Origin of the sequence: Burkholderia sp. AU39826 (genome assembly GCF_020419965.1) — a bacterium.
Taxonomy (GTDB): domain Bacteria; phylum Pseudomonadota; class Gammaproteobacteria; order Burkholderiales; family Burkholderiaceae; genus Burkholderia; species Burkholderia semiarida.
The window spans coordinates 1-55367 of the sequence record NZ_JAIZQG010000025.1 but is presented as its reverse complement, the minus strand read 5'-3'; the positions used below and the strand labels follow the sequence as shown (position 1 = coordinate 55367).

General features: G+C 67.3%; 54 protein-coding genes (1 of these 54 running past the window's edge). 23 read left to right on the top strand and 31 right to left on the bottom strand.

Annotated elements, in window-relative coordinates; genetic code table 11:
• Positions 1–851, bottom strand: the 5' portion of a protein-coding gene (locus tag LGM42_RS28940) for a quinone oxidoreductase family protein (protein WP_060315436.1). Its footprint begins 127 nt before the window's first position; 851 of the gene's 978 nt are visible here — the first part of the coding sequence; its start codon is at positions 849–851; the stop codon falls past the left edge of the window.
• Between the two features lie 156 nt (positions 852–1007).
• On the opposite strand from LGM42_RS28940, the gene LGM42_RS28935 reads away from it, so the two are divergent.
• Positions 1008–1928 carry a LysR family transcriptional regulator gene (locus LGM42_RS28935; RefSeq protein ID WP_226234063.1) on the top strand — a complete coding sequence of 307 codons (921 nt, stop codon included), beginning with the start codon at positions 1008–1010 and terminating at the stop codon, positions 1926–1928.
• Between the two features lie 123 nt (positions 1929–2051).
• Here LGM42_RS28935 and LGM42_RS28930 read toward each other — a convergent pair whose 3' ends face one another.
• Complete coding sequence (locus tag LGM42_RS28930) at positions 2052–4220, bottom strand: M1 family metallopeptidase (protein ID WP_060315430.1); 2169 nt, start codon at positions 4218–4220, stop codon at positions 2052–2054.
• A gap of 642 nt (positions 4221–4862) precedes the next feature.
• On the opposite strand from LGM42_RS28930, the gene LGM42_RS28925 reads away from it, so the two are divergent.
• From LGM42_RS28925 to LGM42_RS28910, 4 genes are all read left to right on the top strand, one after another.
• The gene (locus LGM42_RS28925; protein WP_059577128.1) at positions 4863–5357 is read left to right on the top strand and encodes an LEA type 2 family protein; all 495 of its coding nucleotides are present in this window, start codon (positions 4863–4865) and stop codon (positions 5355–5357) included.
• Positions 5358–5508: 151 nt separating this feature from the next.
• The gene (locus LGM42_RS28920; protein ID WP_059577125.1) at positions 5509–5841 is read left to right on the top strand and encodes a YegP family protein; all 333 of its coding nucleotides are present in this window, start codon (positions 5509–5511) and stop codon (positions 5839–5841) included.
• Between the two features lie 136 nt (positions 5842–5977).
• Positions 5978–7111, top strand: coding sequence for a methyltransferase (locus LGM42_RS28915; RefSeq protein WP_059640105.1), 1134 nt, complete (start codon positions 5978–5980; stop codon positions 7109–7111).
• Between the two features lie 89 nt (positions 7112–7200).
• A complete protein-coding gene (locus LGM42_RS28910; protein WP_060315569.1) occupies positions 7201–8091 on the top strand; it encodes a class I SAM-dependent methyltransferase in 891 nt (296 codons plus the stop codon).
• 72 nt (positions 8092–8163) lie between these two features.
• Here LGM42_RS28910 and LGM42_RS28905 read toward each other — a convergent pair whose 3' ends face one another.
• Both LGM42_RS28905 and LGM42_RS28900 read right to left on the bottom strand, forming a co-directional pair.
• A complete protein-coding gene (locus LGM42_RS28905; protein WP_226234062.1) occupies positions 8164–8736 on the bottom strand; it encodes a DUF1415 domain-containing protein in 573 nt (190 codons plus the stop codon).
• Positions 8737–8812: 76 nt separating this feature from the next.
• The gene (locus tag LGM42_RS28900; RefSeq protein ID WP_059640109.1) at positions 8813–9433 is read right to left on the bottom strand and encodes a TetR/AcrR family transcriptional regulator; all 621 of its coding nucleotides are present in this window, start codon (positions 9431–9433) and stop codon (positions 8813–8815) included.
• Between the two features lie 219 nt (positions 9434–9652).
• Between LGM42_RS28900 and LGM42_RS28895 the strand changes: the two genes are divergently transcribed.
• From LGM42_RS28895 to LGM42_RS28885, 3 genes are all read left to right on the top strand, one after another.
• A complete protein-coding gene (locus tag LGM42_RS28895) occupies positions 9653–10936 on the top strand; it encodes an MFS transporter (protein ID WP_059577114.1) in 1284 nt (427 codons plus the stop codon).
• A 157-nt stretch (positions 10937–11093) separates the two neighbouring features.
• Entirely contained in the window at positions 11094–11699 is a 606-nt protein-coding gene (locus LGM42_RS28890) for a nitroreductase family protein (protein ID WP_226234061.1), read from the top strand.
• A 191-nt stretch (positions 11700–11890) separates the two neighbouring features.
• Positions 11891–13141 (top strand): Hsp70 family protein, encoded by a 1251-nt coding sequence (locus LGM42_RS28885; RefSeq protein WP_226234060.1) that lies wholly within the window; start codon positions 11891–11893, stop codon positions 13139–13141.
• A 104-nt stretch (positions 13142–13245) separates the two neighbouring features.
• Here LGM42_RS28885 and LGM42_RS28880 read toward each other — a convergent pair whose 3' ends face one another.
• Positions 13246–13449, bottom strand: coding sequence for a cold-shock protein (locus LGM42_RS28880; protein ID WP_006477070.1), 204 nt, complete (start codon positions 13447–13449; stop codon positions 13246–13248).
• Between the two features lie 419 nt (positions 13450–13868).
• Between LGM42_RS28880 and LGM42_RS28875 the strand changes: the two genes are divergently transcribed.
• Positions 13869–15467: an APC family permease gene (locus LGM42_RS28875; protein WP_059577105.1), complete on the top strand. Its 1599-nt coding sequence runs from the start codon at positions 13869–13871 to the stop codon at positions 15465–15467.
• Positions 15468–15577: 110 nt separating this feature from the next.
• On the opposite strand, the gene LGM42_RS28870 is transcribed toward LGM42_RS28875, so the two are convergent.
• The 7 genes from LGM42_RS28870 to LGM42_RS28840 all read right to left on the bottom strand — a co-directional run bounded on the left by LGM42_RS28870 (position 15578) and on the right by LGM42_RS28840 (position 21686).
• On the bottom strand, positions 15578–16369 hold the full coding sequence (locus LGM42_RS28870) for a DODA-type extradiol aromatic ring-opening family dioxygenase (RefSeq protein WP_060315415.1): 792 nt from the start codon (positions 16367–16369) through the stop codon (positions 15578–15580).
• 202 nt (positions 16370–16571) lie between these two features.
• Positions 16572–17168 carry a UbiX family flavin prenyltransferase gene (locus LGM42_RS28865; RefSeq protein ID WP_060315412.1) on the bottom strand — a complete coding sequence of 199 codons (597 nt, stop codon included), beginning with the start codon at positions 17166–17168 and terminating at the stop codon, positions 16572–16574.
• Between the two features lie 24 nt (positions 17169–17192).
• Positions 17193–17504 (bottom strand): Grx4 family monothiol glutaredoxin, encoded by a 312-nt coding sequence (gene grxD / locus LGM42_RS28860; protein WP_006477066.1) that lies wholly within the window; start codon positions 17502–17504, stop codon positions 17193–17195.
• 67 nt (positions 17505–17571) lie between these two features.
• Complete coding sequence (gene prmC, locus LGM42_RS28855) at positions 17572–18414, bottom strand: peptide chain release factor N(5)-glutamine methyltransferase (RefSeq protein WP_226234059.1); 843 nt, start codon at positions 18412–18414, stop codon at positions 17572–17574.
• Between the two features lie 7 nt (positions 18415–18421).
• On the bottom strand, positions 18422–19504 hold the full coding sequence (gene prfA, locus LGM42_RS28850; protein ID WP_059577095.1) for a peptide chain release factor 1: 1083 nt from the start codon (positions 19502–19504) through the stop codon (positions 18422–18424).
• Positions 19505–19596: 92 nt separating this feature from the next.
• Positions 19597–20895, bottom strand: coding sequence for a glutamyl-tRNA reductase (hemA, locus tag LGM42_RS28845; protein ID WP_059577092.1), 1299 nt, complete (start codon positions 20893–20895; stop codon positions 19597–19599).
• Between the two features lie 26 nt (positions 20896–20921).
• On the bottom strand, positions 20922–21686 hold the full coding sequence (locus LGM42_RS28840) for a response regulator transcription factor (RefSeq protein ID WP_059640124.1): 765 nt from the start codon (positions 21684–21686) through the stop codon (positions 20922–20924).
• A gap of 171 nt (positions 21687–21857) precedes the next feature.
• On the opposite strand from LGM42_RS28840, the gene LGM42_RS28835 reads away from it, so the two are divergent.
• The 4 genes from LGM42_RS28835 to LGM42_RS28820 all read left to right on the top strand — a co-directional run bounded on the left by LGM42_RS28835 (position 21858) and on the right by LGM42_RS28820 (position 25194).
• Complete coding sequence (locus LGM42_RS28835) at positions 21858–22112, top strand: hypothetical protein (RefSeq protein WP_059577086.1); 255 nt, start codon at positions 21858–21860, stop codon at positions 22110–22112.
• Between the two features lie 18 nt (positions 22113–22130).
• Positions 22131–23945 carry an aminopeptidase P family protein gene (locus tag LGM42_RS28830; protein WP_226234058.1) on the top strand — a complete coding sequence of 605 codons (1815 nt, stop codon included), beginning with the start codon at positions 22131–22133 and terminating at the stop codon, positions 23943–23945.
• 77 nt (positions 23946–24022) lie between these two features.
• Positions 24023–24574: a cysteine hydrolase family protein gene (locus tag LGM42_RS28825; protein ID WP_226234057.1), complete on the top strand. Its 552-nt coding sequence runs from the start codon at positions 24023–24025 to the stop codon at positions 24572–24574.
• A complete protein-coding gene (locus tag LGM42_RS28820; protein WP_059577077.1) occupies positions 24571–25194 on the top strand; it encodes an HAD family hydrolase in 624 nt (207 codons plus the stop codon). Before LGM42_RS28825 ends, LGM42_RS28820 begins: the two co-directional genes overlap by 4 nt.
• 132 nt (positions 25195–25326) lie before the next feature.
• Here the strand turns inward: LGM42_RS28820 and ettA are convergent, their stop codons facing one another.
• The 3 genes from ettA to gcvA all read right to left on the bottom strand — a co-directional run bounded on the left by ettA (position 25327) and on the right by gcvA (position 28491).
• Entirely contained in the window at positions 25327–26994 is a 1668-nt protein-coding gene (gene ettA / locus LGM42_RS28815) for an energy-dependent translational throttle protein EttA (protein WP_006494122.1), read from the bottom strand.
• 171 nt (positions 26995–27165) lie between these two features.
• On the bottom strand, positions 27166–27474 hold the full coding sequence (locus LGM42_RS28810) for a DUF3761 domain-containing protein (RefSeq protein WP_060965518.1): 309 nt from the start codon (positions 27472–27474) through the stop codon (positions 27166–27168).
• A gap of 99 nt (positions 27475–27573) precedes the next feature.
• The gene (gene gcvA, locus LGM42_RS28805; protein WP_226234056.1) at positions 27574–28491 is read right to left on the bottom strand and encodes a transcriptional regulator GcvA; all 918 of its coding nucleotides are present in this window, start codon (positions 28489–28491) and stop codon (positions 27574–27576) included.
• 193 nt (positions 28492–28684) lie between these two features.
• Between gcvA and LGM42_RS28800 the strand changes: the two genes are divergently transcribed.
• The 3 genes from LGM42_RS28800 to gabP all read left to right on the top strand — a co-directional run bounded on the left by LGM42_RS28800 (position 28685) and on the right by gabP (position 32144).
• On the top strand, positions 28685–29950 hold the full coding sequence (locus LGM42_RS28800) for an MFS transporter (RefSeq protein ID WP_059577069.1): 1266 nt from the start codon (positions 28685–28687) through the stop codon (positions 29948–29950).
• A gap of 81 nt (positions 29951–30031) precedes the next feature.
• A complete protein-coding gene (locus tag LGM42_RS28795; RefSeq protein WP_059577066.1) occupies positions 30032–30376 on the top strand; it encodes an MmcQ/YjbR family DNA-binding protein in 345 nt (114 codons plus the stop codon).
• Between the two features lie 376 nt (positions 30377–30752).
• Positions 30753–32144: a GABA permease gene (gene gabP / locus LGM42_RS28790; protein WP_124863519.1), complete on the top strand. Its 1392-nt coding sequence runs from the start codon at positions 30753–30755 to the stop codon at positions 32142–32144.
• A 278-nt stretch (positions 32145–32422) separates the two neighbouring features.
• Here gabP and LGM42_RS28785 read toward each other — a convergent pair whose 3' ends face one another.
• Together LGM42_RS28785 and ychF are read right to left on the bottom strand one after the other, a co-directional pair.
• Entirely contained in the window at positions 32423–32848 is a 426-nt protein-coding gene (locus LGM42_RS28785) for a lysozyme inhibitor LprI family protein (RefSeq protein ID WP_226234055.1), read from the bottom strand.
• A gap of 107 nt (positions 32849–32955) precedes the next feature.
• Positions 32956–34050, bottom strand: coding sequence for a redox-regulated ATPase YchF (ychF, locus tag LGM42_RS28780; RefSeq protein ID WP_006482062.1), 1095 nt, complete (start codon positions 34048–34050; stop codon positions 32956–32958).
• Positions 34051–34297: 247 nt separating this feature from the next.
• Between ychF and LGM42_RS28775 the strand changes: the two genes are divergently transcribed.
• The 4 genes from LGM42_RS28775 (at position 34298) to LGM42_RS28760 (ending at position 38944) form a co-directional block, all read left to right on the top strand.
• Positions 34298–35476: a UbiH/UbiF family hydroxylase gene (locus LGM42_RS28775; RefSeq protein ID WP_060315382.1), complete on the top strand. Its 1179-nt coding sequence runs from the start codon at positions 34298–34300 to the stop codon at positions 35474–35476.
• A 90-nt stretch (positions 35477–35566) separates the two neighbouring features.
• Positions 35567–36295 carry a DsbC family protein gene (locus tag LGM42_RS28770; RefSeq protein ID WP_060315379.1) on the top strand — a complete coding sequence of 243 codons (729 nt, stop codon included), beginning with the start codon at positions 35567–35569 and terminating at the stop codon, positions 36293–36295.
• 105 nt (positions 36296–36400) lie between these two features.
• On the top strand, positions 36401–38200 hold the full coding sequence (locus LGM42_RS28765; RefSeq protein ID WP_226234054.1) for a M61 family metallopeptidase: 1800 nt from the start codon (positions 36401–36403) through the stop codon (positions 38198–38200).
• 147 nt (positions 38201–38347) lie between these two features.
• The gene (locus LGM42_RS28760) at positions 38348–38944 is read left to right on the top strand and encodes an FMN-dependent NADH-azoreductase (protein WP_059577049.1); all 597 of its coding nucleotides are present in this window, start codon (positions 38348–38350) and stop codon (positions 38942–38944) included.
• A gap of 116 nt (positions 38945–39060) precedes the next feature.
• On the opposite strand, the gene LGM42_RS28755 is transcribed toward LGM42_RS28760, so the two are convergent.
• The 8 genes from LGM42_RS28755 to rpe all read right to left on the bottom strand — a co-directional run bounded on the left by LGM42_RS28755 (position 39061) and on the right by rpe (position 46414).
• The gene (locus LGM42_RS28755; RefSeq protein ID WP_226234053.1) at positions 39061–39996 is read right to left on the bottom strand and encodes a uracil-DNA glycosylase; all 936 of its coding nucleotides are present in this window, start codon (positions 39994–39996) and stop codon (positions 39061–39063) included.
• 13 nt (positions 39997–40009) lie between these two features.
• Positions 40010–40636 carry a CYTH domain-containing protein gene (locus tag LGM42_RS28750; protein ID WP_226234052.1) on the bottom strand — a complete coding sequence of 209 codons (627 nt, stop codon included), beginning with the start codon at positions 40634–40636 and terminating at the stop codon, positions 40010–40012.
• Complete coding sequence (trpC, locus tag LGM42_RS28745; protein ID WP_059640150.1) at positions 40636–41421, bottom strand: indole-3-glycerol phosphate synthase TrpC; 786 nt, start codon at positions 41419–41421, stop codon at positions 40636–40638. Before trpC ends, LGM42_RS28750 begins: the two co-directional genes overlap by 1 nt.
• A gap of 28 nt (positions 41422–41449) precedes the next feature.
• A complete protein-coding gene (gene trpD, locus LGM42_RS28740; RefSeq protein WP_059577389.1) occupies positions 41450–42481 on the bottom strand; it encodes an anthranilate phosphoribosyltransferase in 1032 nt (343 codons plus the stop codon).
• 13 nt (positions 42482–42494) lie between these two features.
• A complete protein-coding gene (locus LGM42_RS28735) occupies positions 42495–43094 on the bottom strand; it encodes an aminodeoxychorismate/anthranilate synthase component II (RefSeq protein ID WP_059577040.1) in 600 nt (199 codons plus the stop codon).
• A 13-nt stretch (positions 43095–43107) separates the two neighbouring features.
• A complete protein-coding gene (gene trpE, locus LGM42_RS28730; protein WP_059576950.1) occupies positions 43108–44601 on the bottom strand; it encodes an anthranilate synthase component I in 1494 nt (497 codons plus the stop codon).
• Positions 44602–44958: 357 nt separating this feature from the next.
• On the bottom strand, positions 44959–45723 hold the full coding sequence (locus tag LGM42_RS28725) for a phosphoglycolate phosphatase (RefSeq protein ID WP_099316035.1): 765 nt from the start codon (positions 45721–45723) through the stop codon (positions 44959–44961).
• A 4-nt stretch (positions 45724–45727) separates the two neighbouring features.
• The gene (gene rpe / locus LGM42_RS28720) at positions 45728–46414 is read right to left on the bottom strand and encodes a ribulose-phosphate 3-epimerase (RefSeq protein WP_059576943.1); all 687 of its coding nucleotides are present in this window, start codon (positions 46412–46414) and stop codon (positions 45728–45730) included.
• A 176-nt stretch (positions 46415–46590) separates the two neighbouring features.
• Between rpe and apaG the strand changes: the two genes are divergently transcribed.
• Positions 46591–46965, top strand: coding sequence for a Co2+/Mg2+ efflux protein ApaG (gene apaG, locus LGM42_RS28715; RefSeq protein WP_034187476.1), 375 nt, complete (start codon positions 46591–46593; stop codon positions 46963–46965).
• A gap of 14 nt (positions 46966–46979) precedes the next feature.
• Here the strand turns inward: apaG and LGM42_RS28710 are convergent, their stop codons facing one another.
• On the bottom strand, positions 46980–47123 hold the full coding sequence (locus LGM42_RS28710; protein WP_226094281.1) for a hypothetical protein: 144 nt from the start codon (positions 47121–47123) through the stop codon (positions 46980–46982).
• Positions 47124–47151: 28 nt separating this feature from the next.
• Here LGM42_RS28710 and LGM42_RS28705 point away from each other — a divergent pair, with 28 nt between their 5' ends.
• Complete coding sequence (locus LGM42_RS28705; protein ID WP_226094280.1) at positions 47152–48276, top strand: murein transglycosylase A; 1125 nt, start codon at positions 47152–47154, stop codon at positions 48274–48276.
• A 249-nt stretch (positions 48277–48525) separates the two neighbouring features.
• Here the strand turns inward: LGM42_RS28705 and paaK are convergent, their stop codons facing one another.
• The 5 genes from paaK to paaN form a co-directional block, all read right to left on the bottom strand.
• A complete protein-coding gene (gene paaK / locus LGM42_RS28700) occupies positions 48526–49824 on the bottom strand; it encodes a phenylacetate--CoA ligase PaaK (RefSeq protein WP_099316036.1) in 1299 nt (432 codons plus the stop codon).
• 38 nt (positions 49825–49862) lie between these two features.
• Entirely contained in the window at positions 49863–50315 is a 453-nt protein-coding gene (gene paaI / locus LGM42_RS28695; protein ID WP_059576938.1) for a hydroxyphenylacetyl-CoA thioesterase PaaI, read from the bottom strand.
• 1 nt (position 50316) lies between these two features.
• Entirely contained in the window at positions 50317–51108 is a 792-nt protein-coding gene (paaG, locus tag LGM42_RS28690; protein ID WP_226234051.1) for a 2-(1,2-epoxy-1,2-dihydrophenyl)acetyl-CoA isomerase PaaG, read from the bottom strand.
• A 45-nt stretch (positions 51109–51153) separates the two neighbouring features.
• A complete protein-coding gene (gene pcaF, locus LGM42_RS28685) occupies positions 51154–52356 on the bottom strand; it encodes a 3-oxoadipyl-CoA thiolase (RefSeq protein WP_226234050.1) in 1203 nt (400 codons plus the stop codon).
• An 87-nt stretch (positions 52357–52443) separates the two neighbouring features.
• The gene (gene paaN, locus LGM42_RS28680; protein ID WP_226234049.1) at positions 52444–54150 is read right to left on the bottom strand and encodes a phenylacetic acid degradation protein PaaN; all 1707 of its coding nucleotides are present in this window, start codon (positions 54148–54150) and stop codon (positions 52444–52446) included.
• Positions 54151–54279: 129 nt separating this feature from the next.
• Between paaN and LGM42_RS28675 the strand changes: the two genes are divergently transcribed.
• Positions 54280–55056: an enoyl-CoA hydratase gene (locus LGM42_RS28675; protein ID WP_059576928.1), complete on the top strand. Its 777-nt coding sequence runs from the start codon at positions 54280–54282 to the stop codon at positions 55054–55056.
• Positions 55057–55367: the final 311 nt, after the last annotated feature.

Below are 55367 nucleotides of genomic sequence, written 5' to 3'. Positions count from 1 at the left end.
CCGGGCGCGAGCGTGTCGAGGATCCGCGCGACCGCGGCCGCGCCGAGCTGCAGCGAATCGATGCCCACGAACGTGTGCTGGCCGCGATAGAACGCGAAGATGTCGAACGGCACGCTGCGCTCGATCGTCGAGATGAAGATCTGCCGTGCGCCGATCGCCATCGATGCGTTCGCGGCTTCGAAATACGGGCTGCCGACCGTGTTGTAGACGATGTCCGCGCCGTGGCCGCCGGTCATCTCGCGCACCGCGTCGGCCACCGTCCGGCTCGATGCGTCGATCATGCGGACCTCGCCCGATGCGTGGCCGCGATAGCCGCCCGGGCCGCGCTCGACGCCGATCACGGTCGCGCCGCGCGCGGTGGCGAGCTGGATCGCGGCCTGGCCGACCTTGCCGTTCGCGCCGAACACGAGCACGACGTCGTCGGCCGTCGGCATGCCGGCGCGGCGCAAGCCTTCGTACGCGGTGACGAACGGCACGCCCACGCCGGCCGCTTCGTCGAGCGTCAGCACGGCCGGCTTGCGGCGCACGTGCGCGGCATCCAGCACGAGCCATTGCGCATGCGAGCCGTCGCGGCCGACGCCGAGATCGCCGCCCGATCCCCACACCGGCGCACCGATCCAGTCGTCCGGGCCGCCGCGTACGATGCCGGCCCAGTCGCGCCCCGGCGTGCGCGGCCACACCGCATGCGGCATGCGGCCGAGCGCGGCCTTCACGTCGCTCGGGTTCACGCCGGCCGCGCGCACCTCGATCAGCATCTGGCCGTCGGCCGGCACGGGCGGCGGAATGTCCCGGACCCGCGCGTCGAGCGACTCGATGTCGGCGGCGGGGGTGTCGAAGCGGATGCTGCGCATGAGATTCTCCATGAACGAGGGCCGCCGCGGCCCGGCGGGCCGGCGCGTGCGGCGGAAGCGATGAAGGCAGTCTAGTGGGTCCGATTTGACGCGGAAACGTGCAAAGGCGGATGATTGCTTTGCGTTTTCCGCACAGCTAGACCTTCAGGCCCCTGAATGAACGACTTCCTTTCCCCGCACCTCGCGCTGTTCGTCGACGTGGTCGATCAGCAGAGCTTCTCGGCGGCCGCGCGCCGGCTCGGCGTCGCCGCGTCGTCGGTCACGCGGCGCATCGACCGGCTCGAGACGCAGCTCGGTATCCGCCTCCTGCATCGCACCACGCACGCGCTGCGGCCGACCGAGGCCGGGCAGTTGCTGTACGGTCGCGCGACACGGATGCTGGCCGAGCTGCGCGGACTGCAGGAAGACCTGCACAGCCAGCACGACGAACCGGGCGGGCTGCTGCGCATCGACTGTCCGGCGCCGTTCGGCCGGCGGCATCTGATGGGCGCGCTGGCCGCGTTCATGCAGCATCATCCGGCGTTGCAGGTCGATCTCGTGCTGACCGACAGCATGGTCGATCTGCAGGGTGCGCGACTCGGTTCCGACGTCGATCTCGCGGTGCGTATCGGGCCGCTGGAGGACACGCGTTTCGTCGCGACCGTGCTGGCGCCGCAACGGCGCGTGCTGTGCGCGAGCGCGGCCTACCTCGCACGGCGCGGCGAGCCCGAATCGCCCGACGCGCTGGCCGGCCACGACTGTCTCGCGTGGCATGGCGCGCCGCCGCCGGGCGCATGGCGTTTCGGCGAGCGCCGTCACGCGCCCGCGCAGCCGCGGTTTCGCAGCAATCATTCGGAAGCGTTGCGCGAGGCGGCCATCGACGGGCTCGGTCTCGCGCACCTGCCGACCTGGCTCGTGGCGGACGCGCTGCGCGACGGACGGTTGCGCGCGGTGCTGCCGCAGTACGCGGCGGCGCCCGAGCGGGCGACGATCCACGTGTTGCGCCAGCAGGCGCGCGGCAGTGCGCGCACGTCGCGGCTCGTGACGTTCCTCGCCTCGTGGTTCGCGCAGCCGGCGTGGGATGCCGCGTGGGCGTGACCGCGAACGGGCGCCGCGCGGCATGAAAAAAAGGGCCTCGCATGCGAGGCCCGTCAACAGGTCGGAGAAACCGGTACGCCGGCCGGCGCCGCGGGTCGCGCGGCACCGGCCGGGTGCGCACCGTTACTGCGTCACTACCTTGCGCGGCTTGAAGATGCCCTGGTAATGCAGCGCCGGGCGTTCCTTCGTCACCGCTTCGATGCCGCCGAAGCTCGGCGTCTGGCGCAGCTTCATCGCGGCCGGCGAAGCGACCGAGCCGATCGACGTCGAGCGCGAGGCCGGCGCGAGGTTGTTCGCGACGAGCAGCGCCGCTTCGCTCTTCAGGTTCGCCAGCAGCACCGGATCGGTCGAGCCGTTGACCTGCGTGAGCACGCCGCTCCAGGCGGCGTCGCTGTAGTTCACGACGTAGTAGTCGAGACCGCTCGGGTCGGCCACCACGCCCGTGCAGCCGTCGATCCGCGTCTGCGCCTGCGTATCCTTCAGCGCGAGCGTCGTGCGTTTCGCGAGACCCTGGCCGTACGCGAGCGTGATCGGCACCGTCCACTGCAGGCCCGGATACGCGTTCTTGTTCGGGAACGGCTGCTGTTTCAGCGTGACGACGGTCTGGTTCTTCGTCAGGTCGCACTGCGTGTCGAGCGAGATCAGCGGCACGCCGGTCTGACGCACGTAGCTGTCGCCGATCGGGCCGACCGCCTGGCCGCTTTCCTTCGACAGCGCATCCCACAGACGCTTCGGCGTCCCGTTGCCGAACGAGTAGTCGACCAGGTACTGCTGCAGCCCCTTGCGAAGCGTCTGCTCGCCGAGATAGTTCTCGAGCGTCTTCAGCACGTGGCCGCCCTTGTCGTACGTGAACGCGCTGGCGCTCAGCACGAAGTCGTTCGACGCCCAGTCGTTGAAGTTCGGCGCGACCGGGAACGCGTTCGGGCCGATGTCACGATTGATCACGCGGTACTTGTTCTTCACCTGGTCGAGCCAGCTGAACTCGTCGGGGAAGAACTGGATCGTCGTCTTGTTCTCGAAGAACGTCGCGAACGACTCGTTGAGCCACACGTTGTCCCACCAGTCGGTCGTCACGAGATCGCCGAACCACTGGTGCGCCACTTCGTGCGTCAGCACTTCGTTGCCGTAGTGCGACATCGGCTGGCCCGGCTGCGGCAGGATGTCGTCGGCGAACTCGAGGATCGAGCCCCAGTTCTCCATCCCGCCGAAGTTCAGGTCCTTCTGCTCCTTGAATGCGTCGTTCGCGGCGACCGTGTCGAACTTCGTCAGCGGCAGCGGGATACCCGTGTAGCGGTAGTAGTAGTCGAGCGCCTGCTTGGTGCGGTCCATCGCCGGCTTCGCCCACTCGCTCATGCCCGGCGGCGTGAACACGCGCAGGTGCAGGCTGCCCTTGGCGCCCGGCAGCGGGCTCGTGAAGTCGTCCTCGTAGGTGTCGAACATGCCGCCGCCGAAGAACAGCAGGTACGACGGCATCGGCGGGGTCTTCTCGAACTGCACGAGCTTGTAGCCGCCGCCGACGTTGGTCGACGGCTTCTCGGCCGCGTTCGACACGACGCGCCAGCTTTGCGGCACTTCGGCCGTCACTTCATAGGTCGGGCGGAACGCCGGCTCGTCCCAGCCGGGGAACCACTGGCGCGACAGGTTGGTTTCGCCCTGCGTCAGGATCGCGCCGCTCGTCTTGCCGTCGGTGCCCTTCAGGTCGACGCGGAACACGCCTTCCGCGGCCGAGCAGCCCGGATACGGATCGTCGCCGCAACTGCCGCCGGTCTGGTTGACCGGATCGTCATACGACTTGAAGTTGATGATGCCCGACCACTCCATGTGCAGCGAATAGTTGCCCGGTGCGATCGTGCCGGCGACGGGGCGCAACTGGTAGAAGTCGCCCTTGTCCTGCGGCGTCGCGATCAGCTGGATGTTGCCCGGCTGCAGCGTGATGCGGCCGTTCGTGAACTTGATCCGGTGGCCGGCGACCACGATGTTGTTGACCGGCTTGAGCACCTTGATCTCGACGTCGGCGCGGCCGTCGAACGCGTTCAGCGCGTCGTTCGGGCGGAACCACAGCCGGTAGTTCACGGGCACCACGGTGTCCGGCAATTCGACAGGCGAGACGCTCTTGTCGACGTTGGATGCGCTCGGCGGCGCGGTGACGGCGGGCGACGAGCCCGTGTGCGGCGCGCCGGCGGAGCTCAGCGCGGAAGCGGAGCCCGCACCGCCGTCGTCGCCGCCGCAACCGGCGAGCGCGAGTGCGGCGACGAGCGGCAGATAACGCATCTTGCGAATATGAATCGACATGACTGAAACCTCGATCGTTGAAAGAATCGTTCAGTGCTGCGAAAACGCCGGCAAAAGCAATCCCCTCGCCGTTTAATCAACGGCGAAAAAATGGCAATGACGGATTATTCGAAAAGACGGCGGCCGACTACGTGAAGGTAATCATGGTTTACTGCCCCCTCTGAATTTCCGGATGTCGGTTAACTGGCCGGTTCAAAATGGCCGTGCGCGTGTTGTACTGAATTGATTTCGCGCGCACGACACGGGGCCGCACGCCCGGCGCGGGCGCGCAATCCCTTTGAACCGACGACCTACGGGGCTGGCCGGGCCAGGCCGCAGGACGGAAGGACAGCGTGTCGCCGTCCCGGAAATACGCCGTCATGCGGCTTCAAGGTGTGTCGGCTTGCTCCAAGGATGCGTAAATATACTTGATGGTTTTGGGTAAAGGAAACGAAAAATTTAGAAAGAACGTCTATTGAATTTCCGGCGCTTCATTGAACGCTGGAAGTCATTAATGCGCTTTCCGTTTGTCTGGCGATTTCGTAGTTTTAATCTATTAACGATCTCGCGGCGCTCCCGAAACTACGAAATCCGGTGAAGGATGGCGCGGTCGGTACAATGCATTGACGACCCGTTCACCGATCGCCGCGAGGAGGCCCTTCCATGTCACGCGCCCTGTTCCGTATCGCGCCGCTGCGCGCCGTGCTGCTGCTGTTCGCGGCCGTGTTCCTCCTGGGCGGTTGCGCGGGGTTCACGCGCGAGCCCGTGCGCGTGTCGGTCGCCGGGCTCGACCCGCTCGTGGGGCAGGGCCTCGAGATGCGCTTCAGCCTGAAGTTGCGCGTGCAGAATCCGAACGATGCGCCGATCGACTACGACGGCATCTCGGTCGCGCTCGACCTGAACGGTGCGCCGTTCGCGAGCGGCGTCAGCGATCGGGCGGGCACCGTGCCGCGATTCGGCGAGGCCGTGCTCGACGTGCCCGTATCGGTATCGGCCTTCGCCGCCGCGCGGCAGGCGTGGAACCTGCCGGGCGCGGCCGCGAACGGCGAGTTGCCGTATGCGCTGCGCGGCCGGCTCGCCGGCAGCGGGCTCGGCGCCGTGCACTTCAACGACGCGGGCACGCTCCGTCTGCCCGCCATGCCGGGGTGGGGCGGCTAATCGTCAGGGCGCCAAACGTCGGCTCAATGTGTCGAAAAATTCACCATTTGACAGTCTTTAATGCTTATCCGCGCGAGATCTCGATTTTTGTCGACGCGACCCCTTACACTTGCCGATGTCCGAGGGTCGGACATTCTTTTAGGGGAAATTCATGGCGGCAAAATTCGAGCTCAAGAAGGCCACGAACGGCCAGTACTACTTCCACCTGAAGTCGGCGAACGGCGAGATCATCCTCGCGAGCGAGCGGTACGAGGAGAAAGGCGGCGCGAAAAACGGGATCGCGTCCGTGCGGGAAAATGCGCCGCTGGACGAGCGCTACGAGCGCAAGCTCGCCCACAACGGCGAGCCGATGTTCAATCTGAAAGCAGCGAACCACCAGGTCATCGGTACGAGCGAAACGTACAGCAGCGTGCAGGCACGCGAGAACGGCATCGCGGCCGTCAAGCGCGATGCGCCCGGTGCGGAAACCCACGATCTCGCCTGATCGACGCTTGCGCCGCGACGAATGCCTTCGGGCGGCCGTCGCGGCGCCTGTTTTGCCGGGTCGGGCAAAGCGCGGTATGGTGTGGTCCGCGCGGTGAATTCTCGCCGCCGTTGAAGCCAACCGTAACCGAGTTCGCGTGACCGATTCCCCCGTTTTCCACTGGACCGACGCCGACGGCGTCGATCATGCCGTGCGCTGGCGCTCCGAGGCCGGCGTGCAACCGCCGAAGCGCGCGGTGCCCGCCGACGACCGCCTCACCGCCGACGCGGCCTACCGCCTCGCATGCGAGGGCACCGCGCTCGTCTGGCAGGGCGACTTCCAGAATGCGCGCCAGCTCGTGCAGGCGATGGCGCGCCGCGTCGAACGCAAGCCGAAGAAGGCGAAAGCCGCGGCCGGCGTCGAAGCCTTCAATCTGCATCGCCTCGCGCAATCGCAGCGGGCCCGCACGCTCGGCATGTTGCTGATCCCGCTCGACGCCGATTACACGATCCCGCTGCGCCGCGCGCCCGACGTGCGTGCCGCATGCGAGGAAGCGTACGGCCCCGGCGGCGCGCCGTCGGTCGTGTCGCTGCGCGAACTGCTCGGCCTCGTCGGCGCGCACGAGTGGCGCAAGAAAGGCGTGCCGATCCCGGCGCTCGGCGGCGCGCCGATCCATCCGCACTACGGCGTGTTCTCGCCGGTGCGCGGCGAATACGTCGAGCTCGTCGCGCGCGCGCCGCTGCCGGCGACGTCGCTCGCGTTCGATATCGGCACGGGCACCGGCGTGCTGGCGGCGGTGCTTGCGTCACGCGGCGTCGAGCGCGTCGTCGCGACCGACCAGGATCCGCGCGCGCTCGCCTGCGCGCGCGAGAACGTCGCGCGGCTGGGTCATGCGGGCCACGTCGAGATCGTCGAGGCCGACCTGTTTCCGGCCGGCCGGGCGCCGCTCGTGGTCTGCAATCCGCCGTGGGTGCCGGCCCGGCCAAGCGCGCCGATCGAATACGCGGTCTACGATCCTGACAGCCGCATGCTGCGCGGTTTTCTCGCGGGGCTGGCCGCGCATCTGGAGCCGGGCGGCGAGGGCTGGCTGATCCTGTCCGATTTCGCCGAGCATCTCGGCCTGCGGCCGCGCGAAACCTTGCTGCAATGGATCGACGAGGCCGGCCTCGTCGTGCTCGGCCGCGACGACATCCGCCCCGCGCACCCGAAGTCGACGGACGCCGACGATCCGCTGCACGCGGCGCGCCGCGCCGAGGTCACGTCGCTCTGGCGCCTCGGCGCGCGGGCCTGACCGCGTATTTTCGGTAAACTGTCGCCATTCCTCACGAATTTTCGCCGCCGGGCCGTGGTCGACCGACCGTGGCCCGGCGCCGCTTCACGATGTCGAACAAGACCCACGAAATCCGTCCGGAGCAGTCCGTCGAGCTGCTGAAGGAACTGCACATCCTCACCCGCGACGGGAAGCTGAACCAGGACAGCCGCCGCAAGCTGAAGCAGGTCTATCACCTGTTCCAGTTCATCGAGCCGCTGCTCGCCGGCGTGCAGGCCGACAAGGGCCACGTGACGCTCGTCGATCACGGCGCCGGCAAGTCGTATCTCGGCTTCATCCTGTACGACCTGTTCTTCAAGCAGCAGCCGGGGCACGGCACGCCGGCGTTCGCGTCGCACGTGTACGGCATCGAGACGCGCGAGGAACTCGTCACGCGTTCGACTGAGCTCGCCGCGCGGCTCGGGTTCGGCGGCATGTCGTTCCTGAACCTGTCGGTCGCCGATTCCATCACGTCGCCGCAACTGCCCGACACGGTCGACGTCGTCACCGCGCTGCACGCGTGCGACACCGCGACCGACGACGCGATCCGCTTCGCGCTCGCGAAGCGCGCGCAGCACATCGTGCTGGTGCCGTGCTGCCAGGCGGAAGTCGCGGGCGTGCTGCGCAAGAACAAGGGCAAGTCGCTCGCGAATGCGCTGACCGAGGTGTGGCGCCATCCGCTCCATACGCGCGAATTCGGCAGCCAGATCACCAACGTGCTGCGCTGCCTGCAGCTCGAAGCGCACGGCTACCAGGTCAGCGTGACCGAGCTGGTCGGCTGGGAGCATTCGATGAAGAACGAGCTGATCATCGCGCAGTACAAGAACCTGCCGCGCCGTAGGCCCGGTGAGCGGCTGAACGAGATCCTCGGGATGTTCGGGCTCGCCGAACTGAACGAGCGCTTCTTCGTCGCGCAGGCCGCGGCGGCGGGCGACGCCGCGGCCGAGCCGGCCGAAGGCTGACGGGCGAACGCGCGGCCGGGCGGGCATGGCGCCGGCGCCGCGCACGTTGCACGCCGCACGTTGCACGCCGCGTCACACGTCATCGCCCGGGCGGCGCATCCATTCGCGCCAGCCGTCGTGGCCGAGGCGGCGCAGCGTTTCCTGATTCTTTTCGTAGATCGCTGACGCGTCCGGGAACGCATCGACCGCGCGCGCGATGCTGTCCTCGCGCAGCAGGTGCAGGATCGGGTAGGGCGCGCGGTTCGTGTAGTTCTCGATGTCGTCGGGTTCGGTGCCGTCGAACCGGTATTGCGGATGGAAGCTCGCGATCTGCAGCACGCCGTCGAGTCGCAACTGCTGCACGAGCCGCTCGGCGAAGAACAACGCATCGTTGTAGTCGACGAAATCGGCGAACGCGTGCGGGTAGATCACGAGCGTCGTGTCGACCTGCTGCGGATCCGCCGCTTCCAGCGCGCGCAGCTCGGTTTCGAGTTCGGCGAGCGCGTCTTCCAGCGTCGTCGCTTCGCTGATCGCGTAGCGCACCTGTTCCTTCACATAGACGCTTTTCGCGAACGGGCACAGGTTGAGCCCGATCACCGCGCGCGCGAGCCAATGCCGCGTGGCGGCGAGGATGTCGTCGTGCGAGTCGGGGCGGGTGTCGGTCATCGTGATACCAGTCGGGCGCAAGGGCGAAGAGGGCCGCATTGTAGCGGGCGCGCCGGGGACGAATGCATGCGATCCGTCACGCGCAGGCCGCTTCGATCAACTGCGTGACGAGCGCGGGCGCGGTGCCGATCGGCGTTTCGCCGTGCCGGTAGGTCTGGCTCGCCGCGTAGATGCCTTCGACCACCAGCGCGAGCGCATCGGCCAGCGCCTTCGGTTGCCGCGCGCCGGCGCCTTCGCACAGCGCGACGAGCCGTTTCATCAGCTGTTCCTTGTTCTGCGCGACACGTTCGCGCGCCGGGTGCGATGCATCCGGGAATTCGGCGGCCACGTTGACGAACGGGCAGCCGCGATAGTCCTTTTGCGTCGCCCGCTCGGCGAGGTCGACGAAATACTGGATCAACTGCGCCTTCGGTTGCCCCGGATGCTTCGCGGCGCTCGTATCGAGCCGCTCGAAGAAGCACGCGTCCATCCGCTCCAGATAAGCGAGGATCAACTCGTCCTTCGACGCGAACTGGCGGTACAGGCTCATCTTGTTGACCCCGGCGCGCTCCACCACCGCCTCGACGCCGACCGTCCGCACGCCTTCCTTGTAAAACAATTCCTCGGCGGCACGCAGCAGGTGTTCCTGCGCGGTGGCGCCGTCGATCGGCCGGCGCGTGCGCCGCGCCGGCGGTTTGGCGACCTCGATGCCCGACATGATGACCCTCGACGACATAATGGATTGCTTGACATGTTACCGACTGGTAACTACGATCGCAACACAGTTGTGACCGGTCGGTAACAATCGCATCCGGATCAACAGACGAATGCCGAGCGTCGGCCTGGGTCAGCCGATGTTGAAATGCGTGGCGGAGGTGGCCTGGTCGGGCGGCGCGGGTGCGATGGCGCCGGCGCCCGCCAACTGGAGAACGCGAAAATGAATTGGGCAGTGACACGAATCGGCGGGCGCTTCCATTACGGATGGCTCGCGGCGGCGGTGGTATTCCTGATCCTGCTGGCGGCGGCCGGCACACGCGCGACGCCGAGCGTGCTGATGGTACCGCTCGAACGCGAGCTCGGCTGGAGCCGCGCGGCGATTTCGCTGGCGATCTCGGTGAACATCGCGCTATATGGCCTGACGGGCCCGTTCGCGGCCGCCGCGATGCAGCGCTTCGGGCTGCGCCCGACGATCCTCACCGCGCTCGTGACGATGGGCGCGGGCGTCGCGCTGTCGTCGATGATGACGCAGAGCTGGCAGATGGTCGTGATCTGGGGGCTGATGGTCGGCTGCTCGACGGGCGTCGTCGCGCTAACGCTGTCCGCGACCTTCGTCACGCGCTGGTTCCATGCGCGGCGTGGCCTCGTGATGGGGATCCTGACCGCGAGCACGGCCACCGGCCAGCTCGTGTTCCTGCCGATGCTCGCGGCGATCGCGCAGCGCCATGGCTGGCGGCCGGTCGTGCTGGTCGTCGCGGTGGCGGCGGCGATCGTGATTCCGCTCGTCGCGTTCCTGCTCCCGGAGCGGCCTGCCGACGTGCAACTGCGCCCGTACGGCGAGCCCGCCGATGCGCCGCCCGCGGCCGACACGACGAAGGAGAACCCGCTCGCGGTCGCGTTCCGCACGCTGCTGACGGCGAGCCGCTCGCGCGACTTCTGGCTGCTGTTCTTCAGTTTCTTCATCTGCGGCGCGAGCACCAACGGCTACGTCGGCACGCACCTGATCGCGATGTGCAGCGACTACGGGATGACCGAAGTGCAGGGCGCGTCGCTGCTCGCGGCGATGGGCATATTCGACCTGTTCGGCACGACGCTGTCGGGCTGGCTGTCCGACCGTTACGACAACCGCGTGCTGCTGTTCTGGTACTACGGGCTGCGCGGGCTGTCGCTGATCTATCTGCCGCACGCGTTCGGGATCGATTTCTTCGGGCTGCCGCTGTTCGCGATGTTTTACGGGCTCGACTGGATCGCGACCGTGCCGCCTACCGTGCGGCTCGCGACCGACGTGTTCGGCAAGGCGGCGGCACCGGTCGTGTTCGGCTGGATCGTCGCCGGCCACCAGCTCGGCGCGGCATTCGCGGCGCTCGGCGCCGGGCTGCTGCGCGCGAGCCTCGGCACCTACACGATCGCGTCGATGATCTCGGGCGGGCTGTGCATCGTCGGGGCGCTGATCGTGTTGCGGATCAACCGCGGCCCGTCGCGCGCGGCCGCGCAGGCAGCCTGATCGCGGTGGATCGACCGGCCGCCTGCACTGCGGCCGGCCATTGCACGCAAGGAGATTTGCATAGCGCGGCAGGATCGGGCGCGCAATCGTTCAAGCAGGTATGCTTGCTGTTCGCCGGGGCGTTCGCGCCCCTTCATCGATGTCAGCGAGGAACCGCATGTCCGTCAAACCTGCTCCCACCACTGTTTCGATTCACGATCTGATCGCGGGCCGCTGGAGCCCGCGCGCGTATTCGGATGAACCCGTCAGCGCCGGCGATCTCCACGCGGTGCTCGAAGCGGCACGCTGGGCCCCATCCGCGTACAACGCGCAACCGTGGCGTTTCATCGTATTCGATCGCACCCAGGACGAAGACGCGTTCAAGCGCGCGTTCGCGACGCTGGTGCCGTTCAACCAGGGCTGGAATGCGCCGGCGCCAGTGTTGATCGCCGTGACCGCGCACACGCTCACGCCGAAGGGCGAGCCGGCGCCGACCGCGCTGTACGACGCCGGTGCCGCCGCGATGTCGCTGGTGCTGCAGGCGCACGCGCTCGGCCTCGCCGCGCATCAGATGAGCGGTTTCGACGCGAAGGCATTCCGCGACGCGTTCGCGATTCCGGCGGACGTCGCGATCGTGTCGATCATCTCGCTCGGCCACTACGGCAACGTCGACAAGCTCGATCCCGTGCTGCGCGATCGCGAGAAGGCGCCGCGCACGCGCCATGCGATCGGCGAAGTCGTCTACGCGGGTGGTTGGAAGAAGAGCTTCGACGCGGCAGCCTGACGCGGGCGGGCAGGGTGCGTCGCCGCGCATCCTGCCCCGCGCAGGTTCCCCCGGCGCGCCACGCGGCGCGCCGTCGCCGCCGGCGACCGTTGCGCGGCGCCGGCGGCCGGCCCCGGTTGTGATCCCGCGGGCTTCATGTTAAAAAGCCGGTCCTTTCCGTTTTCGCGCCGGCCCTGCTGCGGCAATTTCCCATGACTTACTGCGCGATCGATTTCGGCACGTCCAATTCCGCCGTGGCGCTGCCCGACGGCGATGGCATGCGCCTCGCGCCCGTCGAGGGCGACCACCTGACGCTGCCCACCGCGATCTTCTTCAACAACGACGAAGAGACGGTCGAATACGGCCGGGCGGCGCTGGCTTCCTATATCGACGGTTTCGACGGCCGGCTGATGCGCTCGATGAAGAGCATCCTCGGCTCCCCGCTCGCGGAAACGACGACCGATCTCGGCGACGGCAGCGCGATCGCGTACACCGAAATCATCGCGCGCTTCCTGATGCACCTGAAGCGCAAGGCCGAAGCGTGCGCGGGCGCGCCGGTCGGCCGCGCGGTGCTCGGCCGGCCGGTGTTCTTCGTCGACGACGATCCGCGCGCCGACCGCCTCGCCCAGGATCAGCTCGAGGCGGCCGCGCGATCGGTCGGCTTCGCGCACGTTCACTTCCAGTACGAACCGATCGCCGCCGCGTTCGACTACGAGTCGCGCCAGTCGGCGGAGCGCCTCGTGCTCGTGGCCGACATCGGCGGCGGCACGTCCGACTTCTCGCTCGTGCGTGTCGGCCCGGAGCGGATGGCGCGGCTGGAGCGCAAGGACGACGTGCTGGCGCACCACGGCGTGCACGTCGCGGGCACCGACTACGACCGGCGCGTCGAGCTCGCGGCGATCCTGCCCGCATTCGGCTATCGTTCGCTCGACCCGGAAGGGCGCGAGCTGCCGAACAGGATCTACTTCGATCTCGCGACCTGGCACCTGATCAACACCGTCTACACGCCGAAGCGAATCGGCGAGCTGAAGCTGATGAAGCACCTGTATCAGGACGTGCGGCAGTACGACCGGCTCACGAGCGTGGTCGAGCAGCGGCTCGGGCACGCGCTGATGGCGCGGGCGGAAGAAGCAAAGATCGGCGTCGCGGCGGGCGGGGAGACGATGATCGACCTGAACGACGTGGAAGAGGATCTGCAGATCGCGTTCGACGCCGATCGCCTCGTCGAGGCGAGCCGCGACGACACCGCGCGCATCGTCGACGCCGCGCGCGAGACGGTGCGGCTCGCGGGCGTGGCGCCGCGCGATGTCGGTGCGCTGTATTTCACCGGCGGTTCGACGGGGCTCGCGTTCCTGTCGGGCGCGCTCGCCGGCGCGTTCCCGGATGCGCAGCCGGTGTTCGGCGATCGCCTCGCGAGTGTCGCGACGGGCCTCGGCATTCACGCGCAGCGATTGTTCGGCTGAAGGGCGGGCGGCCAAAAGGTCGCCACGCCGGCCGGACGATCGGCGCCCAAAAACAAAAAGCCCCGCCGAAGCGGGGCTTTTTTACACGAATGATCGCGCCAAGCTTAGACCGGACGGATGTTCGCAGCTTGCAGACCCTTCGGGCCCGTCTTCACTTCGAATTCAACCTTCTGGTTTTCTTGCAGCGTCTTGAAGCCTTCGACGCGGATTTCCGAGAAGTGCGCGAACAGATCGTCGCCGCCGCCTTCCGGGGTGATGAAGCCGAAGCCCTTTGCGTCATTGAACCACTTGACGGTACCGGTTGCCATGTTACTTGTTCCTAAAAAGATAAAACGGGGCCGAAGCCCATGGGGTGCGGAAAATCAAGGAAGGGGTAATAGGACCAACCGGAGTACCGTTGATGGGCGAACTACGAAAGAACCAATTCACTCGCCACTTGAAATCCTGCGAAGTCCTTTATACGGCTAATCCGTCTGACGGTCAACCGTATTCCCATGCTATCAGGGTTATTGCGGAGATCAGGTTTACAAAGCTTGCAAGCGATGCGAATTTTTTGTAGGGGCCGATCGATTTTGGCGCCACGTTTAAGGTGCAACCGTTAAACTACGCGCCGCGTGGACGGGTTGCCCCGATCGGGCAACCGTCCCCCCAAGAATGCGTGCGCGGTGCAGTCCGAGCCGATCCCGGACAGCAGGCCGACCATGCTTTTTGAGACACAGGAGAGGATGTGAAGAGTTCTATTCAACGGAACATCGGCCCGTTTGCATTGATGCTGACGGGGCTGGGTTCGATTATCGGCTCGGGCTGGCTGTTCGGTGCCTGGAAAGCCGCGAAGATCGCCGGTCCGGCGGCGATCTGCGCCTGGATCATCGGCGCTGTCGTCATTCTCGCGATTGCGCTGACGTATGCGGAACTGGGCGCGATGTTCCCCGAGTCGGGCGGCATGGTGCGTTACGCGCGCTACTCGCACGGTTCGCTGGTGGGTTTCATCAGTGCATGGGCCAACTGGATCGCGATCGTATCCGTGATCCCGATCGAGGCCGAAGCGTCGATCCAGTACATGAGCACATGGCCGTATCCATGGGCGCACGCGCTGTTCGTGAACGGCGAGTTGACGACCCCAGGCCTGCTGCTGTCGGCCGTGCTGGTCGTCATCTACTTCATGCTGAACTACTGGGGCGTCAAGGCGTTCGCGCGGGCGAACACCGCGATCACGATCTTCAAGTTCCTGATCCCGGGCCTCACGATCCTCGGCCTGATGCTGACGAGCTTCCATTCGGAGAACCTCGGTACCGCCTCCAACGCGAGCTTCGCGCCGTACGGCTGGTCGGCCGTGCTGACCGCGGTCGCGACGAGCGGCATCGTGTTCGCGTTCAACGGCTTCCAGAGCCCGGTGAACCTGGCCGGTGAAGCGCGCAATCCGTCGCGCAGCGTGCCGTTCGCGGTGATCACGTCGATCCTGCTCGCGCTCGTGATCTACGTGCTGCTGCAGATGGCCTACATCGGCTCGGTGAACCCGGCGGACGTCGCGAAGGGCTGGGCGCACTTCGACTTCTCGTCGCCGTTCGCGGAACTCGCGATCGCGCTGAACCTGAACTGGCTCGCGATCCTGCTGTACGTCGACGCGTTCATCAGCCCGAGCGGCACCGGTACGACCTACATGGCGACGACGACCCGCATGATCTACGCGATGGAGCGCAACAACACGATGCCGAAGATGTTCGGCAACGTGCACCCGATCTACGGCGTGCCGCGTCAGGCGATGTGGTTCAACCTGCTCGTGTCGTTCATCTTCCTGTTCTTCTTCCGCGGCTGGAGTTCGCTCGCGGCGGTGATCTCGGTCGCGACGGTGATCTCGTACCTGACCGGCCCGATCAGCCTGATGGCGCTGCGCCGCGCGGCGACCGACATCGAGCGTCCGCTGTCGATTCCGCTGATGAAGCTGATCGCCCCGTTCGCGTTCGTGTGCGCGTCGCTGATCCTGTACTGGGCGAAGTGGCCGCTGACGGGCGAAATCATCCTGTTGATGATCGTCGCGCTGCCGGTGTACTTCTACTTCCAGGCGAAGTCGGGCTGGACCGGCTGGGGTGCCGACCTGAAGGCCGCGTGGTGGTTGGTCGCGTACCTGCCGACGATGGCCGTGCTGTCGCTGATCGGCAGCAAGGAATTCGGCGGCTACGGCTACCTGCCGTACGGTTGGGACATGCTGATCGTCGCGGCGATCTCGCTGGTGTTCTACTTCTGGGGCGTGAATACCGGTTACCGGACCCAGTATCTCGACGAGCGCGAGTCGCACGACGAGATTCTCGAAGGCGTCGGTGTCTGACGCCCGGCCTGCCGCCGGATTCGGCGGCGGCAGGATGCAGTGAAAAAAGCCCGTCCGAGCGATGCTCGGACGGGCTTTTTGCTGGCCGGCGGTCGCGCCGCCGTCCAGGTTCAGGCGCCGGCGTTCGCGAACACGTAGTTCGTCATCGCGAGCACGCGCTGGTAGGTGCCGAGCGACTGGATGCCTAGCCGGTAGTCGTCGTCCGCCGCACCGAGTGCCGTGAAGACCGGCAGCAGGTGCTCGTCGGTCGGATGCATCAGCGCCGCGTGCGGTGCCTGCCGGCGGTAGTCGAGCAGCGCGTCGACGTCGCGCGACGCAAGTTTCGCCTCGAACCAGTCGGTGAATTCCGCGACGCGCGGGTCCGCGTCCTCGGGCGCCGCGCCGAAGTCGGCGGCGCGCAGGTTGTGCGTGATCTGGCCCGAGCCGATCACCATCACGCCTTCGTCGCGCAGCGGCCGCAGCGCGCGGCCGAGCGCGAAGTGATGCGCGGCGTTCGCGCGCGGCTGGATCGACAACTGCGCGACCGGCACGTCGGCTTCCGGAAACATCAACAGCATCGGCACCCACGCGCCGTGATCGAGGCCGTGCTCGGTCGTCGCGGTCGCGATGCCGGCCGCGTTCAGCAGGGCGGCCGCGCGCTCGGCGACGTCGGGGGCGCCCGGCGCCGGATAGCGGATGTCGTACAGCGCCTGCGGGAATCCGTAGAAGTCGTGAATCGTGTCGGGATGCGCGGCGACGCTCGCGACCGGCCGTTGCGTGCCCCAGTGCGCGGACAGCATCAGTACCGCACGCGGGCGCGGCAATTCGGCGCCGAGGTGCGTGAACGCGCCGGACGGCAGCGTCGGGTCGATCGGCAGCGTCGGGGCGCCGTGAGACAGGTACAGCGAAGGCAAGCGGTTCATGATGGTGACCTGCAAAAGGGTTTGCCGCTGACTATAGGCGCGTACCGTGCATTGATAAACTGGTGTTCCGGAATTTGATTGACGCCTGAGCGTTGATAATTGCGTCGAGGTCCGGCTTTCGGGTGCCAGTTTGCATCGGATCGCGCGAAATAGAAGGCGTTGCGGTGCAGATCGGCGGAAATGCGCGCTGAAGAGGCGTAACTTACTGCGCGTGCCGGATACCGGCCCACGGCGTCGTTTGCGGAGCGCTGAGCGCGAACAGGTCGAGGACACGCGTGACGGTCTGGTCGACGAGTTCCTCGATCGTCTTCGGCATCGCGTAGAACGCGGGCAGCGGGGGAAACACGATGCCGCCCATTTCGGTGACGGCGGTCATGTTGCGCAGATGGGCGAGGTTGAACGGCGTTTCGCGCACCATCAGCACGAGACGGCGGCGCTCCTTCAGCGTGACGTCCGCCGCGCGCGTGATCAGGTTGTCGGACAGCCCGTGCGCGACGCTCGCGAGCGTCTTCATCGAACAGGGCGCGATTACCATGCCGTCGGTCGCGAACGAGCCCGACGCGATCGTCGCGCCGACGTCGCGCACCGAATGCACGACGTCCGCACGGCCTTCGACGTCGGCCTTCGGCAGCTTCAGTTCATGCTGGATGTTGAGCCAGCCGGCGTTCGAAATCAGCAGGTGCGTTTCGACGCCGCCGGCGGCGCGCAGCAGGTCGAGCAGCCGCACACCGTAGATCGCGCCGGTGGCGCCGGTGATCGCGACGATCAGCCGGCGTGGCGGCGCGCTGGGAGATGCCATCGAAAAGGGGGCGGGTGCCGCGCGTCAGGCGGCGGCGAACAGTTGCTGCAGTTCGCCCGACTGGTACATCTCCATCATGATGTCCGAGCCGCCGATGAATTCGCCCTTCACGTAGAGCTGCGGGATGGTCGGCCAGTTCGAGAATGCCTTGATGCCCTGGCGGATTTCGTCGTCCTCGAGCACGTTGACCGTCTTGAACTGGTCGACGCCGCAGGCCTTCAGCACCTGCACGGCGCGGCCCGAGAAGCCGCACATCGGGAATTGCGCGTTGCCCTTCATGAAGAGCACGACCTGGTTTTCGTCGACGATTTGCTTGATACGTTGTTGGGTGTCCATGACTGACCTTGCGTTTGCGGGGCGTTAGATCGAAATGATAGCGGATTTCAACCGGGCGGGCCGGCCATCAGCCCGGCCGGCGGCCGCCGGTCGTGCGTTCGATGGCGGCGAGATCGGCGCGCGATTCCACCGCGACGAAGCCGTGCGACGCCAGGATCGCGCGGACGGCTTCGGCCTGGTCGTAGCCGTGCTCGATCCACAGCGTGCCGCCCGGTTTCAGACAGGCGCCGGCGCCCGCGACGATCGTGCGGATCGCGCTGAGGCCGTCGGCATCGTCGGTGAGCGCGCCGCGCGGCTCGAAACGCAGGTCGCCCTGCGCGAGGTGCGGATCGTGCTGCGCGATGTACGGCGGGTTGCTGACGATCGTATCGAACGCGAGCGCCGGATCGAGCGCCGCGTACCAGTCGCTCTGCAGCCAGTGCAGCGGGCCGCCGGTGCGGTGCGCGCCGAGCAGCTTGTCGGCGTTGCGTTGCGCGACCGCGAGCGCGGCCGGCGAACGGTCGAGCGCCCACACGCGCGCGTCGGGGCGCTCGGCCGCGATCGACACGGCGATCGCGCCGCTGCCGGTACCGAGATCGAGCACGGTCGCATGCGGCAGCCCGTCGATCGCATCGAGCGCCGCTTCGACGAGCAGCTCGGTCTCGGGGCGCGGGATCAGCACGTCGGGCGTCACGTCGAACGCGCGGCCGAAGAACTCGCGCATCCCGACCAGTTGCGCGACGGGCTCGCCGGCGACGCGGCGCGCTTCGAGCGCGCGGTAGCGTTCGACCGCGGCCGCGTCGAGCGGCGCGTCGCCGCGCGTGATCAGTTGCGTGCGGGTCCAGCCGAGCGCGTGCGCGAGCAGCACGCGTGCATCGACGGGGTCGAGCGGCGAGGCGCGCAGCAGGGCGTCGGCGGTGGCGTCGGACATCGCGGCCTCAGTCGGCGTCGCCGAGCGACGCGAGCAGCTCGGCCTGATGCTCGGTGACGAGCGCGCCGATCAGTTCGTCGAGATCGCCGTCCATGATCGCCTCGAGCCGGTACAGCGTCAGGTTGATCCGGTGGTCGGTCATCCGGCCCTGCGGGAAGTTGTACGTGCGGATTCGCTCCGAGCGGTCGCCGGAGCCGATCAGGCTCTTGCGCGTCGCGGCTTCCTTCGCGTGCTGCTCGTGATACTGCTTGTCCTTGATGCGCGCGGCGAGCACCTTCAGCGCGCGATCCTTGTTCTTGTGCTGCGACCGGTCGTCCTGGCACTCGACGACGATCCCGGTCGGGATGTGCGTGACGCGCACCGCCGAATCGGTCTTGTTGATGTGCTGGCCGCCCGCGCCGGACGCGCGGAACGTGTCGATGCGCAGGTCGGCCGGATTGATTTCGACCTCGCCGATTTCGTCGGCTTCCGGCATCACGGCGACCGTGCACGCGGATGTATGGATGCGCCCCTGCGTCTCGGTGGCCGGCACGCGCTGCACGCGATGGCCGCCCGATTCGAACTTCAGACGCGAATACGCGCCCTGGCCGGCAATGCGGACGATCACTTCCTTGTAGCCGCCGAGATCCGACGGGCTTTCCGACATCATCTCGACCTGCCAGCGCTGGCGTTCCGCGAAGCGCAGGTACATGCGCAGCAGGTCGCCCGCGAACAGCGCCGATTCGTCGCCGCCCGTGCCCGCGCGGATTTCGAGGAAGATGTTGCGGTCGTCGTTCGGATCCTTCGGCAGCAGCATCTTCTGCAGCTCGGTCTCGAGGCGCGCCATGCCCTCGCGCGCGCTGCGGATTTCGTCTTCCGCGAAATCGCGCATCGACGGATCGGCGAGCAGTTCCTGCGCGGCCGTCTCGTCGCTGCGCGACTGGCGCCATAACGCGTATTGCTCGACGACCGGGCCGAGTTCCGCATGTTCGCGCGTCAGCTTGCGGTACTGGTCGAGGTCGGCCGTGACGTTCTCGCGGCTCAGCAGGTCGTTGAGTTCGGCCAGCCGGGTGGAAAGCTGGTCGAGCTTGCGTTGCATGCTCGTCTTCATGGTGTGGAGCGGCGCTCCCGGGCAAGGGGTATTCGGAAAGGATAGGCCGGCGGCGGGACAACGGCCGACGGCGGCAGGGCGACCGGGCGGCGCTAGTGGCCGGACTGGTCGTTCGAGCGCGGCGCGTGCTGGTAGAAGCCGCGCATCAGGTCGATCAGCGAATCGCGATCGGCGCCGTTGACGCGGTTGAGCGCGCTCGTCGGACCGTGGATCAGCTTGTTGGTCAGCGCCTGCGACAGTGCTTCGAGCACGGCGGCCGGATCGTCCCCGCGCGCGAGCAGCTTCTGTGCCTTCTCGACTTCGGCCCGGCGCAGCGCGTCGGCCTGCGTATGCATGTGACGGATCACCGGCACGACGCTGCGCGTGTCGAGCCATTGCATGAAATTCTGCACGCGCGTCTCGATGATCGCCTCGGCTTGAGCGACCGCGGCCTGGCGCGACGCGTTGCCTTCGCGCACGATCGCGCCGAGATCGTCGACGGTGTAAAGGAACACGTCCTTCAGCTTGCCGACTTCGGGCTCGATGTCGCGCGGCACCGCGAGGTCGACCATGAAGATCGGCCGGTGGCGGCGCGCCTTCACCGCGCGCTCGACCGCGCCGAGGCCGATGATCGGCAGCGTCGATGCGGTGCACGACACGATGATGTCGAATTCGTGCATGCGGGTAGGCAGGTCGGCCAGCGGCATCGCGCGGCCGTTGAAGCGTTCGGCGAGCCGCTGGCCGCGTTCGGCCGTGCGGTTCGCGACGACGAGCTCGCGCGGGCCCTGCGCGGCGAAGTGCGTCGCGCACAGCTCGATCATCTCGCCGGCGCCGATGAACAGCACGCGCTGATCCGAAACCTTTTCGAAGATCCGTTGCGCGAGGCGAACCGCGGCGGCGGCCATCGACACCGACTGCGTGCCGATTTCGGTCGTGCCGCGCACTTCCTTGGCCACCGCGAACGTGCGCTGGAACAGCTGGTTCAGATAGGTGCCGAGCGCGCCGGCTTCCGTCGCGGTGCGAACGGCGTCCTTCATCTGGCCCAGAATCTGGGTTTCGCCCAGCACCATCGAGTCCAGGCCGGACGCGACGCGGAACGCGTGCCGGACCGCTTCCGACTGCGGCAGCGCATAGACGTGCGGCGCGAGCTCGTCGACCGGGATCCGGTGATACTCCGACAGCCAGCGGACCGCGCCTTCGCGGGCCGCGCGATCGTCGGTCGCGCAATACAGTTCGGTGCGGTTGCAGGTGGAGAGGATCGCCGCTTCGGGCGTATTGGGCGCCTGCGGGCCGAGAAACACGTTCTTGAACGTGGCGAGAGCCGGCTTGATCTGCTCGAGCGGAAACGCCACGCGTTCGCGCAGGGCGACAGGCGCAGTGTGGTGGTTGATTCCGATCGTGAGGAGTTGCATATCGAGGGCTATCGTTTAGCCCCATATTATAGCGTTTCGGTGATTTCCTCACTCGCTGCGTACCGGCCATCGGCGTGGCGGGGCCGTGAATTTGGGGGTTCGATCGGCACGCGGTCGAGCTGATAGCCGAAGCCGTAGAGCGGCAACAGCCGGTAGCCGCGCTCCGGAAGCAGTTGCAATTTGCTGCGCAGCCGGGACGCGTGCGTGTCGAGCGTGCGCGACTTCATGTCGCGGCGGCGCCCCCACACCGTTTCGAGGATATGGGCGCGCGACACGGGCCGCGACACGTTCGTGAGCAATAACTGCGCGAAGCGGAACTCCTTCGGCGTCAGTGAAACGATTGCGTCGTCGAAACGCACGAGGCAATGCGTGGCGTCGAATGCGTATTCGCCATACATTTCGCGCGAGCGGGCGGGTGCGCGGCGTACGCCGGCGCGCCGGCTCAGCGCGTTGACGCGCGCGAGCAACTCGGGCCCGCTCACGGGGCGCACGAGACAATCGTCGGCGCCCGCGTGCAGGCACGAGACGATTTCGCTCTCGCGCGCCGACGGCATCACGGCGATGGCCGGCAACCCGGGCAGGACCGCTTGCGCGCGCGGAATGACTTCCTGCGCCGGCTGGTCGCCGGCCCAGTGGCCCGTGACCAGCATGTCGCAGGTGTTGTCGGCGGCGAGCCACGCGAAGAATGCGGCGCTGGACGCAAATGCGTGACACACGTGACCGCCCGCGAAGAGCAGGCGGTTCAGGAGTGCGGCATGGCGCGACTCGGGATCGATCAGAGCGATTCGCATGAGAATTTCTTCAATACGGCAGCAGGCGCGCGCTTGCCATAACGTCGAGTCGGCCCCTACACTCGAACGTTCGCGGCGCCCGGTTGGTCTCGGGTTCGATGAATGAATCGATGCTAGCCGCTGGCAACGTTCACGCCTATGGGACGAATCTGAATTTATAGAAGGCGTCGAATGAACTGGTTTGGAATCCTTGTCCTGGGAGCGGCCGTCGGGCTGTTCGGCCGCTGGCTGCACCCGATGCGGCGCACGGCCCGGCCGGCGTGGTGGATCGCGGTGCTCGTCGGCATCGTGGGCGCGGCCGCCGCCCGCATGGTCGGCAATCTCTCGGGACTGTTTTACGATGGCGAGACGCTCGAATGGCCGGTCTGCACCGGCGTCGCGTTCGTCGCCGTAGCCGTGACGGTCGCGTTGTCGGCCCGTCGCTGAATGCTCTCAGGTGAAATCATGAATGCCCGTCTCCCCGAAGTCTCGCCGGTGCCGGCCCGCCTCGCGCTGCTGCGCGGCGCCATGGCCCGCGAGAATCTGGCCGCCTATCTCGTGCCGTCCGCCGATCCCCATCTGTCCGAATACCTGCCCGAACGCTGGCAGGCGCGCCGCTGGCTGTCCGGCTTCACGGGTTCGGTCGGCACGCTGGTCGTGACCGCGGATTTCGCGGGGTTGTGGGTCGACAGCCGCTACTGGGTGCAGGCCGACGCCGAGCTGGCGGGCACCGGCGTGCAGCTGATGAAGATGACGGGCGGGCAGCAGAGCGCGCCGCACGTCGACTGGCTCGCGCAGAACGTGGCGGCGGGCGCGACGGTCGGCGTCGACGGCGCCGTGCTCGGCGTCGCGGCCGCGCGCGCGCTGACGGCCGCGCTGAGCGCGCGCGGCATCGCGCTGCGTACCGACGTCGACCTGCTCGACGCGATCTGGCCCGAGCGGCCCGGGCTGCCCGGCGATGCGGTTTTCGAGCACGTGGCGCCGCAGGCGGACACGACGCGCGCGAGCAAGCTCGCCGAAGTGCGCCGCGCGATGCACGCGCAGGGCGCGCAATGGCACTTCGTGTCGACGCTCGACGATCTCGCGTGGCTGTTCAACCTGCGCGGCGCCGACGTCAACTTCAATCCGGTGTTCGTTGCGCACGCAATGATCGGCGCCGATCGCGCGACGCTGTTCGTCGCCGACGGCAAGGTGTCGCCGGCGCTGGCCGCGTCGCTCGCGCGGGATGGCGTCGACGTCCGCGCCTACGACGCCGCGCGCGCGGCGCTCGCGGCGCTGCCCGACGGCGCGACGCTGCTGATCGATCCGCGCCGCGTGACGTTCGGCACGCTCCAGGCCGTGCCGGCCGGCGTGAAGCTCGTCGAGGCCGTGAATCCGTCGACGTTCGCGAAGTCGCGCAAGACGTCCGCCGAGATCGAGCACGTACGCGTGACGATGGAGCACGACGGCGCCGCGCTTGCCGAATTCTTCGCGTGGTTCGAACAGGCGGTGAATCGCGAGACGATCACCGAGCTGACGATCGAGGAAAAGCTCACGGCCGCGCGCGCCCGGCGCCCCGGGTATGTGTCGGCGAGCTTCGCGACGATCGCCGGCTTCAACGCGAACGGCGCGATGCCGCACTACCACGCGACGCGCGAGTCGCACGCGACGATCGCCGGCGACGGCCTGCTGCTGATCGATTCGGGCGGCCAGTACATGACGGGCACGACCGACATCACGCGCGTCGTGCCGGTCGGCACCGTCAGCGACCTGCAGCGGCGCGATTTCACGATCGTGCTGAAATCGATGATGGCGCTGTCGCGCGCCCGCTTCCCGCGCGGCATCCGCTCGCCGATGCTCGACGCGATCGCGCGCGCGCCGATGTGGGCGGCCGGCCTCGACTACGGTCACGGCACCGGGCATGGCGTCGGTTACTTCCTGAACGTGCACGAGGGCCCGCAGGTCATTTCGCACTATGCGCCCGCCGAGCCGTACACGGCGATGGAAGAGGGGATGATCACGTCGATCGAGCCGGGCGTGTACCGTCCGGGCCAGTGGGGCATCCGGATCGAGAACCTGGTCGTGAACCGGGCGGCCGGGCAGACGGAATTCGGCGATTTCCTCGCGTTCGAGACGCTGACACTGTGCCCGATCGACACGCGCTGCGTGCTGATCGAGATGCTGCACGACGAAGAGCGCGCGTGGCTGAACACGTATCACGCGACGGTGCGCGAGCGCGTCGGCCGGCACCTGAGCGGCGACGCGAAGGCGTGGCTCGACGCGCGCACGCAGCCGATCTGACGCAACGTGAGGCAACGGCCGGATCGCGATTCGGCAACGATCGAGCGACGGCCGGACGATAACAGCGAGGGCAGGCAATGGCGGACACCGCGGTGATCGTAATCGACATGCAGCGCGGGCTGGTGGAGCGGGCGCAGCCCGCGTACCGGCTCGCCGACGTGGTGTCGGGCATTAACCGATTGACGGCGGCGGCGCGCGCGGCGAACGCGCCGGTGTGCTTCGTGCAGCACGACGGCGACGCGGACGACGACATCGTGCCCGGCACGCCGGGCTGGGAACTGCATGCGGGGCTGGTCGTCGGTCGAGCCGACTGGCGCGTGCGCAAGCAGGCAAGCGATGCGTTTCACGACACGCCGCTCGCAGCGCAGCTCGATCGCCACGGCATCCGTTCGGTGCTGATCTGCGGCTATGCGACCGAGTTCTGCGTCGATTCCGCCGCGCGCCGTGCCGCGCTGCTCGGCTACCGGACGACCGTCGTGTCCGATCTGCACACGACGAACGAGCGCGCCCATCTGTCGGCGGCGCAGATCGTCGCGCACCACCACTTCATCTGGAACAACAATTCGCTGTCGGGCAACGCGGTGACGCCGCGGCCGCTCGCGGACGTGCTCGCCACGGAGTTCGCATGACGATCAAGGCAGTGGTGTTCGATTTCGGCGGCGTGCTGATCGACTGGAGCCCCGAGTACCTTTACCGTGAGCTGATTCCCGACGATGCCGAGCGCCGCTGGTTCCTCACGCACGTGTGCGCGATGGACTGGGTGGTCCGCCAGGACGGCGGGCAGACGATCGAGGAAGGCACGGCCGAACTCGTCGCGAAGTTTCCGGAGCACGAGGCGCTGATCCGCGCGTTCTACGCGCGCTGGCACGAGATGATCGGCGGCGTGCTGGAGGAGGGCGCGGCGCTCGTCGACCGGCTGGACGCGCAGCGGATGCCGCTGTTCGGGCTGACCAACTGGTCCGCGCAGACGTTTCCGTATGCCTGGGACAACTTCCCGGTGCTGCGCCGGTTCAAGGACATCGTCGTGTCGGGCCGCGTGAAGCTCGTGAAACCCGATCCGGCGATCTACCGCGAGATGCAGGCACGGATCGAGCCGCACCTGCCCGGCATCGCACCGCACGAGCTCGTGTTCATCGACGACAACGCGCACAACGCGGCGGCCGCGACGGCGCTCGGCTGGCATGGCATTCATCACACGAGCGCGGCGGCGACCGAGGCGCGGCTGCGCGAACTGGGCGCGCTCGCGTAAGCGTCGGGGCGAGCGTCGGGCGGATACAGAAAGCGGGCCATGAGCCCGCTTCTTCGTTGTGCCGTGCCGGTTGCGGCCCGCTTCGGCGCCGGCCCCGCGTGAGCGCGGCGCCGGTTGCCTGGGCCGCGCCGCTCAGCGGCTGATCGGCTTGTAGCGCAGACGCTTCGGCTTCGCGGCTTCCTCGCCGAGGCGCGCACGCTTGTCGGCTTCGTACTCCTGGTAGTTGCCGTCGAAGAACGTGACCTGCGAATCGCCTTCGAACGCGAGGATGTGCGTCGCGATCCGGTCGAGGAACCAGCGATCGTGCGAGATCACCATCACCGAACCCGCGAATTCGAGCAGCGCGTCTTCCAGCGCGCGCAGCGTTTCGACGTCGAGGTCGTTCGACGGTTCGTCCAGCAGCAGCACGTTGCCGCCCGAGATCAGCGTCTTCGCGAGATGCAGGCGGCCGCGCTCGCCGCCGGACAGGTTGCCGACGATCTTCTGCTGGTCGCCGCCCTTGAAGTTGAAGCGGCCGATGTACGCACGCGACGGCGTTTCGTACTTGCCGACCGTCAGCACGTCGGCGCCGCCCGAGATTTCCTCGAACACCGTCTTCGACCCGTCGAGCGCGTCGCGGCTCTGGTCGACGTACGCGAGCTTCACCGTCGGGCCCATCACGACTTCGCCCGAATCCGGCTGTTCCTTGCCGGTCAGCATCTTGAACAGCGTCGACTTGCCGGCGCCGTTCGGCCCGATGATGCCGACGATCGCGCCGGCCGGAATCTTGAAGCTCAGGTTGTCGATCAGCAGGCGGTCGCCGAACGACTTGCTGACGTTCTTGAACTCGATCACTTCATTGCCGAGGCGTTCGCCGGCCGGAATGAAGATTTCCTGCGTTTCGTTGCGCTTCTGGTATTCCTGGCTGCTCAGTTCCTCGAAGCGGGCGATACGCGCCTTCGACTTCGCCTGACGGCCCTTCGGGTTCTGGCGCACCCACTCCAGTTCCTTCTTGATCGCCTTCTGGCGTGCCGATTCCGACGCTTCTTCCTGCTTCAGGCGCTCTTCCTTCTGGTCGAGCCAGCTGCTGTAGTTGCCCTTCCACGGAATGCCGTGGCCGCGGTCGAGTTCGAGAATCCATTCGGCCGCGTTGTCGAGGAAGTAGCGATCGTGCGTGACCGCGACGACGGTGCCCGGGAAGCGCACCAGGAACTGCTCGAGCCAGTCGACCGATTCGGCGTCGAGGTGGTTGGTCGGTTCGTCGAGCAGCAGCATGTCGGGCTTCTCGAGCAGCAGCTTGCACAGCGCGACGCGGCGCTTTTCACCGCCGGACAGGTGCTCGATCTTCGCGTCCCACGGCGGCAGGCGCAGCGCGTCGGCCGCCACTTCGAGCTGCTGCTCGGGGCTGCCGCCGTCGCTCGACGCGAGGATCGCCTCGTACTTCGCCTGCTCGGCCGCGAGCGCGTCGAAGTCGGCGTCCGGTTCGGCATACGCGGCGTAGATTTCTTCCAGCTTCTTGTTGGCCTGGAACAGGTCGCCGAGGCCTTCCTCGACGGCTTCGCGCACGGTCTTCGTCGGATCGAGCTGCGGTTCCTGCGGCAGGTAGCCGATGTTCAGGTTCGGCATCGGCGTGGCTTCGCCCTCGATGTCCTTGTCGACGCCCGCCATGATGCGGATCAGCGTCGACTTGCCCGAGCCGTTCAGGCCGAGCACGCCGATCTTCGCGCCGGGAAAGAACGACAGCGAGATGTCCTTCAGGATCTGGCGCTTGGGCGGCACGATCTTGCCGACCCGGTTCATCGTGAAAACGTATTGGGCCATTTCGGTGTGAAAGTCAGAAGTGGTTGAGACGGCCGCGCAGCGCGCGCGGGCGTGGCGGCGTCGGGTGATTCGGTACGGAGCGTGCCGCGCGGGGCGCGGCGGTGCGAGCGCGTATTGTACTTCGCCGCCGGCTGCCGCTGGCACGGCGCAGGCCATTCGGCCGACCCGCGCTCACAGCCACGCGGCGACGCCGCCGTGCCCCGAGCACGTGCCGCGCCGGTGGCGGCTGAAGCTGTACGTGCCGTCGCGGCAGCGCGCGCTCGCGCCGTCCGGCACGCGGCCCGATTTCGAATGCGCGGGCGCATGCACGGTTTCGCCGTCGCGGTTGCGATACGTGTCGTGACGGTCGAGATCGGCTTCGTTGCCGTAGCCGGGCGACGCGCGATAGGCATGCGCCGGCGTGGGTAACGCGGCGCCCGCGGCGAAGAGCGCGGCGGACAGGGTCGCGACGTGTGTCGCGCGGCGGAGCAGGGCACGCATGGTCTCTCTCGTTCCGTTCGTTGTTATCGATACCGGGCGATGTCGAGCCGACCGCCCGCGCGGCATGTTAGCGGATCGGCGCCGTGGCGCCGCGCGACGCTACGCCGCGCCGGACATCGACGCCGCGCCGTCGGTCTGCGCGGCATCGAGAATCCACCGGCGGAACGCCGCAACCTTCGGCCGTTCCGCATGATGCGGCGGATAGACGAGGTAGTACGCGAAATCGTCGAGCCATGCGGTATCGGCAAGCTGCACGAGCCGGCCGCTCGCCAGCTCGCCGCGCACCATCGCGGCCGGCAGCAGCCCGGCGCCCTGGCCCGCGACGATCGCCTGCAGCAGCAGGCCCGAATCGTCGAACGCGGGGCCGCGCGGCGGCCCGAAATCGTCGATCCGCTGCGCGCCGAACCAGATGTGCCAGCCCTTGCGTTCGGCGTCGTGCAACTGCGGCCAGCCGACGAGCGCGGCCGGCGTCGCCGGCATGCCGAGCCGCGCGACGAGTTCGGGCGACGCGAGCGCGACGATTTCCACCGTCAGCAGGCGTTCGCTGCACAGCCCGATGTAACGCCCGAGGCCGTGGCGGATCGCGACGTCGACGCCGTCGCGCGCGAAATCCGCGAGGGCGTGGCTCGTGACGACCTGCAGGTCGACGTCCGGGCACGCCTGCCGGAACTGCGCGAGGCGCGGGACGAGCCATGCGGACGCGAAGAACGGCGTGACGCTCACCGTCAGCACGCCGCTGTCGGCGGCGCCCGACACGCGCTGCGACGCATCGGCGATCTGCCGGAACGCGTTGCGCACGGGCGGCAGGTAGTCGCGGCCGGCGGCCGTCAGCAGGATCCCGCGGTTCACGCGCTCGAACAGTTGCACGCCGAGATGCGTCTCGAGCACGCGGATCATCTGGCTCACCGCGCCCGGCGTGACCGACAGCTCCTCGGCCGCCGACTTCACCGACAGGTGGCGGGCCGCGGCTTCGAAGGCGCGCAGTGCGTTGAGCGGCGGCAGGCGGGAACGATTCATTCAGTTTTTCTAAATCGAAAGGTCGACGAAATATCGTTTGAGGCGGCGCGTACGCGCGAGTACCGTTGATGCGTCTGATCGCTTGTTTTGCGGCTGCGTGCCGGCAGCCGATGCGGTCAACATAGTTCAACTATATCCACGGAGCAACACGGCTGCCGCGCGGCGGCCGGTCGAACCTGAGAGGAGCATCGTCATGAACCGCCCGGGCGCGTCGCGCCTTTTCTATGGCTGGTACGTGGTGGCGGCCGCGTTCGCCGTCACGTTCGTCGGATTCGGCAGCGCGTATACGTTCAGTGCGTTCGTCGAATCGTTGCAGCGGGATTTCGCCGCGTCGCGCGGCCAGATCTCGCTTGTGTTCTCGCTCGCCGGCTTCCTGTACTTCGGCTTCGGCATCGTCAGCGGGCCGCTGGCCGATCGTTTCGGCTCGCGGCGGCTCGCCGTCGCCGGAATGCTGCTGACCGGCGCGGGGCTCGCGGCCGCCGGCGCGGCGCATACGCTGCTGCAAGTCTATGTCGCGTACGGGCTCGGTGTCGGGTTCGGCGTGGGCAGCGCGTACGTGCCGGCCGTCGGTGCGGTGCAGCGCTGGTTCGTGCGCCGGCGCGGGTTCGCGTCGGGGCTCGCGGTCGCCGGGATCGGCGTCGGCACGCTGGTGATGCCGCCGCTCGCGTCCGCGCTGATCGCGCAGGTCGGCTGGCGCGGCGCGTACTTCACGCTGGCCGCGCTCGTGATCGTCCTGGGAGCCGGCATGTCGCTGCTGATCGAGAACGATCCGCGCAGGCGGGGATTGCTGCCGGACGGCGACGCACCCGGCGGCGGCAGTCGGGATGCCGCTGCTGCGTCGACCGGTGCGAACGTGCATGCCGGCGCGACGGTCCGCGAAGCCGTCACGTCGCGGCCGTTCGCGAGCCTGTACGCGGCCTGCCTCGTCTGCTCGTTCGGCGTGTTCGTCCCGTTCGTTCACCTCGTGCCGTACGCGCTCGATCATGGCGTCGCGCCGTCGACGGCCGTGCTGCTGCTCGGCGCGATCGGCGTGGGCAGCACGGCCGGCCGCTTCTTCCTCGGCGGCCTCGCCGATCGCTTCGGCCGCCGCGCATCGCTGCTCGCGATGTTCGCCGGCATGGCCGTCGCGCTGGTCGCATGGGCGGGCGCCGGCACCGTCGCGACGCTGGCCGCGTTCGCACTCGTGTTCGGCGTGTTCTACGGCGGCTGGGTCGCCGTGCTGCCGGCCGTCGTGATGGACTATTTCGGCGGGCGCAACGTGAGCGCGATCATCGGCATTCTGTACACGAGCGTCGCGTTCGGCACGCTGATCGGGCCGGCCGCCGCCGGCTTCATCTACGACGCGGGCGGCGGCTATCTCGTGCCGATCCTCGCGAGCGCCGCCGCGAATGCGATTGCGTTCGCGATCGTCGCAACCACCGGGCGTGCGCCGGCCGCCGCGCGTGCGACCGGCGCATAGCGCCGCGCGGCTGGGCGTGTCGCGCGGTTTCCGGTAGGGTAGCCGGACCGTCAACCATCGGCGTACGGTCGGGGAGGCATCGTGACATTCGACGAAGTCCGGCAGATCGCACTGGCATGGCGCGGCGTCGAGGAAGGCACGTCGTACGGCACGCCCGCGCTCAAGGTGAAGGGCAAGCTGCTCGCGCGGCTGCGCGAGGACGGCGACACGCTCGTCGTGAAGGGCGTCGGCCCCGACGAGCGTGCATGGCTGATCGAGTCGGCGCCCGACGTGTACTACGTGACCGATCATTATGTCGGCTGGCCGATCGTGCTGGTGCGCCTGTCGGCCGCGCGCCCCGACGCCGTGAAAAAACTGCTTCTGCGAGAATGGCTCGCGATCGTGCCGGCGAAGTGGCGGGACGAAGCTGCCCGCGACGCGAACTGAATGGCGCGCCCCGCGCTCGAGCCGGCGCCGGAACCAATCAAACGTTGCATCGGTGCGTATCGATGCAATGAGTGGTTCCATCGAAATTCCTCAATTGGTTCTTAGTGAAGAACCGTTTGGTGCTTACACTCCTTCGCTTCGAAGGCGGCTGACGACAGCCGACGGAACGGGCGTACGCGATGCGCCGGCGCTTGGCGCGCCGCATCGCACCCGCAGCTTCGCAGACTGCGCGGACGACCCCACCGGAGCGGCCCCATCCGGCCCATGCACACGTGCGACGCACGCGCGGCCGCGGCCGGACCCAAGAACGACAACTCCCCGCGCCGCCTTCACGCGACACCGGTCGTACCGGAACGGTTTTTTTGGAGAGAGACAGATGAGTGGAAGCAACACGGGCCTCGGCACGGGCCTGAAGCAGCGTCACGTAACGATGATGTCGATTGCCGGCGTGATCGGCGCGGGCTTGTTCGTCGGCTCCGGGCACGCGATCGCGGAAGCCGGGCCGGCATCGATACTCGCGTATGCGATCGCGGGCGTGCTGGTCGTGCTGGTGATGCGCATGCTCGGCGAGATGGCCGTCGCGCATCCGGACAGCGGGTCGTTCTCGACCTATGCCGATCGCGCGATCGGCCACTGGGCCGGCTTCACGATCGGCTGGCTGTACTGGTGGTTCTGGGTGCTGGTGATCCCGATCGAGGCGACCGCGGCCGCGACCATCCTCAATGCGTGGTTCCCGGACATCGCGACGTGGATTTTCGCGCTCGGCATCACGCTGCTGCTCACCGTCACCAATCTCTTTTCCGTCAAGAACTACGGCGAATTCGAATTCTGGTTCGCGCTGATCAAGGTCGTCGCGATCGTCGTGTTCCTGTGCATCGGCGGCGCGGCGATCGTCGGCATCATTCCGGCACCGGCCGTGTCGGGCGTGTCGAACCTGTTCGTGCATGACGGCTTCATGCCGCACGGCGCGAGCGCGGTGCTGGCGGCGATGCTGACGACGATGTTCTCGTTCCTCGGCACCGAGATCGTGACGATCGCGGCCGCCGAATCGGACAACCCGCAACGCCAGATCGTGCGCGCGACGAATTCGGTCATCTGGCGTATCACGCTGTTCTATCTTGGCTCGATCCTCGTCGTCGCGGCCATCGTGCCGTGGAACGACCCGCTGCTGCCGAAGCACGGCTCGTATCAGCGCGCGATGGAACTGATCGGCGTCCCGAACGCGAAGGCGATCATCGACGTGATCGTGCTCGTGTCGGTCGCGAGCTGCCTGAATTCGGCGCTGTACACGGCGTCGCGGATGCTGTTCTCGCTGTCCCGGCGCAAGGACGCGCCCGCGTTCCTGCATCGCACCGATTCGACCGGCACGCCGCGTGCGGCCGTGCTCGCGTCGACGGCGTTCGGTTTCCTGACCGTGATCGCGAACTACCTGATGCCGGAGCAGGTGTTCGGGTTCCTGCTCGCGACGTCGGGCGCGATCGCGCTACTCGTGTATCTCGTGATCGCGGTCTCGCAACTGCGGATGCGCAAGACGCTCGAATCGGGCGGCGCCGACCTGACGCTGCGGATGTGGCTGTTCCCGTGGCTCACGTGGGCCGTGATCCTGTTCATCTGCGGCACGCTGACCGTGATGTTCGTCAGCGAAGATCACCGGATGGAAGTGGGCGCGACGGCCGTGCTGGCGTTGCTCGTGCTGCTTGCGTCGTGGCTGAACAAGCGGGGGCGTGATGCGCGGGCGGGTGAAGGGCGGCGCGTGTCGGCGACGTGATGGCGTGACGTGATGGCGGGCGGAAAGCCTGCGCCGTGAAACATGGCCCGATCGGTGTTTGCCGGTCGGGCCGTTTTTATTCCGCGATTGGCAGGATGTCGTTGCGGGATCAACGATCGGGCAACGCTACTGAAGCGCGCCGGATCAAATCCGATTCGTCGCGCCCGTCGCGGTAATCGAAGCGGCCGACGGGCTATGCTCTGCGTCGGCCGGTATCGGCGCGGGTGCTGTGCCGGTGCGCAGTAGCGACCACGTTCGCGTGTGTTCGCATCTTTGCATCAGGATGGGGCCTGATCCCGCGTCGAGGACAGTGTCTTCGTCATCTTCTTCGTCGATGCCGTCGCACAGATCGCTACCGCCGCAGGAAGCATGGATCCTCCACCCCATTCCTTGCGTGCGGACCTTTCGCATGAGGCGTCTCGCGCCTTCTTCCATTTTGAGATCCGCGCCTCGAGCGACGTTTTGCGCTCCGGGTGCGCGCGGACCTTTTTGTCGATAACGTGTTGCAGTCCGCGTTCCGCAACGATCTGATCGCGCCAGGCGCAGAAATTCATGCCGGTTTGGCTCGAAGCGCAGTGGTTCAACAGCGCGGTCACTTCACTGGCCGGCAAACCGCTGCGCGCGGATATCTCGTCGGCCGGTGTCGGGTCGGCGAGTGCGGCAGCCGAAACCGCCATGAACAGCCATAGGCAGTGCTTCGTCATCGTGGCCTGCTAGCGGAATGATGCTAGGAGCATAAAGCGGAAAACCCCTTGCGGCACTATGGCCGCAAGGGGTTTTCCGTGAATTGCCGTACGCCTGGGAGATTCGCTCAAACGTTGAACAGGAAGTTCATCACATCCCCGTCGTGCACGACATATTCCTTCCCTTCCGCGCGCATCTTGCCGGCTTCCTTCGCGCCTTGCTCGCCCTTGTACGTGACGAAGTCGTCGAACGCGATCGTCTGCGCACGGATGAAGCCGCGCTCGAAGTCGGTGTGGATCACGCCGGCCGCCTGCGGAGCGGTGTCGCCGATGTGGATCGTCCACGCGCGCACTTCCTTCACGCCCGCCGTGAAGTAGGTCTGCAGGCCGAGCAGCTTGAAGCCCGCGCGGATCACGCGGTCGAGGCCCGGCTCTTCCATGCCCATGTCGGCGAGGAATGCCTCCTTGTCCGCGTCGTCGAGATCGGCGATTTCCGCCTCGATCGCCGCGCACACGGCGACCACCGGCGCATTTTCGCTTTCCGCGTACTTGCGCACCGCCTCGAGGTGCGGATTGTTCTCGAAGCCGTCGTCCTTCACGTTCGCGACATACATCGCCGGCTTCGCGGTGATCAGGCAGAACGGCTTGATCAGCGCCTGTTCGTCGTCCGACAGCGCGAGGCCGCGCACGGCCTTGCCCTGGTCGAGTTGCGCACGCACCTTCTCGAGCACCGCGACGAGCTTCGCCGCTTCCTTGTCGTTGCCCGACTTCGCCGCCTTCGAATAGCGCGTGAGCGCCTTCTCGATGGTGCCGAGGTCGGCGAGCGCGAGTTCGGTGTTGATCACTTCGATGTCGTCGATCGGGCTGACCTTGCCGGCGACGTGAATGACGTTCTCGTCCTCGAAGCAGCGCACGACGTGCGTGATCGCGTCGGTTTCGCGGATGTTCGCGAGGAACTGGTTGCCGAGGCCTTCACCCTTGCTCGCGCCCGCGACGAGGCCCGCGATGTCGACGAACTCGACGACGGCCGGCACGACACGCTCCGGCTTGACGATTTCGGAGAGCGCCTTCAGGCGCGTATCCGGCACTTCGACGATGCCGACGTTCGGCTCGATCGTGCAGAACGGGTAGTTCTCGGCGGCGATGCCGGCCTTGGTCAGCGCGTTGAACAGGGTGGACTTGCCGACGTTGGGCAAGCCGACGATGCCGCATTTGAGACTCATGGAATCCTTCGGACGGGTGAGGCGGCGCGGCCGGACAGGGCACGGCGGCGCGGGAAAAAAGGGCGGCCGGCGCGTGGAGCGCGGCGGGCCGACGGTCAAAGACGCTATTGTACCGTGCCGGCGCCCCGGATTCCGGGCTGGCGCCGAACGGCCGATGCGGCGCGCCGCCGCGTCCGCGCACCGCGCCTGCGATTCTGCTGATTTCCCGCAAAGTCCGGCCGCGTAAGGGTTTGGCCCCGCGGCTATAATGCCCGCCATGACTGCCCACCACACCTTCGACGTCGCCGTGGTCGGCGGCGGGCTCGTCGGCAAGACGGCCGCGCTCGCGCTGACCCAGTCCGGCTACAAGACAGCCTTGCTCGCCCAGCCGGCCACGCCGCGCCCCGCCGATCTCGCGTTCGACACGCGCGTCTACGCGCTGTCGTCCAGTTCACAGGCGTTGCTCGAGCGGCTGCGGGTGTGGCAGGCGCTCGACCACGGCCGGCTCGCGCCGGTCTACGACATGCGCGTGTATGGCGACGCGCATGCCGAGCTGCATTTCTCCGCCTACCAGGCGTCCGTGCCGCAGCTCGCATGGATCGCCGAGTCGTCGCTGGTCGAGGCGTCGCTCGACGCCGCGCTGCGGTTCCAGCCGAACCTCACGTGGTTCGAGGCGCGCGCGCAGGGTTTCGACGTGCGCGACGACGCAGCCGTGCTCACGCTGTCGTCGGGGCAGGTGCTCGAGGCCGATCTCGTCGTCGGCGCCGACGGCGCGCATTCGTGGGTGCGCTCCCAAATGGGGGCCAGGGTGGAGCGGCGCGACTACCGGCAGACGGGCGTCGTCGCGAACTTCAAGGCGTCGCGGCCGCACCGCGAGACGGCCTGGCAGTGGTTCCACGAAGGCGAGATCGTCGCGCTGCTGCCGCTGCCGGACGGCCACGTGTCACTCGTGTGGTCCGCGCACACCGCGCATGCGGATGAATTGCTGGCGCTCGATCCGGCGCAGCTCGCGGCCGAGGTCGAGCGCGTGTCGCACGGCCAGCTCGGCACGCTCGAATGCGTGACGCCGGCCGCCGGCTTCCCGCTGGCGCTGCAGACGGTCGACAAGCTGATCGCGCCGCGCGTCGCGCTGGTCGGCGATGCCGCGCACCTGATCCACCCGCTCGCGGGGCAGGGGATGAACCTCGGCCTGCGCGACGTCGCCGCGCTCGCCGACGCGATCGCGGGCAAGGAAAGCTTCCGGAATCTCGGCGATACGGTGCTGCTGCGCCGCTACGAGCGTTCGCGCCGCGAGGACATCCGCGCGCTGATGGTCGCCACCGACGGCCTGCAGCGGCTGTTCGCGGTGCCCGGCTCGCTCGCGAAGGCGGTGCGCAATGCGGGCATGGCGTTCGTCGGCGCGCAGCCGCTCGTGAAGCGCTGGCTCGTGTCGGCCGCGCTCGGCTGATCGAACCTTCTGCCGCTGCACGGGTCGGAGACGGTTCCATAACGGCGTACACTGTGCCGAGCACTCCGATTGAGCTGAAGGAAGATTTCGATGAACAAAAAGATCCGCATCGCATCGCTGGCGCTGGCCGTCGCGATGGCGACGCTGGGCTGCACCGCGCAGGCCGACCAGACCACCGACAAGCTGAAGGCCACGCTGCAAGCCCGTCTCGGCAACGACGCGCCGATCAAGAGCGTGTCGAAATCGCCGGTTGCAGGGCTTTACGAAGTGAACCTCGGCTCGCAGATCATCTATAGCGACGCGGCGGGTGACTACGTGCTGCTCGGCGATCTCGTCGACGCCAAGACGCACAAGAACCTGACCGACGCCCGCCTGTCCGAAATCAACAAGATCGATTTCGCGAGCCTGCCGTTCGCGAATGCGATCAAGGTCGTCAAGGGCAACGGCGCCCGCAAGATCGCGGTGTTCTCCGATCCGAACTGCCCGTACTGCAAGAAGCTCGAGACGACGCTGCAGTCGGTCGACAACGTGACCGTCTACACGTTCCTGTACCCGGTGCTGTCGCCGGATTCGACCGCGAAGTCGAAGGCGATCTGGTGCGCGACCGACCGTGCGAAGACGTGGGCGAGCTGGATGCTCGACCACCGCGCGCCGTCCGGCCCCGGTACCTGCGATACCAGCGCGCTCGACAAGAACCTCGCGCTGGGCCGCGGGATGAACGTCACGGGCACGCCGACGATCTTCCTGCCGGACGGCCGCCGCCTGCCGGGCGCGGTATCGGCCGACCAGCTCAACCAGGCGCTCGCCTCGAGCAAGTAACCGACTGCACGCCGGGCGCATGACCCGGCCAGCGAGGGGCGCCCGCACGATCTGCCGGCGCCTCTCTTCGTTTTCGCCGCCGTATTCGACCGACCGATTGCCACGATGACCCAGCCGATCCGCTATTCGATTGTCCCGAAAGATCTTGCCGCGCACCTGTTCGAAGTGACGGTGACGGTTGCCGATCCCGATCCCGAAGGCCAGCGTTTCTCGCTGCCGGTATGGATTCCGGGCAGCTATCTCGTGCGCGAGTTCGCGCGCAACATCGTGACGCTCGGCGCGTTCAACGACGCGGGCCGCAAGGTGCGCATCGCGAAGACCGACAAGCATACGTGGCAGGCCGCGCCCGTCACCGGCACGCTGACGCTGCGTTACGACGTGTATGCGTGGGACCTGTCGGTGCGCTCCGCGTATCTCGACGAATCGGGCGGCTTCTTCAACGCGACGGCCGTGTTCCTGAGCGTCGCGGGCCGCGAGGAGGCGCCCTGCGAAGTCGACATCGCGAAACCGGCCGGCGCGGCGTTCCGCACATGGCGTGTCGGCACCGCGCTGCCCGAGGCGCGCGGCACGAAGCGCTACGGTTTCGGCGCGTATCGCGCGGCGAACTACGACGAGCTGTCCGACCATCCGGTGACGATCGGCGAATTCGCGCTCGCGACGTTCGACGCGCACGGCGTGCCGCATGACATCGTGATCGCCGGACGCGTGACCCAGCTCGACCTGGAGCGGCTGCGTACCGATCTGAAGCGCGTGTGCGAAGCGCAGATCGCGCTGTTCGAGCCGAAATCGAAGAAGGCGCCGATGGACCGCTACGTGTTCATGACGCTCGCGGTCAGCGACGGCTACGGCGGCCTCGAGCATCGTGCGTCGACCGCGCTGATCTGCAACCGGACCGACCTGCCGGTGAAAGGGCGCCCCGAAACGACGGAAGGCTATCGCACGTATCTCGGGCTTTGCAGCCACGAGTATTTCCACACGTGGAACGTGAAGCGCATCAAGCCGGCGGCGTTCGTGCCGTACGACCTCACGCGCGAGAACTACACGTCGCTGTTGTGGCTGTTCGAGGGCTTCACGTCGTATTACGACGACCTGATGCTGGTCCGCAGCGGGCTGATGTCGCAGGACGAATATTTCGCGGCGCTGGGCCGCACCATCGGCGGCGTGCTGCGCGGCACGGGCCGGCTCAAGCAGAGCGTCGCGGAAAGCTCGTTCGACGCGTGGATCAAGTACTACCGCCAGGACGAGAACGCGACCAACGCGATCGTTAGCTATTACACGAAGGGCTCGCTCGTTGCGCTGGCATTCGATCTCGCGATCCGTGCGCGGACGCGCAACCGGAAGTCGCTCGACGACGTGATGCGCCTGCTGTGGCAACGCTACGGCCGCGACTTCTATCGCGGCAAGCAGGCGGGCGTGGAAGAAAACGAAGTCGAGACGCTGATCGAGGAGGCGACGGGCGTCGCGCTCGGCCGCCTGTTCGCCGACGCCGTGCACGGCACGCGCGATCTGCCGCTTGCCGAACTGCTCGCGCCGTTCGGCGTGACGCTGGCGCCCGACGTCGCGACCGGCGCGGCCGCGAAGCCGACGATCGGCGCGCGTTTGCGCGGCGGCGCGGACTGCACGCTCGCGGCGGTCTACGAAGGCGGCGCCGCGCATCGCGCGGGGTTGTCGGCCGGCGACACGCTGATCGCGGTCGACGGGTTGCGCGTGACGGGCACGAACCTCGATGCGCTGCTCGCGCGCTACCGGCCGGGCGACAAGGTCGAGGTTCACGCGTTTCGCCGCGACGAGCTGCGCACCGCGAAACTGAAGCTCGACGGCCCGGACGTCACGCGCTACCGGCTGACGGCGGCCGCGAAGCCGGCTGCGGCCACGAAGGCCCGCGAAGCCTGGCTGAAGGGGTAATCGTCCGATAGCGGGTATCGGGGCGCGATCAAGGATTGTTCTGCTGCTGCAACAATCCGTCGCCCTGGGCCCGCTTTTTCGCGCTCATGCGGCCACGCACAATGGCGTCACTCGCGCTACCGAAGCGCAACCCCACCGGAGCCTGACATGACGACCATTCTGCAAATCAATTCCGCTGCGCGTTCGCAAGGCGCGCAATCCACGCTGCTGGCCAACGAACTGACGGCAAAGCTGCAACAATCGAACCCCGGCGCGAACGTCGTGGTTCGCGATCTGCTGGCCGATGCGCTGCCGCACCTCGACGAATCGGTGCTCGGCGCATTCTTCACGCCGGCCGACAAGCGCACCGCGGAACAGAATGCGATCGTCGCGAAGAGCGATGCGCTGATCGCCGAGTTGCAGGCTGCCGACATCATCGTGATCGGCGCACCGATGTACAACTTCGGCATCTCGTCGCAATTGAAGACGTATTTCGACTGGATCGCCCGCGCGGGCGTCACGTTCCGCTACACCGAGAACGGTCCGGAAGGCCTGATCAAGGGCAAGAAGGTTCACGTGGTGACGGCCCGCGGCGGCAAGTACGCCGGCACGCCGAACGACAGCCAGACGCCGTATCTGCGCACGTTCCTCGGCTTCATCGGCCTGACCGATGTGAGCTTCATCTTCGCGGAAGGCCTGAACCTCGGCCCGGATGCGCAAAGCGCCGCGCTCGCCAGCGCGCGCGAGGCGATCGCCGCCGCGTAACGCGTGAGGTCGACGCGGGTGCGACGCACCGGCTGCGTCACCCGATAAAAAACGCCGCGCCCCGAAAGGGGCGCGGCGTTGTTGCATTCGGGCCGGCGAACCCGCCGCCTGGGCCGTTACGCGAGCGTTTCGGCCACGTCCGGCAGACGCCAGTCGATCGGCTCGCGGCCTGCTTCGACCAGATAGTCGTTCGCGAGCGCGAAATGGCGGCAGCCGAGGAAGCCGCGATGCGCGGACAGCGGCGACGGATGCGGCGCCTCGAGCACGCAATGCGCGTTCGCGTCGAACAGTGCGCGCTTGGCCTGCGCGTGCGCGCCCCACAGCATGAACACGAGCCCGCGATGACGGCCGGCGAGCTCGCGGATCAGCGTGTCCGTGCATTGCTCCCAGCCGCGCTTAGCATGGCTCGCGGCCGCGCCGCGCTCGACCGTCAGCACGGTGTTGAGCAGCAGCACGCCCTGGCGTGCCCACGTGTCGAGGCAGCCGTGCCGCGGCGTGTCGTGACCGAAGTTCGCGGCGATTTCCTTGAAGATGTTGCGCAGCGACGGCGGCGTGCGGACGGCCGGCGGCACCGAGAACGCGAGGCCGTGCGCCTGCGGCGTGCCGCGATCGTCGCCGTGGTACGGATCCTGGCCGAGGATCACGACCTTCACGTCGTCCGGGCTCGTCAGGCGCAGCGCGCGGAACACGTCGGTCGGGTAGACCGTCTTGCCGGCCGCACGCTCCTCATCGACGAAGCGGCACAGCGGCGCGTACGCGTCGCTGTCGGTGAACGGTTTCAGCACGTCGCGCCAGACAGCCGGCAGCGCGTCGAATTGCGCGGCGAGATGCGGTACGTCGGCGGCGACGGGCTTCGGGGTCGCGGCGGCCGGGGTCGCGGCCGCGGCTGGCGCGGGTGTCGGTGCCGGCGCGGCGGTTTGCTTCGCGGATTTGCGCCGGGCCGCGGACGGCTCGGACGCCGCGGACGAAATATCGGCCTGCGCCGTTTCCGGCACGGGATCGTCGAACAGCGACGCCTGTTGCGGCGCGCGGGAAGTCTTGCGGGTTGCCATGCGTGATGCGGGTTTATTGCGCGCGCAGCCGGTAGCCGCGCTGCGCCTTGCTGATGTTTTCGGGAACGAGGCCCGGCAGCGCCTGCTGCAGTTCGGCGGCGAGCGTCGCGAGCGCCGTTTCCGGGCCGTCGATCAGTTCGAGTTCGATTTCGCTGATCGGTTCGCGGCGCGTTTCGTGTTCCGCCTGGACGACGATCTCGCCGAGGTCCACCGCGGCCTCGACCGTCGCGCCGCCGATGGCGATGCGCCACAGCGTACGCGAAAAATCCGTGCGGAACAGCGCATGCAGCGCGCCGGCCGCGTCATTCAGCGCGGCGGCGGCTTCCGGCACGTCGCAGGCCGCGACGAGCGCGTCGATTTCGAGCGCGTCGCCCGCGACCGGCAGTTCCCATTCGTGGCGGCTATGCAGGCCGCCTTCCGCGCTGCCGACCGTCTTGAACGTCTGCAGCCAGCCGTCCGGCGTGCGGCGCACGCGCACCGCGCTCTTCGAGCGCGCTAGCGCGAGGTCGGGCGTGTCGTAATAGACGTTCGCGAGCGTGATCACGCGGCCGGGTTCGCCGGTCAGCGTCTCGAAGAAGCGGCGCGCGGCATCGGCCTGGCCGGCCGGCAGCGCGAGCTTGATTTCCTTTTCGATCGCCATCAGAAGAACATCCGTGCGAGTTCCTCGCCCGGCTGATCGGCGCGCATGAACGCCTCGCCGACGAGGAACGTGTTCACGTTCGCCGCGCGCATCGTGTCGACGTCGGTGCGCGACAGGATGCCCGATTCGGTCACGACGATGCGGTCCGCCGGAATCATGTCGAGCATGTCGAGCGTGGTCTGGATCGACGTCTCGAACGTGCGCAGGTTGCGGTTGTTGATGCCGAGCAGCGGCGTCTTCAGCGTCAGCGCCTGTTCCATCTCGTTGCGGTCGTGCACTTCGACGAGCACCGCGAGGCCGAGCGAATGCGCATAGGCCTCGAGATCCTGCATCAGCGGCGTGTCGAGCGCGGCGGCGATCAGCAGGATCGCGTCGGCGCCCATCGCGCGGGCTTCGACGATCTGGTACGCGTCGACGATGAAGTCCTTGCGCAGCACCGGCAGCGTGCAGGCCGCGCGCGCTTCCTCGAGGTAGCGGACGCCGCCCTGGAAGAACTGCTCGTCGGTCAGCACCGACAGGCACGCGGCGCCGTGCGCCGCATACGAGCGCGCGATGTCGGCCGGCACGAAATGCTCGCGCAGCACGCCTTTCGACGGGCTCGCCTTCTTGATTTCGGCGATCACGGCGGCGTTGCCGGCCGCGTGCTTCGCGCGCAGCGCGCCGACGAAGTCGCGCAGGTCGCGCGCCGATGCTTCGAGTTTCAGTGCCTCGAGCGGCGCGCTGCGCATGGCCGCCGCGATTTCTTCGCGCTTGACGGCGATGATTCGGTCGAGAATGTCGCTCATGTGGGTTCCTGCTGGATTCGTAAGAGGGTCAGCGCTTGAACTGCTGCGTGAAGCGCACGAGTTCGTCGACTTTCGCACGGGCCTTGCCGCTTGCGATCGCTTCGCGGGCGAGCTGGATGCCGTCCGCGATCGACTCGGCGATATTGGCCGCATAGAGCGCGGTGCCCGCGTTCAGCGTGACGATCTCGCGCGCGACGCCCGGCTGGTTGTCCAGCGCGCCGAGCAGCATCGTGCGCGATTCGTCGGCATTTTCCACCTTCAGCGTGCGGTTCGACACCATCTGCAGGCCGAAATCCTCCGGATGGATCTCGTACTCATGCACCTTGCCGTCGCGCAACTCGCCGACGAGCGTCGCGGCGCCGAGCGACACCTCGTCCATCCCGTCCTTGCCGTACACGACGAGCACGTGCTGCGCGCCGAGGCGCTGCATCACGCGCACCTGGATGCCGACGAGGTCGGGGTGGAATACGCCCATCAGCTGGTTCGGTGCGCCGGCCGGATTGGTCAGTGGGCCGAGGATGTTGAAGATCGTGCGCACGCCGAGCTCGCGGCGCACGGCCGCGATGTTCTTCATCGCCGGATGATGGTTCGGCGCGAACATGAAGCCCATGCCGGTTTCGGCGATCGACGCGGCGACCTGGTCCGATTGCAGGTCGATGTTCACGCCGAGCGCTTCGAGCACGTCGGCGCTGCCGGATTTGCTCGACACGCCGCGGTTGCCGTGCTTCGCGACCTTCGCGCCCGCAGCCGCCGTGACGAACATCGACGCGGTCGAGATGTTGAACGTGTGTGAGCCGTCGCCGCCGGTGCCGACGATGTCGACGAAATTCGAGTTGTCCTGCACCTCGACGTGGTTCGCGAATTCGCGCATCACGGTCGCGGCGGCGGCGATCTCGCCGATCGTCTCCTTCTTCACGCGCAGCCCGGTGATGATCGCGGCCGCCATCACGGGCGACATGTCGCCGCGCATGATGAGCCGCATCAGATGCAGCATCTCGTCGTGGAAGATCTCGCGGTGCTCGATCGTGCGCTGCAGCGCTTCCTGCGGGGTAATCGTCATCGTGCGTCTCCCGTCAAGCAGCCGGTGCGGCGGCATGCGCCGCTGCGCGATGCTGCTTCAGGAAATTCTCGAGCAGCGCGTGGCCATGCTCCGAGAGAATCGATTCCGGGTGGAACTGCACGCCTTCGACCGGCAGCGTCTTGTGGCGCACGCCCATGATCTCGCCGTCGTCGGTCCACGCGGACACCTCGAGGCAGTCGGGCAGCGATTCGCGCTCGATCGCGAGGGAGTGATAGCGCGTGACGTCGAAATGCTTCGGCAGATCGGCGAATACGCCGCGGCAATCGGTTTCGATCCGGCTCACCTTGCCGTGCATGATGGTCTTCGCGCGCACGACGCGGCCGCCGAATGCTTCGCCGATCGCCTGGTGGCCGAGGCAGACGCCGAGGATCGGCTTCCTGCCCGCGAATTCGCGCAGCACGTCGAGCGTGATGCCCGCGTGCTGCGGATTGCTCGGGCCGGGCGACAGGCAGATGGTGTCGGGGTTCAGGCGCGCGATGTCGTCGAGCGTGATTTCGTCGTTGCGGCAGGTACGCACGTCCTCGCCGAGTTCGCCGAAGTACTGGACCAGGTTGTAGGTAAACGAGTCGTAGTTGTCGATCATGAGCAGCATGGTCAGTCTCCGGTCAGAAGTCGCTATCGAGGCCGTCCTGGACCTGTTCGGCCGCACGCAGCACCGCGCGCGCCTTGTTCTCGGTCTCTTGCCATTCGGATTCGGGCACCGAATCCGCGACGACGCCGGCCGCCGCTTGCACGTACAGGTTGCCGTTGTGGATCAGGCCCGTGCGGATCGCGATCGCGAGATCCATCTCGCCCGAGAACGACAGGTAGCCGACCGCACCGCCGTACAGCCCGCGCTTGACCGGCTCGAGCTCGTCGATCAGTTCCATCGCGCGCACCTTCGGCGCGCCGGACAGCGTGCCGGCCGGGAACGTCGCGCGCAGCACGTCGTAGTTCGTCATGCCGGGCTTCAGCTTGCCTTCGACCGAGCTGACGATGTGCTGCACGTGCGAGTACTTCTCGATCACCATCTTGTCGGTCACCTGCACCGAGCCGATTTCCGCGATGCGGCCCACGTCGTTGCGCGCGAGGTCGATCAGCATCACGTGCTCGGCGATCTCCTTCGGATCGTTCAGCAGTTCGGTCGCGAGTTCCGCGTCCCGCTCGGGCGTGTTGCCGCGCGGGCGCGTGCCGGCCAGCGGCCGGATCGTGACGATCTGGTCGTCGCCGCGCTTTTCCTGGCGCACCAGGATTTCCGGCGACGCGCCGACCACGTGGGAATCGCCGAAGTTGTAGTAATACATGTACGGCGACGGGTTCAGCGAGCGCAGCGCGCGGTACAGCGACAGCGGATTGTCGCGGTACGGCTTCGTCAGCCGCTGGCCGACCTGGATCTGCATCAGTTCGCCGGCCGCGATGTATTCCTTCGCCTGGCGCACGGCGGCCAGGTAATCCTCCTTCTTGAATTCGCGGAACGTCTCGGTGCGCACGCTCGCCGACGTGACGGGCGGCTGCACGGTCGTGCGCAGGCGCTGCTTCAGTTCGCGCAGGCGCTGTTTCGCCTTCGCGTACGCTTCGGGCTGGCCCGGATCCGCGTAGATGATCAGGTAGAGCTTGCCGGCGAGGTTGTCGATCACCGCGACTTCCTCGGTCAGCAGCAACTGGATGTCGGGCAGGCCGAGATCGTCGCGCGGCGCGGTGTTCGCGAGCTTCTTCTCGATGTAGCGCACCGCGTCGTAGCCGAAGTAGCCGGCGAGGCCGCCGCAGAAACGCGGCAGGCCCGGGCGCTGCGCGACCTTGAAGCGGGCCTGGAACGATTCGATGAACTGGAACGGGTCGCCTTCGTGCGTCTCGACGACCTGGCCGTCGCGCACGACCTCCGACACGCCGTTGCGGGTGCGTACGAGCGTGCGGGCGGGCAGGCCGATGAACGAGTAGCGGCCGAAGCGTTCGCCGCCGACCACCGATTCGAGCAGGAACGAGTTGGCGCCCGCGCGTTCGGGCTGGGCCAGCTTCAGGTAGAGGGACAGCGGCGTTTCGAGATCGGCAAGGGCTTCCGCGATCAGCGGGATGCGGTTGTAGCCTTCGTTCGCGAGCGATTGGAATTCGAGTTCGGTCATGTTCCGGTCCTGTTCGGGACGAGCGGCGCGTGCGCCAGGGATCACTTGACGCTGCGCGGGTGGCCGTCGGCGAAAGGGCGGTCGATCGAGAAGTGCCTGTTGCCGGCCGGCACTCCGGGCGTGAACGTCGCGAGCCTGCGGCGGATCCTGAACGCGAGCGTTCGGACGCGGTGGAACTCGAGGTGGTGCGACGGTCGGCGCGCGGATGCGCAGCGAGATAAAAAACGGCGCTGAAGACGTGCTTCAGCGTACCTCATCGAAGAGGTTAGCGCGACCAGCGACGCCAGGGCCAGGCTCCCCGGTCGATGCTGCTCAGACTCCGTTTTTTATTCAGAAACATGCGGATGGAAGAAATAATCAGACGGTTGGCCGGCCGGCATTGTGCGCGGAAATTGCGCGAGCCGCGACCAGCAACGAATCGACTATACCATCCGAATTTATCGTTTGTATAGCTTTGCCGTGGTTGTAGCCGTACGGCACCGTCAGCGTCGCCATCCCGGCCGCGCGGCCTGCCAGCGCGTCGTTTTCCGAATCGCCGATCGCGACCGCGGCGCCCGGCGCGACGCCGAGCGCGTCGCAGGCTGTCAGCATCGGCAGCGGATCGGGCTTCTTGCGCGCGACGCTGTCGCCGCCCAGCACGATGCCGAAGCAGCCGGCCAGCCCGTATTGTTCGAGCAGCTCGACCGCGAAGCGGTGCGGCTTGTTCGTCACGCACGCGAGCCGGATGCCGGCCGCGCGCAATGCGTCGAGCCCGGCTGCCACGTCCGGATAGAGACGCGTGTGGCGGCCGTTGATCTTCGCGTATTCGGTCTGGTAGATCGCCAGTGCGTCGTCGAAGCGCGCGTGCGCTTCGTCGGCCGGCAAGCGCGGCTTCAGCACGCTCTGGATCAGGTGTTCGGAGCCCTTGCCGACGTAGCCGATGACTTCGTCGCGCGACGTGGCCGGCGCGCCGAGCTGCGCGAGCATCCCGTTCAGGCCGGCGGTGAAATCGTCGGCCGTGTCGACCATCGTGCCGTCGAGGTCGATCAGCGCGGCATCGATGCGCGGCGCGACGAACCGGATCGATGCCGCGCCCGTGGCGGCCCCGGCCGGCGCGTGGCCGGCGAACGACGAGTCGGCCACGGTGTCAGCTCCGCTCGACGGTGGCGAGCGCCGCGCGCATCTCGTCGATCACCTTGCGGTAGTCGGGCTTGCCGAAGATCGCCGAACCGGCGACGAACGTGTCGGCGCCGGCCGCCGCGATTTCCGCGATGTTGTCGGCCTTCACGCCGCCGTCGACCTCGAGCAGAATCTCGCGGCCGGTGCGCTCTGTGTACGCGTCGAGGCGCGCGCGCGCTTCGCGCAGCTTGTTCAGCGTTTCCGGAATGAACGACTGACCGCCGAAGCCGGGGTTCACCGACATCAGCAGCACGAAGTCGAGGCGGTCCATCACGTGGTCGAGGTAGTTCAGCGGCGTGGCCGGATTGAACACGAGACCGGCCTTGCAGCCGTGGTCGCGGATCAGCGACAGCGTGCGGTCGATGTGGTCGGAGCCTTCCGGGTGGAAACTGATCAGGTTCGCGCCGGCCTTCGCGAAATCGGGCACGATCCGGTCGACCGGGCGCACCATCAGGTGCACGTCGATCGGCACCTGCACGTGCGGGCGGATCGCCTCGCAGACGAGCGGGCCGATCGTGAGGTTCGGCACATAATGGTTGTCCATCACGTCGAAGTGAATCCAGTCGGCGCCGGCGGCGACCACGTTGCGGACTTCTTCGCCGAGCCGGGCAAAGTCGGCCGAGAGGATGCTGGGAGCGATGCGGAATTGAGTCATGGCAGGGGAGCGGGGACGTTGCGGCGCAAAACCGTCATTCTACCGTCCGGCGACCGGTGCGCGGCGGCAGGCTGTGCGGTTGCCGCCCGATTGCGCATAGAATGCCGAACCAATGCGGCGCGCCCGCGGCCCGGCCGCTCGAATCGGCGCGCGCGGTTACCTACAGCGGACACACCATGAGTCAGTATCAGTTCACCGTTTCGGTGAAAACCAGCTACTTGCCGGAACAATCCGACCCCGATCACCGTCAATACGCATTCGCGTACACGCTGACGATCCGCAACACCGGACAGGTCGCGGCGCAGCTGATCGCCCGTCACTGGATCATCACGGACAGCGAGAACCACGTGCAGGAAGTGAAGGGGCTCGGCGTCGTCGGGCACCAGCCGCTGCTGCAGCCGGGCGAGCATTTCGAATACACGAGCTGGGCCGTGATCGCGACGCCGGTCGGGACGATGCGCGGTGCGTACTTCTGCGTGGCCGAGGACGGCGAGCGTTTCGAGGCGCCGGTCGACGAGTTTGCCCTGCACATGCCGCGCACGCTGCATTGAGCGTGCGGCGCGCGTCAGCGCGGCTGGCGGTCGTTGTGGCGGGCCGGCTTCTTTCTGCCCGACGACGTCCAGACGACGATGAAGATCAGCAGGGCAAGCGCGACGAAGGCTTCGAGCGCGAAGATGAGCATCGGATATTGGTCGAGAAAATCTGACATGGCGGTTTCCATCAAGAACGGACATTGTATGTGGTTTGGGCCCCGGCTGGCCGGGTGGATGGCCGCAGCCGCGGCGGCGGCGCTGCTGGCCGCGTGCGGCGGCGCGCCGACGCGGACCTCCGCGCTGAAGCCGCCGACCGGCGCGGCGATCGTGCCGGGGCAGGTCGCCGCGAAGCGGCTCACGCCGGTCGCGTGGCAGCAGGTGCCGGGCTGGCAGGACGATTCGCTGATCGGCGCGACGGCCGCGTTGCGGCAGAACTGCGCGCGGCTCGCACGCCAGCCGGCCTGGACGCGCGCTTGCGCGGCCGCCGACCGGCTCGACGAACTCGACGTCAGCAGCGCACGCGCCTTCTTCGAAACGTATTTCACGCCGTTCCAGTTCGCGAATACCGACGGTACGCTCGACGGGCTCGTGACCGGCTATTACGAGCCGCTGCTGCACGGTTCGCGCGTGCGCCGCGGCCCGTATCAGTACGCGCTCTATCGCTGGCCGGCCGGCTATCGCGCGGGCGCCGCGCTGCCCGCACGCGCGCAGCTCGAGCGCGCCGGCATCCTGAACGGCAACGAACTCGTATGGGTCGACGATCCGATCGAGGCGTTCTTCCTGCAGGTGCAGGGCTCGGGGCGCGTGCTGCTCGACGACGGTTCGGTGATGCGGGTCGGCTTTGCCGGTACCAACAACCAGCCGTACCGTTCGATCGGCAAGTGGCTGCTCGATCGCGGCGAGCTGACGCCCGCACAGGCGACGATGCAGGGCATCAAGGCCTGGGCGAAGGCGAACCCCACGCGCGTCGACGCGCTGCTCGACACGAATCCGCGCTTCGTGTTCTTCCGCGACATGCCGACCAAGGAGGATGCGCCGCACGGCGGCGCGGACGGCCCGATCGGCGCGCTCGGCGTGCCGCTGACGCCGGAGCGCTCGATCGCGGTCGATCCGTCGTCGATTCCGCTCGGCACGCCGGTGTTCCTGCAGACCACGCGTCCGCTGACGAATACGCCGATGAACCGGCTCGTGTTCGCGCAGGATACGGGCTCGGCGATCAAGGGCGGCGTGCGGGCAGACTATTTCTGGGGGCTCGGCGACGACGCGGGCGACCAGGCCGGCCGGATGAAGCAGGTCGGCCGGATGTGGCTGCTGTTCCCGAATTCGTGATTTTGGGGCAGGGCGGGCTGCCCGGATGGTGGCCCGCGCATGAGACGCGGCGTTCGTGTTGCGTCTCTTGCGCGTGGCGCGTGCCGGCCAGATCGCCGATGTGCCCACGTGACTTCAGTTCGCGTGATCCGGTGAGTGTCACGTCGAACGACGCTTGGAGTAAAGCAGCCCGATCGGCGTTGGCCGACCGGGCTGTTTCGTTTGCAGGCGCGCGCTCGCCGCCGCGCGCCGCACGTGCGTCGCGCGACTTCAGCCCTTGCGTTTGTCGACGACGCGGCGCGCCTTGCCGACCGAGCGCTCGATGCCGTTCACCGGCACCACGTTGATCACGGCCGTCACGCCGATCAGCGACTTGATGTCGTACGCGAGCGCCTGTTTGGCCGCCTGGATCGCCGCGGTATCGGGCGCGGTTTCCGGGCACGGCTCGACGTTGAGCGTCAGCACGTCGAGCGGGCCTTCCTTCGTCAGCACGATCTGATAGTGCGGCGCGAGCGCGCGCTGCTTGAGCAACTGTTCCTCGATTTGCGTCGGGAACACGTTGACGCCGCGCACGATCATCATGTCGTCCGACCGGCCGGTGATCTTCTCCATCCGGCGCATCGTCCGGGCGGTGCCCGGCAACAGGCGCGTGAGATCGCGCGTGCGGTAGCGGATGATCGGCAGCGCTTCCTTCGTCAACGACGTGAACACGAGCTCGCCGAGCTCCCCATCGGGCAGCACTTCGCCGGTTTCCGGGTCGATGACTTCCGGATAGAAGTGGTCTTCCCAGATGGTCGGACCATCCTTGGTCTCGACGCATTCGGACGCCACGCCGGGGCCCATCACTTCGGACAGCCCGTAGATGTCGACCGCGTCGATGCCCATCCGCTGTTCGATTGCGACGCGCATGTCGTTGGTCCACGGCTCCGCGCCGAAGATGCCGATGCGCAGCGAACTCTTGACGGGATCGAGGCCCTGGCGCTCGATCTCGTCGGCGATCGACAGCATGTAGCTCGGCGTGACCATGATGATGTCGGGCCGGAAATCCTGGATCAGCTGTACCTGCTTTTCGGTCTGGCCGCCGCCGAACGGGATCACGGTGAGGCCTGCGCGCTCGGCGCCGTAGTGCGCGCCGAGCCCGCCCGTGAAGAGCCCATAGCCGTAGCTGACGTGCACCTTGTCGCCGCGGCGCGCACCGGCGGCACGGATCGATCGGGCGACCAGGTTTGCCCACGTGTCGATGTCGGCGGCCGTATAGCCGACGACCGTCGGCTTGCCGGTCGTGCCCGACGACGCGTGGATGCGCGAGATCTGGTCTTGCGGCACCGCGAACATCCCGAACGGATAGCTGTCGCGCAGGTCGCCCTTGGTCGTAAACGGAAAGCGCGACAGGTCGGCGAGCGTCTTCAGGTCGTCCGGATGCACGCCCGCTTCGTCGAACTTGCGGCGATAGACGGGCGAGTTGTCATACGCATGCCGGAGCGACCACTTGAGGCGTTCCAGCTGCAGCGCGGTCAGCTCGTCGCGCGAGGCGGTCTCGATCGGCTCGAGCGGTAGCGGGGTAGTCATGCATGTCTCCAGTGTTTGTTATGGGCGAGCCGTCGACGTCAGCGGTCTTCCGGGATGACCGTCCCCTTGATCTGGGCGGATTTGCCGCGAAACATCGCAACCGTGTCGCCTGTCTGGTTCGTGACGCGGATGTCGTAGATGCCGTGGCGGCCGGCGCGCGCCTGTTCGACCGCCTCGGCCGTCAGCACGTCGCCGCCGTGCACGGGGCGCAGGAATTCGATCGAGCAGCCGGCCGCGACCGCATTCACGTTGTACGAGTTGCATGCGAACGCGAACGTCGAATCGGCGAGCGTGAAGATGATCCCGCCGTGGCAGGTCTGGTGACCGTTCAGGAATTCGGGCCGCACGCGCATCTGTAGACGGGCGTAGCCGGCGCGTACTTCGGCGATTTCCATGCCGAACGCGCGACTGCACGCATCGGCGTCGTACATGGCCCGCGCGGTGGCGCGGGCGAGCGAGTCGGGGTCGAGCGTGGCGGTCGCGTTCGTCATGTCAGCGCCCCTCGAAGCGCGGTGCACGCTTCTCGATGAAGGCCTTCACACCTTCCGCGTAGTCATGCGACTGGCCGAGCTTGCGCTGCAGGTCGCGTTCCAGATCGAGCTGCTGATCGAGCGTGTTCGTAATGCCGTCTCGCATCGACTGCTTGATCGATGCGATGGCGAGCGTCGGCTGCTGCGCGAGCTGGGTGGCGAGCTGGCGGGCCGTCGCGACGAGCGCATCGTCGTCGACCGCGCGCCAGATCAGGCCCCATTGTTCGGCCTGTTCCGCGCCGAGCTTGTCGCCGGTCAGCGCGAGCCCGAGCGCGCGAGCCATGCCGATGCGTTGCGGCAGGAACCAGGTGCCGCCCGAATCGGGTACGAGCCCGATCTTGACGAAGGCTTGAATGAAACTGCTCGAGCGCGCGGCGAACACGAGATCGCACGCCAGTGCGAGATTCGCGCCGGCGCCGGCGGCCGTACCGTTGACGGCGGCGATCACCGGAATCGGCAGACGCTGCAGGCGGCGGATCAGCGGATTGAAATGCTCGTCGATCAGTGTGCCCAGATCGCTGGACGCGCCCGGTGTGAAGTCGAGGTCGGCCAGGTCCTGGCCCGCGCAAAAGCCGCGCCCCGCACCCGTCAGAATCAGCGCGCGTGCACCGGCCGCGTCGACTTCATCGAGCGCCGACTGCAGTTCGCGATGCATCGCCCGCGTGAAGCTGTTCAGCTTGTCGGGGCGGTTGAGCGTGATCGTGGCCACGCGCGTGGCCTGATCGATATCCAGCTGGATCGCCTGGTAGGACATGCAGTATCTCCGTCATGACTTCGTTATAGGCGCGCGGCGCGTCGGTTACACGCGTTCGATCGCGAGCGCGATGCCCTGGCCGACGCCGATGCACATCGTACAGAGCGCGAAGCGGCCGCCGGTGCGCTCGAGTTGATGGAGCGCCGTGGTGACGAGCCGGGCGCCCGATGCGCCGAGCGGGTGGCCGAGCGCGATCGCACCGCCGTTCGGGTTCACGCGTGGATCGTCGTCGGCGACGCCGAGCATGCGCAGCACGGCGAGACCTTGCGACGCGAACGCCTCGTTCAGTTCGATCACGTCGAACTGGTCGATACGCATGCCGAGCTGGTGCAGCAGTTTCTGCGTGGCCGGCGCGGGACCGATGCCCATCACGCGCGGCTCGACGCCGGCGGTCGCCATGCCGACGACGCGCGCGCGGCGACGCAGGCCATACTGGTCGGCTGCCTGCGCATTGGCGAGCAGCAGCGCGCAGGCGCCGTCGTTGACGCCCGATGCGTTGCCGGCCGTCACGGAGCCGTCGGGGCGTACCACGCCCTTCAGCTTCGCGAGCGCTTCGAGGGACGTTTCGCGCGGATGCTCGTCGCGCGACACGACGACGGGCTCGCCTTTCTTCTGTGGAATCGTGACCGCGACGATTTCCTCAGCGAGCGTGCCGTCCTGCTGGGCCCGTGCGGCCTTCTGCTGGCTGCGCAGCGCGAAGAGGTCCTGATCGGCGCGGCTGATGTGGTAGTCGAGCGCGACGTTCTCGGCCGTCTCCGGCATCGAATCGACGCCATACACCTGCTTCATCAGCGGGTTGACGAAGCGCCAGCCGATCGTCGTATCGAAGATGTCGGCCTGGCGCGCGAACGCGCTCGCGGCCTTGCCCATCACGAACGGTGCGCGGGTCATGCTCTCGACGCCACCTGCGATCATGAGGCGCGCTTCACCCGCCTTGATCGCGCGCGCGGCCGTGCCGACCGCGTCCATCCCGGAGCCGCAGAGCCGGTTCAGCGTCGCGCCGGGCACGGCGGTGGGCAGGCCCGCCAGCAGCGCCGACATGCGTGCGACGTTGCGGTTGTCCTCGCCGGCCTGATTCGCGCAACCGTAGATCACATCGTCGATCGCCGCCCAGTCGACGTCGTGATTGCGCTCGATCAGCGCCTTGAGCGGCACCGCGCCGAGGTCGTCGGCACGAACATCTTTCAGTGCGCCGCCGTAGCGGCCGATGGGGGTGCGAATCGCGTCGCAGATGTAGGCGTCTGTCATGGGCGTATCGATGAGTGACGAACCCGCCGGGTGGCGGATTCGTTCATGGTAGAGAACATGGCGGCGTTTGCACGTCGGCCATTAGGGCTATGCCGTCTGGCCAGCTTCCGCAGGTACCGCCTTCGGGGCAACATGGACCCGGCTTTGCACCACGCGGAACCGGTTGGCGACGAACGCGGGGTCGGCCAGCGCCGCGTTGGCCGCCGGGTTCGCGCCCGTTCCGTGGAAGTCGGAGAACGCGGCCGACTGGTTCACGAATACGCCGCCCGTCAGGTTGATCGACAGCGCGACGCCGCCACGCACCGCCGCGTCGTGTGCGGCGTCGATGATTGCGTCATCGGTGCTGTAGACGGAAAGGGTCAGCGCGCCGTGTTCGGCGGCGATTTCACCGGCCAGATCGAGCGATTGCGCGGTCGAGTCGGTCGCGATCACGAACGAGATCGGGCCGAACCATTCCTGCGTGAATTTTTCGCGGTCGGCCACGTCGAGCTGCAGCACGAGCGGCGTGCGCACACGCGCATCGGGGAAGGCGGGATGCTGGAGAGCCACGCTATCCGCAAGCACGCGGCCGAGCTTGCGCGCGTCGTCGATGCGCGCGGTCACGCCTTCGTTCTGGATTGCGCCGATCAGTTCGACCGAGCGTGCCGGGTCGCCAGTGAGTTTTTGCACGGCAACCGCGATTGCTTGCGCGACTTCGTCGAAGCTCGCATGGCCGTCGGCGGTCCGGATGCCGTCGCGCGGTACGTAGATATTCTGCGGCGCCGTGCACATCTGGCCCGAGTACAGCGCCAGCGAGAACGCGATGTTCTTCGCGGCGGCTTTGAGGTCGTCGGTCGAGTCGATCACGATCTGGTTGACGCCCGCTTTCTCGGTATAGACCTGGGCCTGGTGGGCATGGTGTTCGAGCCACGTGCCGTTTTGCGTGCTGCCGGTGAAGTCGATCAGCTTGATCTCGGGGCGCAGCGCGAGATCCTGGACGAGGGCGCCGTCGTTGGGCTCGGTCGCGAGGAGCGTGACGACGTTCGGATCGAAACCGGCTTCGCGCAGCACGTCGCGGGCGATTCGGACCGTGATGGCAAGCGGCAGGATCGCGCCAGGGTGCGGTTTGACGATCACGGTATTACCGGTTGCCAGATCGGCGAACAGGCCCGGGTAGCCGTTCCAGGTCGGGAACGTGCAGCAGCCGAGCACGAGGCCGGTGCCGCGCGGCACGATCGTATAGCGCTTGTGCATCGCAAGGGGAGGGTTCTTGCCTTGCGGCTTTTCCCAGTGTGCATCGGCCGGAATGCGGCGCAGTTCGTCCCATGCATAGGCGACGGCTTCGAGCGCGCGGTCCTGTGCGTGCGGGCCGCCGGCCTGAAACGCCATCATGAAGGCTTGCCCGGTGGTGTGCATCACGCTGTAGGCAATTTCGAAGCTGGCGCGGTTCAGGCGCGCAAGGATTTCGAGGCTAACGCCGATCCACGCGCTCGGGCCGGCTTCGCGCCACGTACGTTGAGCGGCGGCTGCGGCAGCGATCAGTGCGTCCGGCGTGGATTTCGGATACCGGATGCCCAGCGCGATGCCGTATGGTGAGCGCTCGGCGCCAACCGTTTCACCGGATGCGGGCTGGTCAAGCACGAAGGTCTTGTGGAGGTGCGACTTGAACGCCGCCTCGCCGTCTGCGCTTGCGCTTTCCCCGTACACTTTGGGGCTCGGCATTTCGGCGAACGGGCTCCAGTATCCGCGGCTCTCGATGGCGGCGAGTGCGTGTTTCAGCGTGTCTTCGTGCTTCGTGAGCAGGGCATGGGTCATGGCGGCGGCCTGATGAACGTTGAGAGGGATCGGATCGATTAATTAACCGACCGGTTGGTCGGAGAATGGTAGCATCAAACTATTCGCATGTGCGAGGCGTTTCTCATTTCATTGATCGAGGAGAAATAGATGGCTTACGAAAACATCCTGGTGGAGACCCGGGGGCGCGTTGGTCTGGTGACGCTCAACCGCCCGAAGGCGCTGAATGCGCTGAACGATGCATTGATGGACGAGTTGGGTGCCGCGCTGAAGGCGTTCGATGCGGACGACGACATCGGCGCGATCGTCGTGACGGGCAGCGAGAAGGCGTTCGCGGCCGGCGCGGACATCGGCATGATGGCAACCTACTCCTATATGGATGTTTATCGGGGTGACTACATCACGCGCAACTGGGAGGCGGTCCGCGAGATCCGCAAACCGATCATTGCTGCGGTTTCGGGCTTTGCGCTGGGCGGCGGCTGCGAACTCGCGATGATGTGCGACATCATCTTCGCGGCGGACACGGCCAAGTTCGGCCAGCCGGAAATCAAGCTGGGCGTCATGCCGGGGGCGGGTGGCACGCAGCGCCTGCCGCGCGCGGTGTCGAAGGCGAAGGCAATGGACATGTGCCTGACCGCGCGGTTCATGGACGCCGTCGAGGCCGAACGTGCCGGGCTCGTCTCGCGCGTGCTGCCGGCCGACAAGTTGCTCGACGAGGCGATTGCCGCCGCGACGACGATCGCCGAGTTCTCGCTGCCGGCGGTCATGATGGTCAAGGAGTCGGTGAACCGCGCGTACGAGACGACACTGGCTGAAGGCGTCCACTTCGAGCGCCGGTTGTTCCACTCGTTGTTCGCAACGGAAGACCAGAAGGAAGGGATGGCAGCATTCGTCGAGAAGCGGAAGCCTGTTTTCAAGCACCGCTGATCGGACTGCGTCGGGGCGGGTGTCCGATGGCTGGCCTGTATCGGTTGCGGGCGGGATGGCCTTGTCCGGTTCATCAAAAAAAGCCTCCGTGCGCGACAGCGCACGGAGGCTTTTTCAAAGTTTCTTCACAAAGAGCTTGCGTGGATGGGGGCGGGTGCTTAGAATCACGCCTCTTTCGCGCTACCGGAAACGCGGCGCGGGAGGAAGGGAAGCGGTGCTGTTGGGGTTCGGTGGTAACGAGCCTCGGCGGCGCAGGAAGATGGGCCCCGCAGTCGCAACGAAGTCGTTCAGAAAGTTGTTGACGAGCTGCG

Excerpts from the sequence above, each read along its gene's own strand:
- LGM42_RS28935 (WP_226234063.1), top strand. The coding sequence starts at position 1,008 with ATGAACGACTTCCTTTCCCCGCACCTCGCGCTGTTCGTCGACGTGGTC.
- LGM42_RS28930 (WP_060315430.1), bottom strand. The coding sequence starts at position 4,220 with ATGTCGATTCATATTCGCAAGATGCGTTATCTGCCGCTCGTCGCCGCA.
- LGM42_RS28925 (WP_059577128.1), top strand. The coding sequence starts at position 4,863 with ATGTCACGCGCCCTGTTCCGTATCGCGCCGCTGCGCGCCGTGCTGCTG.
- LGM42_RS28920 (WP_059577125.1), top strand. The coding sequence starts at position 5,509 with ATGGCGGCAAAATTCGAGCTCAAGAAGGCCACGAACGGCCAGTACTAC.
- LGM42_RS28910 (WP_060315569.1), top strand. The coding sequence starts at position 7,201 with ATGTCGAACAAGACCCACGAAATCCGTCCGGAGCAGTCCGTCGAGCTG.
- LGM42_RS28905 (WP_226234062.1), bottom strand. The coding sequence starts at position 8,736 with ATGACCGACACCCGCCCCGACTCGCACGACGACATCCTCGCCGCCACG.
- LGM42_RS28900 (WP_059640109.1), bottom strand. The coding sequence starts at position 9,433 with ATGTCGGGCATCGAGGTCGCCAAACCGCCGGCGCGGCGCACGCGCCGG.
- LGM42_RS28895 (WP_059577114.1), top strand. The coding sequence starts at position 9,653 with ATGAATTGGGCAGTGACACGAATCGGCGGGCGCTTCCATTACGGATGG.
- LGM42_RS28890 (WP_226234061.1), top strand. The coding sequence starts at position 11,094 with ATGTCCGTCAAACCTGCTCCCACCACTGTTTCGATTCACGATCTGATC.
- LGM42_RS28885 (WP_226234060.1), top strand. The coding sequence starts at position 11,891 with ATGACTTACTGCGCGATCGATTTCGGCACGTCCAATTCCGCCGTGGCG.
- LGM42_RS28880 (WP_006477070.1), bottom strand. The coding sequence starts at position 13,449 with ATGGCAACCGGTACCGTCAAGTGGTTCAATGACGCAAAGGGCTTCGGC.
- LGM42_RS28870 (WP_060315415.1), bottom strand. The coding sequence starts at position 16,369 with ATGAACCGCTTGCCTTCGCTGTACCTGTCTCACGGCGCCCCGACGCTG.
- LGM42_RS28865 (WP_060315412.1), bottom strand. The coding sequence starts at position 17,168 with ATGGCATCTCCCAGCGCGCCGCCACGCCGGCTGATCGTCGCGATCACC.
- grxD (WP_006477066.1), bottom strand. The coding sequence starts at position 17,504 with ATGGACACCCAACAACGTATCAAGCAAATCGTCGACGAAAACCAGGTC.
- prmC (WP_226234059.1), bottom strand. The coding sequence starts at position 18,414 with ATGTCCGACGCCACCGCCGACGCCCTGCTGCGCGCCTCGCCGCTCGAC.
- prfA (WP_059577095.1), bottom strand. The coding sequence starts at position 19,504 with ATGAAGACGAGCATGCAACGCAAGCTCGACCAGCTTTCCACCCGGCTG.
- hemA (WP_059577092.1), bottom strand. The coding sequence starts at position 20,895 with ATGCAACTCCTCACGATCGGAATCAACCACCACACTGCGCCTGTCGCC.
- LGM42_RS28840 (WP_059640124.1), bottom strand. The coding sequence starts at position 21,686 with ATGCGAATCGCTCTGATCGATCCCGAGTCGCGCCATGCCGCACTCCTG.
- LGM42_RS28835 (WP_059577086.1), top strand. The coding sequence starts at position 21,858 with ATGAACTGGTTTGGAATCCTTGTCCTGGGAGCGGCCGTCGGGCTGTTC.
- LGM42_RS28830 (WP_226234058.1), top strand. The coding sequence starts at position 22,131 with ATGAATGCCCGTCTCCCCGAAGTCTCGCCGGTGCCGGCCCGCCTCGCG.
- LGM42_RS28825 (WP_226234057.1), top strand. The coding sequence starts at position 24,023 with ATGGCGGACACCGCGGTGATCGTAATCGACATGCAGCGCGGGCTGGTG.
- LGM42_RS28820 (WP_059577077.1), top strand. The coding sequence starts at position 24,571 with ATGACGATCAAGGCAGTGGTGTTCGATTTCGGCGGCGTGCTGATCGAC.
- ettA (WP_006494122.1), bottom strand. The coding sequence starts at position 26,994 with ATGGCCCAATACGTTTTCACGATGAACCGGGTCGGCAAGATCGTGCCG.
- LGM42_RS28810 (WP_060965518.1), bottom strand. The coding sequence starts at position 27,474 with ATGCGTGCCCTGCTCCGCCGCGCGACACACGTCGCGACCCTGTCCGCC.
- gcvA (WP_226234056.1), bottom strand. The coding sequence starts at position 28,491 with ATGAATCGTTCCCGCCTGCCGCCGCTCAACGCACTGCGCGCCTTCGAA.
- LGM42_RS28800 (WP_059577069.1), top strand. The coding sequence starts at position 28,685 with ATGAACCGCCCGGGCGCGTCGCGCCTTTTCTATGGCTGGTACGTGGTG.
- gabP (WP_124863519.1), top strand. The coding sequence starts at position 30,753 with ATGAGTGGAAGCAACACGGGCCTCGGCACGGGCCTGAAGCAGCGTCAC.
- LGM42_RS28785 (WP_226234055.1), bottom strand. The coding sequence starts at position 32,848 with ATGACGAAGCACTGCCTATGGCTGTTCATGGCGGTTTCGGCTGCCGCA.
- ychF (WP_006482062.1), bottom strand. The coding sequence starts at position 34,050 with ATGAGTCTCAAATGCGGCATCGTCGGCTTGCCCAACGTCGGCAAGTCC.
- LGM42_RS28775 (WP_060315382.1), top strand. The coding sequence starts at position 34,298 with ATGCCCGCCATGACTGCCCACCACACCTTCGACGTCGCCGTGGTCGGC.
- LGM42_RS28770 (WP_060315379.1), top strand. The coding sequence starts at position 35,567 with ATGAACAAAAAGATCCGCATCGCATCGCTGGCGCTGGCCGTCGCGATG.
- LGM42_RS28765 (WP_226234054.1), top strand. The coding sequence starts at position 36,401 with ATGACCCAGCCGATCCGCTATTCGATTGTCCCGAAAGATCTTGCCGCG.
- LGM42_RS28760 (WP_059577049.1), top strand. The coding sequence starts at position 38,348 with ATGACGACCATTCTGCAAATCAATTCCGCTGCGCGTTCGCAAGGCGCG.
- LGM42_RS28755 (WP_226234053.1), bottom strand. The coding sequence starts at position 39,996 with ATGGCAACCCGCAAGACTTCCCGCGCGCCGCAACAGGCGTCGCTGTTC.
- LGM42_RS28750 (WP_226234052.1), bottom strand. The coding sequence starts at position 40,636 with ATGGCGATCGAAAAGGAAATCAAGCTCGCGCTGCCGGCCGGCCAGGCC.
- trpC (WP_059640150.1), bottom strand. The coding sequence starts at position 41,421 with ATGAGCGACATTCTCGACCGAATCATCGCCGTCAAGCGCGAAGAAATC.
- trpD (WP_059577389.1), bottom strand. The coding sequence starts at position 42,481 with ATGACGATTACCCCGCAGGAAGCGCTGCAGCGCACGATCGAGCACCGC.
- LGM42_RS28735 (WP_059577040.1), bottom strand. The coding sequence starts at position 43,094 with ATGCTGCTCATGATCGACAACTACGACTCGTTTACCTACAACCTGGTC.
- trpE (WP_059576950.1), bottom strand. The coding sequence starts at position 44,601 with ATGACCGAACTCGAATTCCAATCGCTCGCGAACGAAGGCTACAACCGC.
- rpe (WP_059576943.1), bottom strand. The coding sequence starts at position 46,414 with ATGACTCAATTCCGCATCGCTCCCAGCATCCTCTCGGCCGACTTTGCC.
- apaG (WP_034187476.1), top strand. The coding sequence starts at position 46,591 with ATGAGTCAGTATCAGTTCACCGTTTCGGTGAAAACCAGCTACTTGCCG.
- LGM42_RS28710 (WP_226094281.1), bottom strand. The coding sequence starts at position 47,123 with ATGTCAGATTTTCTCGACCAATATCCGATGCTCATCTTCGCGCTCGAA.
- LGM42_RS28705 (WP_226094280.1), top strand. The coding sequence starts at position 47,152 with ATGTGGTTTGGGCCCCGGCTGGCCGGGTGGATGGCCGCAGCCGCGGCG.
- paaK (WP_099316036.1), bottom strand. The coding sequence starts at position 49,824 with ATGACTACCCCGCTACCGCTCGAGCCGATCGAGACCGCCTCGCGCGAC.
- paaI (WP_059576938.1), bottom strand. The coding sequence starts at position 50,315 with ATGACGAACGCGACCGCCACGCTCGACCCCGACTCGCTCGCCCGCGCC.
- paaG (WP_226234051.1), bottom strand. The coding sequence starts at position 51,108 with ATGTCCTACCAGGCGATCCAGCTGGATATCGATCAGGCCACGCGCGTG.
- pcaF (WP_226234050.1), bottom strand. The coding sequence starts at position 52,356 with ATGACAGACGCCTACATCTGCGACGCGATTCGCACCCCCATCGGCCGC.
- paaN (WP_226234049.1), bottom strand. The coding sequence starts at position 54,150 with ATGACCCATGCCCTGCTCACGAAGCACGAAGACACGCTGAAACACGCA.
- LGM42_RS28675 (WP_059576928.1), top strand. The coding sequence starts at position 54,280 with ATGGCTTACGAAAACATCCTGGTGGAGACCCGGGGGCGCGTTGGTCTG.